This is a genomic window from Bradyrhizobium tropiciagri (assembly GCF_018130545.1).
GTDB lineage: Bacteria > Pseudomonadota > Alphaproteobacteria > Rhizobiales > Xanthobacteraceae > Bradyrhizobium > Bradyrhizobium tropiciagri_A.
The window spans coordinates 56,778-113,274 of record NZ_JAFCKF010000010.1 but is presented as its reverse complement, the minus strand read 5'-3'; the positions used below and the strand labels follow the sequence as shown (position 1 = coordinate 113,274).

The following is a 56,497-nucleotide window of genomic DNA, read 5'->3' as shown; positions in this document are numbered from 1 at the left end:
GACCGACGAGGCGCAAAAGCCTGACTCCGGCGTTGTCCATCATGTCGCCTTTGCCAGCCACGGCTTTGCCGGGATGCGGCAGCGGCTGCAGTCCAAGGGCATGGAATTCGACTCCCGCCAGGTTCCCGGCGGCGATCTCTGGCAGATCTTCGTCAACGACCCCAACGGGGTGATGATCGAGCTGAACTACGAGGCCGCCAAGGAGGGAGGCTCAGCGGCGCCGGCCGAGCGGCGGGACGACGTCGGAGCGAGGTAGCCTTTTGCGCTGCAACGCTCTATGGGAGGTTTCTTGAACTTTCCAGGAGATGCGCGGTGAGCGTGACGCAGCAACAGGTTCTCGATTGCCTTGCCAAGGTGATGTCGCCGCGCGGCGTCCCCTTGACCAATGCCAATGTGCTGTCGGCGATCACGGTCACCGACGGCAAGGTGTTCTTCTCGATCAACGTCGATGCTGCCGAAGCCCGTGCGTGGGAGAGCGTGCGTGCGCAGGCCGAGAATGCCGTGCGCGCCATTCCCGGCGTCAGCGTCGCGATGATCGCGCTGACCGCGGAGCGCAAGGCAGGCGCCGCAGCGCCTCCGCCGCGGCCGGCCGGCGGCGTCCAGCCCGCATCCGCGCACCGTCATCCGCATCCGCCCGGTGCGCAATCGCCGATGGCGCGCCAGGCCGAGATTCCCGGCATCGCCGCCGTCATCGCGGTTGCCTCCGGCAAGGGCGGGGTCGGCAAGTCGACCACCGCGCTCAACCTCGCGCTCGGCCTGCGCGACCTCGGCCTGCGCGTCGGATTGCTTGATGCCGACATCTACGGCCCGTCGGTGCCGCGGCTGACCGGCATTCGCGAGAAGCCGCAGCTCAACGACGACAAGAAGATGATCCCGCTCGTGCGCTTCGGCCTGTCGATCATGTCGATCGGCTTCCTGGTCGAGGAGGACACTGCGATGATCTGGCGCGGGCCGATGGTGATGTCGGCGATCACCCAGATGCTGCGCGACGTCGCCTGGGGCACGCTCGACGTGCTGGTCGTCGACATGCCGCCCGGCACCGGCGATGCCCAGCTGACGCTGGCGCAGAACGTCCCGCTTAAGGGCGCCGTCATCGTCTCGACGCCGCAGGATCTCTCGCTGATCGACGCGCGGCGGGGGCTGGCGATGTTCAAGAAGGTCAACGTGCCGGTGCTCGGCATTGTCGAGAACATGAGCTATTTCCAGTGCCCGCATTGCGGCACCCGCTCGGACATCTTCGGCCATGGCGGCGCCCGCCACGAGGCCGAGAAGCTCGGGGTGCCGTTCCTCGGCGAGATCCCCCTGCACATCGCGATCCGCGCCGCCTCCGATTCCGGCAACCCGGTGGTCGAGAGCGAGCCGGACGGCCCGCACGCGGCGATTTACCGCGCGATCGGCGGCAAGGTGCGCGAGCAGCTGCAAGGCGTGATTGCCGCCGCCTGAGCCCACAGTGCTGTCCCGGCGAGTCGACCGGCCTGATATGCCGGCGTCCGGTGGCCTTTCTTCACAGGCCTGTCGCCCTTGGTGCCTCTGGACGATTGCTGAATCGGTTTCGGCCTGTATGTTTGTGCAGCAGCGGCCGAATCGTACCACCCTTGTATTGGTCGAAGGCGGCCACGGGTGAGGCCGAACTGCAGAAGGGTCGTGGGGCGACCGTCGACATGGCAGCATCACGCGAAGCAAAGAAAACACGCCGCAAGCATCTGACGCGGGAGAAGCGCGAAGAGGCCTCCCGCCTGGCGTTCAACGTCGCGAAGAAATCCGACTCGATCGGCGAGGCCGCCGAGTCGATCGCCAAGACCTATGGCGTCAGCAAGACCACCGCGCAAAGCTGGATTCGGCGCGGGCGACATTTGGCCGACAAGGCCAAGAAGGCGCGGGAGACGACGCGGCGCTGATTGCCTTGGGAGCCCGGTGGTTGCGGGCGAGCCGGATGGCCCGCACGCGGCGATTTACCGCTGATGCAGGCTTGCGTCGCGGGTGACCTCAGGAGGTCCATTGCCACCGCCCAAGCCCGCATTTTCCAGTCGATTTCCTGCACCATCAGACTTTCGTTTAATTGGCGCGGTCATGCCATCGTCGCGTTTCCGTGAGGGCTGCTTCCGTGTTAAAGGGCCGACCCAGAGCGCCCCGGCAGGCCTTCCAGCGTCCTGCCGGAGAACCGCTTGCGGTCATTGGGAAACGCCCCTCAAGGAGAAGCCTTACGATGAAGCGTCGTGATTTTTTGAAAGTGTCTGCGGCCGGTGCTGCCGCGACGGCGGTTGCTGCGCCGGCGATCGCGCAGTCCTCGCCTGAAATCAAGTGGCGCCTGACCTCGAGCTTCCCAAAGTCGCTGGACACCATCTATGGCGGTGCCGAGCAGGTGGCGAAGTACGTCGCCGAAATGACCGACAACAAGTTCCAGATCCAGGTGTTCGCGGCGGGCGAAATCGTCCCCGGCCTGCAGGCGCTGGACGCGACCTCCAACGGCACCGTCGAGATGTGCCACACCGTGTCCTACTACTATGTCGGCAAGGATCCGACCTTTGCGATCTACGCGTCGGTGCCGTTCGGCCTCAACGCGCGCATGCAGAACTCCTGGTGGTACCAGGGCGGCGGCGAGGCGCTCGGCAACGAGTTCTTCAAGAAATTCGGCGTGATCGGTTTCCCCTGCGGCAACACCGGCACCCAGATGGGCGGCTGGTTCCGCAAGGAGATCAAGACCGTCGCCGATCTCTCCGGCCTCAAATTCCGGATCGGCGGCATCGCTGGCCAGGTGTTGCAGAAGGTCGGCGTAGTGCCGCAGCAGCTCGCCGGCGGCGACATCTATCCGGCGCTCGAAAAGGGCACCATCGACGCTGCCGAGTGGGTCGGTCCCTATGACGACGAGAAGCTCGGCTTCCAGAAGGTCGCCAAGTACTATTACTACCCGGGCTTCTGGGAAGGCGGCCCGACCGTGCACGCCTACTGCAACCTCGAAAAGTGGAACGCGCTGCCGAAGAACTACCAGGCGATCCTGACCAACGCGACCGCCAACGCCAACAGCTGGATGGCTGCGCGCTACGACATGCAGAATCCGACGGCGCTGAAGCGGCTGGTTGCCAGCGGCACGCAGCTGCGTCCGTTCACCAACGAAGTGCTCGAGGCCTGCCTCAAGGCGACCAACGAGCTGTGGGGTGAGATCTCGGCCAAGAATGCCGATTTCAAGAAGTCGATCGACGCCATGCAGGCCTACCGGTCCGACCAGTATCTGTGGTGGCAGGTCGCCGAATACACCTTCGACAGCTTCATGATCCGCTCGCGTACCCGCGGCTAACAGCGTCTCAAGCGTTCGCGAGAAGAGAACGCGACAAAAGCTTCGACTTAAGTAGCCCGGCCTCCGCAAGGAGGTCGGGTTTTTTGCGTCTGGCATTCGGCAGGGGGATGTTCCATGCTCGCGGCGCAAGCCTCGGCACGAAGGCGGCGCGTGATCGGTGACCGGTCACGACGGCAAAGAAAAGCGGCGCGACGATGCAAAGCAGTCGACGCTCGGACAACACAATCACACAGGGCAGGATTCAAAAATGAAGCGCAGGGATTTCATCAAGGTCACAGGACTGGGCGTCGCCGGTGCCGCCACCGTCGCCGCGCCGGCGATCGCGCAGTCGATGCCGGAGCTGAAATGGCGCCTGACCACGAGCTGGCCGAAGACGCTCGACACGCTGCACGGCGGCGCCGAACTGATGGCCAAGGCGGTCGGCGAGGCCACCGACAACAAATTCCAGATCCAGACCTTTGCCGCCGGCGAGATCGTGCCCGGCCTCCAGGTGCTCGACGCCGTGCAGAACGGAACGGTCGAGATGGGCCACACCGCGCCCTATTATTACTTCGGCAAGGACCCGACCTTCACCTTCGGCTCCTCGGTGCCGTTCGGGCCCAACATGCGGCTCAACCAAGCCTGGTTCATGCTCGGCGGCGGCAAGGAACTGCTCAACGAGTTCTACAAGAGCTACAACGTCACCTCGCTGCTTGCCGGCAACACCGGCTGCCAGATGGGTGGTTGGTTCCGCAAGGAGATCAATAGCGTCGACGATCTCAAGGGTCTGAAATTCCGGATCGGCGGCTTTGCCGGGCGCGTGATGCAGAAGCTCGGTTGCGTGCCGCAGCAGCTCGCCGGCGGCGACATCTATCCGGCGCTCGAGAAGGGCACGATCGACGCAGCGGAATGGGTCGGCCCCTATGATGACGAGAAGCTCGGCTTGTTCAAAGTTGCGCCGAACTACTACTTCCCGGGTTGGTGGGAAGGCGGCCCGATGCTGGTGGCGATGATCAATCTCGACAAGTGGAATGCGCTGCCGAAGCACTATCAGTTCGTGCTCGAACAGGCCGGCCATCTCGCCAACAACTGGATGATGGCGCGTTACGATCAGGCCAATCCGCTCGCGCTGAAGAAGCTGCTCGCGAGCGGCACCAAACTGCGTCCGTTCCCGGCACCCGTGATGGAAGCCTCGTTCAAGGCGGCCAAGGAGCTGCATAACGAGGTGGCGGCGACCAACGCCAACTTCAAGAAGGTCTATGACTCGCTGACGTCGTTCTCCAACAACGGCTATCAGTGGTTCCAGGTGGCCGAAGTTGGCTATGACAATTTCATGGCGCGCCACTCTCAGGCCTGACGGCTCTGCCTTCGACGTGAGCAGGAATCCCGGGACATGGCTCCGGGATTTTTGTTTGGAGTTGGCGAGAGCGTAGCCAAATGAATGCTTTTTTGGCCGGATTCGTGATATCGTTGGCGCGGGAGTGTGAATCAGGACGCCATATGCGTTTCCTCGGTCTTATCCTGCGGACGCTGTTTCTGACCGTTGTGGTGGTGATAACGGCTCGTGTCGCGATGCCGCAAAACGAAACCATTTGGTCGGCCTATGAGACGCCCTCCGATCTGTTTCGCATCATCCTCGGTGCCGCGGTCTGCTTCTTCGTCGCCGTACAGATTTTCAGATATTCCCGCGATCCCGCTGATATGCGCCGCTGGGTCGTCATCGGCGGCGCAGCGGTGCCGTTGGCGCTGATTTGTGCGGTCGTGATCTGGTAGGTGCCGTCGCTGGTGGGCGTCAGCCGGGCTGTGCGGTGGATCTGCGCGGTCAGTCGACGAGTTCGCCTGTCGAGCTGCACCTGAGGCGGTATGTGTCGCCCCGTCTGGGCGGCGATTTCTGCCACGGGATCTCGTGCAGCAGTGTTTTGACAGATTGTGGTCCGCGCGATGGAGTGACCTCCAGGGTCACTTTGACAAGCCAGTATCCCATCGGCGCGTAAGGCAACTCTTCTGAATGCAGAACCCTCACTGCGCAATGATCGGGGTTGGCGGGCGAGGCTTGGGCGTTCGACGGCGCGCCCAAACAAGCGACCGCCAGCAATAGCGCAACACCCAGGCCGGCGCGTTGTATGAGCGTCCTTGCTTCGCAGGGGGCTGGTCCGCGGTACCGGGTGGCTGGCATTCGCACGGCCTCGTTGATCAGAACGGAAACGGCAATGAGCGCACGGGAAGGCGGCTATCGAAGCTCAATCCGGTGCCGGGCCCGGCGCGGTAATGGCCGTTGTAGTGCCCGCCGCCTGGGCAAAAATTCGGATCCTGGCGCTCGGGATCGTCGATGGTCCGGCGATGGCTTCGCTCCCGGTAGAGCGTTTGCCAGCAATGGCAGTTCTGGTCACAGGCGAGCCGAACCCGAACGACGCCTGCGGTGTGTTGCGGCGGCAGCCGTGCGACGTCGACGGGTGCGGCGCAGACCTCCGATGCCGTCATGGCAACGGCCGCAGCGACGACCAACAGACGCGTGGTGCATTTCATATTTGCCTCGTCGAGTCCATCAGCGTGAATCCCGAAAGCCTACTCAATTGCGGAAGCGTGCCGCTATTTCTTTCGCAGCGGCTTTGGCGGCGGTGCAGGGGGTGGCGGCGTTACGCCGCTCTGCGTTGTGCGGACCACCGGGTTCTTCTGGACGGTGGGGCCGCCCAGATTGCTTGGCTTTTTCGGGCCCCCGACCGCGCTTTGCGCGGCGGCGGCTCCCGCCCAGATCGCAACCAGGATTGCCGCTGGGACGAGCAGTTTTTTCATAGGTCGGCTCCTCCGGTTGGTGACCCTGTGCGGCGCTTGTCAGCGGGCAGGGGTCGTGTTTTCGCTGACGCGCTGTGGAGCGGTTGCGGGCACGTCCTCCAGGACACATTTGCGCCAGTCGTTGGATGGGCAGTTCGTCGGCCAACCGCCGCCAAGCGCCATGAAGAGGGCCGCGCTGTCCGAGAGGCGCGTCGCCTGGGCCTGAACGCGGACCACCGCAGCCGTCAGATAGACTTGCTGGGCATTGAGCACGACCACCTGACTGACCTGTCCGAGCGAGAGCTGCTTCTGAATGATGTCGAGGCTGGCCTTCGCAGCGAGCTCGGCCTTGACCGCGGCCTGCAGGGCGCGCGAGTCGGCCTGCAGGCTGCGCAGGGCGTCAGCGACGTTCTGCATCGCGGTGACGACGGCCTGGCGATAGAGCGCGTCCGCCTGGTCCACCGCGGCCTCCGCGGCCTTCTGCTTGTGGTAAAGCGTCAGGCCATCGAACAGCGGCTGGGTCGCACTGGCCGCGATCACGTAGAAGCTGGTGCCCGGCGTGAACAGTTCGGCGAGGCTGAAGCCCGCGGCTCCGGCATTTCCGGTGATCGTGATGTTGGGCAACCGCGCCGCGATCGAGACGCCGACCAGGGCGTTCGCCGAATGCAGCAACGCCTCCGCGGCCCTGACGTCCGGACGCTGGCGTATCATCTTGCTCGGCACGCTCACCGGCAGGTTTGCCGGCAGCGCCAGCCGGTCGAGGGTGAACTTTTGCAGGATTTCGTCCGCGGAGAATTGCCCGGCCAGCGAAGTCAGCAAATCGCGCTGAATGGCGAGCTGCTTTTCCAACGGCGGCAGCAATTGCTCGGACTGGGCCAGCGCGGCCTCCTGCCCCAGCACGTCGACCTGGGCGGCGCCGCCGGCGTTGAACTGGTTCTTCACGATATCCAGGATGCCGCGTTCGATCTTCACGACGCGTTGGATCGCGGCAATCTGGCCGCGAAGCGATGCTTCCTGGATCGCTGCGGTGACGACGTTGGCGGTCAGCGTGAGGTAGGCCGCCTCCAGCTGGAACAATTGCTGCTCGGAGAGCGCGTCGAGGCTCTCGACCTGGCGAATGTTCTGGCCCCAGATATCCGGCACGAAACTGACGTTCAGTTGCGCGGTGTGAAGCGAGAACACCGAAGGAGACTGGCCGCCCGGGCCGGAAGGCGACGCGCCGGAAATCTGCTGTTGGGAGGGCGTGTAGTTTGCGCCGATCTGCGGGAAGAAGAGCCCACGCTGGGCCAGCGCGTTGTACTGCGCGATCTTGATCGACGCTTCGGCCGCTTGCAGCGACGGGTTGTGCTCGACCGACATCTTGATCAACTCGTCGAGCGGCTTCGAGCGAAATGCCGACCACCAGCGCAGGGATACGTCCTCTCCGCTGACGAAATGCTGGCTCGGCACGCTGGGGCCCCCGGCATTCGCGCTGGGGGAAGCGAGCTTCTCCGGGGTGTAGCGATCGACGTCCGGGGCGGGCGGCGGCGTGAAATTCGGGCCGACGGCGCAGCTCGACAGCAGCAGCCCGGCGGCGCCCGCGCCGAGCGCAGGACGCAGCGCGCGCCTCGTGCTGCGCGCGAGTGCGGCCACGATCCTTGCGGCGGTTCCGGACATCAGCCGCCCCCCTCATGCGCCGCACCGGGCGGTGCTTCGGGCGCGCCGTCCTGGCTCGGCACTTCGTCTCTCGCTCCCGACAGGAATATCTTGCGCAAGGCGGGCGCCACGATCAAGAGCAGCAGCGGGCCGATGAACATGCCGCCGACCACCACGGTCGCGAGCGGCCGCTGCACCTGGCTGCCGATGCCGTGCGACAGCGCGGCCGGAAACAGGCCGACGCCGGCGGAGAGCGCGGTCATCAGCATCGGCCGCATCCGCTGCTCGGCGCCGTTGAACACGGCCTCCGCGATGTTCATGCCCGAGGCCCGCAATTCACGGAAATAGGTGATGTTGAGGATGCCGTCCATGACCGCGACGCCGAACAGCGAGATGAAGCCGATCGCGGCCGAGATCGAGAAATCGAGCCCGGCGAGATACAGCGCGATCAGGCCGCCGCCGACCGCAAAGGGAATGCCTGCCAGCGCCAGCAGGCTGTCGCGCAGCGAGTTGAACAGGCTGTAGAGCAGCACGAAGATCAGCAGCAGCGTCACCGGCACCACGATCATCAGCCGCGCCTTGGCGGCTTCGAGGTTGTCGAATTCGCCGGACCAGATCATCCGGTAGCCGGTCGGAAGCTGCACGGCCTCGGCGACGCGCGTCTGCGCCTCCGCCACCGTGCTGCCGAGATCGCGGCCGCGCACGCTGAACTTGATCGGGATATAGCGCTGGCTGCGCTCGCGATAGATGAACGAGGCGCCGGTATCGAGCGAGATGTCGGCGAGCTCGCTCAACGGGATATAGGCATTGGTGCCCGACGGCGTCTGGTAGGCCACCTTGATCTCGCGCACCTCGTCGATGCTCTGGCGGAATTTCGGATCGAGCCGCACCACCACGCCGAACTGCCGGTCGCCCTCGAGCACCGTCGTCGCGCTGGTGCCGCCGAGCGCGGCCTGCACCACGGTGGTGACGTCGCCGGAGTTGAGGCCGTAGCGCGCGGCCTTCTCGCGGTTCACCTTGATGTTGAGGTTGGGTTGCCCGACCAGATGGAAGATGCCGAGATCGGCGATGCCGCGGATCTTGGCCATCTCGTCCGCGGCCTTGGTCGCGAGCTGTTCGAGCACGGCGAGGTTCGGGCCGATGATCTTGACCGAGTTCGCGCCCTTGACGCCCGACAGCGCCTCTTCGACGTTGTCCTGGATGTATTGCGAGAAGTTGAAGGTGACGCCGGGCAGTTCTTCGTCGAACTCCTTCTGCAGCTCCTCGGTCAGCTTCTCCTTCGTCAGGCCCGGCGGCCACTGGTCGAACGGCTTGATCGGTGCGAACAGCTCGACGTTGGAGAAAGCCGAGGCGTCGCTGCCATTGTCGGGGCGACCGTGTTGCGACACCACCGTGATGATCTCGGGGTGACGCAACAGGATTTCGCGCATCTTTCGGGTCGGTTCTGTGCCGGCCTCGAGCGACATGGTCGGCGGCATCGAGGCGCGGATCCAGAAATTGCCTTCCTCGAGCGCGGGCAGGAATTCGCTGCCGAGTCGGCTCGCGGCAAGGCCGCTGATCGCGAGGAAGATGATGCCGGCTGCGACCGCGACCCTCAGATGGGTCAGCGACCAGCGCAGCACGGGTGTGTACGCCCTGCGCAGCGCGCGCACGATGACGGTCTCGGTCTCCTCGATGTGCTTCGGCAGCAGCAGCGAGGCCAGCACCGGCGTCACCGTGAACGTCGCCAGCAGCGCGCCGGCGAGCGCATAGCCGTAGGTGCGTGCCATCGGTCCGAAGATCTGGCCTTCGACGCCCTGCATGGTGAACAGCGGCACGAACGCGGTGACCGTGATGGCCGCGGTGAAGAACACCGCCTTGTCGACTTGCAATGCGCTGACGAAGATCATGCGCAGCCGCTCGGTCCAGCCCGGCGTCGGTCGGCCGTTTCGCGTCGTGGGATCGTCGCCCCAGTAGCCCTCGGCGAGGTTCTGCAGCACACGGAGCCGGTTCTCAGGCGCAGACTGGAAGTTGCGGAAGATGTTCTCCATCATGATGACGGCGGAATCGACGATGATTCCGAAGTCGACGGCGCCGAGCGAGAGCAGATTGGCGTCCTCGCCCTGCAGCACCAGGATGATGATGGCGAAGAACAGCGCGAACGGGATGTTGGCGCTGACAATCAGTGCGCTTCTGAGGTCGCCGAGGAAGATCCACTGGATCACGAACACCAGCAGGCATCCGAACATCAGATTGTGCAGCACCGTATGGGTCGTCACGCTGACCAGCGAGGTGCGATCGTAATAGGGGACCACCTTGACGCCGGGCGGCAGGGTGCCATCGCTGTTGATCTTGGCGACTTCCTCCTCGACTTTCGGCACGATGTCGTTGGTATGCTGCGTGCGTCCCATCACGACGATCGCCGCGGCGACGTCGTCGTCCTTGTCCTTGCCGGCGATGCCGAGCCGCGGCACATAGCCGACCGACACCTTGGCGACGTCCTTGATCTGGATCGGCAGGCCGTTGGATTGCGTCAGGACGACATTCTCGATGTCCGCGACCCTGTAGCCCTTGGTGACGTCGTCATCGCCGCCGGAATTGATCAGGCCGATGCCGCGAATGTTGACGGATTGCTGGCCGATCGCGATCTCGCGGCCGCCGACATTGATGTTGGCGTTGCCGAGCGCGCTGATCAGCTGCGGCACGGTGATGTTGTAGGCTTCGAGCTTGGCCAGATCGGCGTCGACGTTGAATTGCTTGGTGGTGCCGCCCCAGGAATTGATCTGCACCACGCCCGGAAGCGTCATCAGCCGGCGGGCGACGACATAGTCCTGCAAGGTCCGGAGATTGGTCAGCCCGAAATTCGGCGGACCGACCAGCTGGTAGCGATAGATCTCGCCGACCAGGCTCGATTGCTGGATCTGCGGGACCTGATTGCCGGGAAGCTGGACGTTCTGCGTGAGGTTGTTGGTGGCCTGCGAGAGCGCGAAATAATAGTCGACGCCGTATTTGAAGGTGACCCGCACGAACGACAGGCCGTAGAACGAGGTCGATCGGATGTTGACCACGCCCGGCGTCGAGTACAGCCCGACCTCCATCGGGATCGTGTAGTACTTCTCCATTTCCTCGGCGGAGAGGCCGGCGGCTTGTGCCGTGATCTCGAGGATGACGGGTGCCGGATTCGGATAGGCCTCGATGTTCAGCTTGGTGAATGCCGCGAATCCGGCGGCGCAGAACACGGCGAGGCCTAGCACGATCACGGCGCTTCGGGTCAGACCGAACTGGAGGAGGCTCTTGATCAAGATACTGTACTACCCTTGAGCGGGCGAGGGCGCGGCGAGCACCGGCTAACCGGTGGCCGCGTTGGCGAACTTGTTGCTGAGGAAGATCGCGCCGGTGGAAGCGACCTTGTCGCCGGCTTCGAGACCGCCGAGGATTTGTCGCCAGCCGTCCTGCTCCATGCCGATCTTCACCGTACGGCGGTCGAACCTGCGGCCGTCCGTCGTGACCCAAACCGTCATCGTCCCGTCACCCTCGCGCACGATGGCGTCGAGGGGAACGCTGACCGACAGTTTCGGCGGTTCGGTTTCGATGGTGAAGCTCGCCAGCATGCCGGCGCGCAGCTTGTGCTGGGGATCGTCGATCACCGAACGCACCAGCTGACGGTGCGAATTCGGATCGATGTTGAGGCCGAGCGTCGTCACGCGGCCGCGGAACAACTCGTTCGGATAGGCGGGGACCTGGACCTCGACCGGTTGGCCGATGCGGTAGGCGGGGGCATCAGTCTCGATCACATTGGCGACCATCCACATCGTCGAGATGTCGGCCAGCGAATAGGGCGCCGGTGCATTGCCGGGCTGCACGTATAGACCGGGCGCGGCATTGCGCGCGATGATCCGGCCTGAGATCGGGCTCGGCACCACCAGGATGGAATCGACCTTGCGGTCGGCGACGATGCGGTCGATCTCGGCGTCGCTCTTGCCGAAGATGCGCACTGCGTCGCGCCCTGCCTTGTAGTTGCCCTCGGCGGTCTGTTGATCCGATGTCGCCTGGTCGACGTCCTTCTGCGCACCGCCGCCGGTCTTCAACAGCTGCTTGACCCGCGCCAGCGTCCTGGTCTGCAGTTCGAGCACGCCGGCCGCGGCGAGCAGCGACGACTCCGCCTGCAGCAGATCGGGGCTGTCGATCGTGAACAGCCGGTCGCCCTTCGCGACCTCGTCGCCGACGTTGAGCGGCGTATCGACGATCCTGCCGGGATTCGGCGTGAAGGCCTGCACCAACATGTTCTGGTTGAAGTCGATCGAGCCGACCGCGTTCTTCAGGGTCCGAAACGAGCGCTGATCGGCGGCCGTGATCTTCATCGAGGCCGCTTGCTTGTCGCTCAAGGCAACGTATTGCTGCTCGACGTTGACGTCCTGCGGTGCGGTCTCCTGCGCGGCTTTCGCGCTCACGACGCCGTCGGTGCGCGTCACGAACCAGGCGCCGGCGATCACCATCGCCAGCATCGGCATCGCCGCAAAGCCCATATACTTCACTCGAAATGACATCGCCCGCCTGGCCAATTCTGCTTGAAAATCTCGCGCGAGAGACGAGGTCTTGCCGCATGTTGGGCCTTCGTCGATCTCTCGGAGAGAACGGGGAAAACTGTTATCAGGGCTAGCTGACGCCAGCCTTACATTTGCCGTGTTCAATGACCCGCCCGGTCGTCGAATTTGATTGCGGTGGGTGCCGGTTTATCTATTTTGCGTGGGGATCGGAGCGGTCGCAGATAGCCAAAACATAGCGCTATGAGCGGCACTCCAGGCGGTGTGCTCAAATGCGTGTCGTTTGCATATCGCGCTTGCCCAACGCGTGGTCTGTTGCGGAGTTTGTTGCCTCGCTGGCGTATCGCGACAGGGTGTGCAAACAGAAGACCGATGGAATGAAGACAGGATTGCTGCGATGCGCCTTCTGATCGTCGAGGACAACGTCGAACTCTCGAGACTGCTCGCCAGCGGGCTGATGGCGGCGGGATATGAGTCCGACATCGTCAACAGCGTTGCCGAGGCGCGTGATGCGCTGCGCAGCGTCAGCTATGCTGCCATGATCCTCGATCTCAGCCTGCCCGACGGCGATGGCCTGTCGGTGCTGTCGGAGCTTCGTCGCCGAAACGATCCGCTGCCGGTGCTGGTGCTGACCGCGCGCAACGGGTTGCAGGACCGCGTCAACGGCCTGCGCAGCGGCGCCGACGACTATCTGGCGAAGCCGTTCGCGCTGGAAGAACTGGTGGCGCGGCTCGAAGCCATCCTGCGCCGGCCCGGCCAGCTGCTCGGCTCCTCGCTGAAGCTCGCCAATCTCATCTACGACACCGAGAGCAAGCAGGTGTTCGTCGATGGCGCGCCGCACGTATTCTCCGCGCGCGAGACGTCGGTGCTGGAGATCCTGTTGCGGCGGCAGGGGCGGGTGGTGCCGAAGAAAAACGTCGAGGATCACATCTTCGGCCTGTCGGGCGAGGTCGCCTCCAACGCGGTCGAGGTCTACGTGTCGCGCCTGCGCAAGCTGCTCGCCGAGCACCGTGCCAAGATCATCATCCACACCATTCGCGGCGTGGGCTATCTGATGGCGGAGGAGAAGTAGGCGTGTTCCGCTTCGCGTCGCTGACCTCGCGGATCGTGTTCCTGCACATCGTGGCGGTCGCGGTTGCCGCGATCTTTCTGCCGTTGCTGCTGTTGTGGTTGCTGAATTCCGAGATCAACCATCTGCATCGCGAGGCGATGCGCGATCAGGCCGCCGATCTCGGCCAGAACCTCACGGTCGATTCGACGGGCCAGGTCCAGCTCAACCTGCCGGACAGCCTGAGGGGGCTCTACTCGGACGCCTATGGCCGTTACCGCTACGACATCTACGATGTGGACGATCATCTGCTGTTTTCGTCGCATCGTGGGCCGCCGCGGTTGCCGGTTGCGGCCGACCGGATTTCCGGTGCGAGCGCCACCAAGCTGCTCGGCGGACAGACGCTGCGCATCCAGGTCGCCGAGGATCTGTCGCATCGCGACGTCATCATCGACGACATCGTCTCCAACTTCTTCCGTCGGGTCGGCTGGATCACCATCCCGATCCTGTTGATCCTGCTTGCGACCGACATCCTGATCTTCCGCCGTGCGGTCGTGCCGCTGCTGCGGGCCTCGGAGGAGGCCAGGAGCATCGGACCTGCCAGAACCGATATCCGCCTTCCGACGGAGGGGATTCCGAGCGAGATCCTGCCGCTGGTGACCGCCGTCAACCAGGCCTTCGACCGTCTGGAGGAAGGGTTTCACGTGCAGCGCCAGTTCACGGCCGATGCCGCCCATCAGCTGCGCACACCGCTCGCGATCCTGAGGACCCGGATCGAGACGCTGGATGCGGCAAAGGGGACCAAGGAGCTGCATGCCGACATCGAAAGCATGAGCCGCATCGTCAGCCAACTCCTGGAGATCGCCGAGCTCGATACGCTGGTGCTGGATCCCGGCGAGACCGCCGACCTGCGTGCGGTCTGTGCCGAGGTGGTCGGCTCGATCGCGCCTTACGCGCTGGCGCAGCACAAGGACATCGCGCTGCGCGGCGCCGACGGTCCGGTGCAGGTCAAGGGCAATGCCGAGATGCTGCAACGCGCGATCTTCAATCTGGCGGAGAACGCCATCAAGTACACCGCAGACAAGACCTCGGTCGATGTCGAGGTGCACGCGGACGGTTCGGTACAGGTGCGCGACTGCGGGCCAGGGATTGCGCCCGCCGAGCAGGGCCTGATCTTCCAGCGCTTCTGGCGCGGCGACCGCCTGCGCCATCGGACCGATGGCGCAGGGCTCGGGCTCTCGATCGTGCGCGGCGTGGTCGATGATCACGATGCGACGGTCAGGGTGGAGAACCTGGCGTCCGGCGGTGCCCAGTTCACGCTGAGCTTCCGCCTCGCCAAGACACAGCCGGCGTCCGCCTGAGAGCCTTGCGATCCCGTGCTGCGGGCCTATTTCACTTTGCCGTCGGACAGGTCCATGACCATGCGCGTGGTCAGATACAGTCGCGGCACGATGCTGTTGAGCTGCACATATTCGGCATCGTTGGAGTGCGCGCCGAAGCCGGAGAGGCCCATGCCTTCGACCACGGCTCCCTTGGTCTTGAGAGCGGCAAAGGCGGCATCGGTGCCGCCGCCGGTGGCCCTCTCGGCCACGTTCAGCGGCATGCCCAGTTCCTGGTAGATCGTCTTGCCGTGGCCGGCGACGCGACGCGAGGCGTCGGTGGCCTCGAGCGGCGGGCGGCGTATCTCGAACTTCACCTCGACCTTGGAGTCGGGCAGCAGGCGGGTCTTGATCTTGTCCTGCAGCGCCGTCTCGAGCTCGTCGAAGTCGGACACCTTGAGCGCACGCGCGTCGGCCTGGGCGGTGGCTTCGGCGGGGATCACGTTGCGGTTGGTGCCGGACTTCGACACCGTCCAGTTCAGCTTCAGGCCCTGTTCGGGCTTCGACAGGTCCTTCATCTGCAGGACCTGGTGCGACAGCTCATAGAGCGCATTCACACCGCCTTCAGGCCGTGCGCCCGCATGCGACGACTTGCCGTGCACCGTGAGGTAGGCCGAGCCGATGCCGCTGGTGGCGAGGCGGAGCGTGCCGCTGGCGTCGCTGCCTTCGAACGAGAACACGGCATCCTGCTCGGCGGCGAGGCGGGTGATGGTTGAGCGCCAGCCGGGCGAAGAGATCTCCTCGTCGCCGTTGATCAGCACCGTGAGCGTGCCATAGTCCTTGAAGTTGAGCTTCTGCAGCAGCGCCACGCTGTGGAGGATGGTGGCGATGCCCTGCTTGTCGTCGGCGATGCCGAGGCCGTAGGCCTTGTCGCCATCGACGCGGAAGGGTTGGTCCTTCAGCATGCCCTTGAGATACACCGTGTCCATATGCGCGATCAGCATGATCTTGGCGCTGCCGGTGCCCTTGAAGACCGCCTGCACGGCCGGGCCGATCTTCTCCGGCGTATCGTCCAGGCGATAGATGTCGGTCGTTTGCAGGATATCCACGGTGCCGCCGAGCTGCTTGAGCTGGCCGGCGATACGCGTGGCGATCTGGTTGAGGCCCTCGATGTCCTTGCTGCCGGATTCGATCTGCACGAGGTCGCGCAGGGTGTCGAGCAGCGGCTGCTGCTCCTGCTGTGCCAGCGCGCGAAGGTCGGCTGCCGGCTCCGCATGCGCCACGGCAGCGGCAAACACCATGCCGAGCGATACGGCGAGCGGGCGAACGAACGAGCGGGCGGGATGCGGTTGGGGCATGAGCAGCGGTCTGTGAGTTGGAGGACGATCCCTATCCCCTTCACAGGACTCGACGCCGCCGTCAACGGTTCCAGCGTGCCCCGCTTGCGCAAGGCACGCCGAAGCAACTGACGCCGGCTATTGCTTCGGTTGCCCGAAATCGAGCGGCGGCAGATCGATCTGCGGCACCTCGATCTTGACCTTGTTGAGGTCGACGTCGAGCGGCTTGTCGAGCAGTCCGGTGACGACGACGGGGAATGCGATCACCAGCGCCACCATGATCGCCTGCAGCCCGATCCAGGGCATCGCGCCCCAGTAGATGTCGGAGCTCTTCACTTCCTTCGGCGCCACGCCGCGCAGATAGAACAGCGCGAAGCCGAACGGCGGATGCAGGAACGAGGTCTGCATGTTGACGCAGAGCATCACGCCGAACCAGATCAGCGCCGCGTCGGGACCGACCACCGGCGCCAGCACCTTCTGCGCGATCGGCGCGATCATCGGCAGGATGATGAAGGCGATCTCGAAGAAATCGAGGAAGAACGCCAGGAAGAAGATGAAGAGGTTGATGAAGATCAGGAAGCCCCAGACGCCGCCCGGCAGCGAGGTCAGGTGGTGCTCCAGCCAGGTGCCGCCGGACACGCCGAGGAACACCACCGAGAAGCAGGTCGAGCCGATCAGGATGAAGGTGACCATGCAGGTGATGCGCATGGTGGTCTCGTAGCCCTGCTTGATCAGGTCGCGCAGGTCCGGGATCCTTACGGCCTCGAGGCAGATCCAGACCACCGCGACATAGGTGATCGCGAAGGCGAGCTTGAAGATCAGGTTCTCGGTGTAGAGCATCGCGATAATGGTGCCGATGCCGCCGGCGATCACGCCTGCGATCAGCATCTTGCGCCCGGTAGCGCTGAAGTCCTTGTGGTGGATGGCGGCGAGCACGATGGCGCCGACCGCGCCCATGGCGCCGGCTTCCGTCGGGGTCGCAAGGCCCATCATCATGGTGCCGAGCACGACGAAGATCAGCACTGCGGACGGGATGATGCCGAGCAGGCACTTCTTCCACAGCGCCCAGCCGGTCAGCGTGCGCGCCTCGATCGGCACCGCCGGCACATGGCTCGGCTTGAAGACGCCGAGCAGGAAGGTGTAGCCGGCGAACAGCAGGATCTGGAACACCGACGGGCCCCAGGCGCCGAGATACATGTCGCCGACCGACTTGCCGAGCTGGTCGGCGAGCACGATCAGGACGAGAGAGGGAGGGACAAGTTGCGTGATGGTGCCGGAAGCGGCGAGCACGCCGGTGATGTAGCGGATGTTGTAGCCGTAGCGGATCATCACCGGCATCGAGATCAGCGCCATCGCGATCACCTGTGCCGCCACCGTGCCGGTGATGGCGCCGAGGATGAAGCCGACGATGATCACGGAATAGCCGAGGCCGCCGCGGATCGGGCCGAACAGCTGGCCCATCGAATCCAGCATGTCCTCGGCGAGTCCGCATCGCTCCAATATCGCGCCCATGAAGGTGAAGAACGGGATCGCGAGCAGGAGCTCGTTGGACAGCACGCTGCCGAAGATGCGGCCCGGGATCGCCTGCAGGAAGTTGAGATCGAAGAAGCCGAGATAGATCGAGAGGAACCCGAACGACAGACCGACCGCGGCGAGCGTGAACGCCACCGGATAGCCGATCAGCATCGCAATGATCAGGCCGCCGAACATCAGCGGCGGCATCATCTCCAGCGTGATCATTGCGTCGGCCTCTCATACTTCGCGTCGATGGTCACATAGCCCTGCAGCGCGGCGATCCGCTTGATCACCTCTGAGACGCCTTGCAACGCAAGCATCACGAAGCCGGACGGGATAACGAACTTGATCGGCCAGCGCAGCAGGCCGCCGGCATTGCCGCTCATCTCGCCGACCGCATAGGCCTGGTAGAAGAACGGCCAGGACAGATAGGCGAGCAAGAGGCAGGCCGGGATCAGGAAGAACAGGGTGCCGATCATGTCGAGCCAGAGCTGGCCGCGCTCAGACAGCATCAGGTAGAGGATCTCGACGCGGACGTGCTCGTTGCGCTTGAAGGTGTAGGAGGCGCCGAACATCACGAGGATCGCGAACATGTACCACTGCGCCTCGAGCCAGCCGTTCGAGGAGTAGCTGAAAGCGTAGCGGATCATGGCATTGCCGGCGCTGACCAGGCAGGCGATCAGCACGAGCAGATTGCAGACGTAGCCGATCTTCTCGTTCAGTCGGTCGATGGCCGTACTGAGTGCCAACAATGGGCGCATCAAGATCTCCGTGGCCGCGCCACCGGCGCGCCGAATATTTCAAGCATCATCTGGCCGCCGCGCACATGCGCACGGAGCCACGGCTCACCTTCAGGAGCAGTTGCAAACGTTCATCCTCCCCCGAAATCCGCTTCCGCCGTTCTTGGCTGCCGGATCGTCGGCGGGAGCCGACGGGAGGCAACGGCCTATCCGGCCAGACTAGCGTGAAAGCTGAGGCACCAAATCAGCGCCGTGTAGCGCCGTCAATCGGAAAATGGGCAAATTGACGGCGCGGCAAACCGTTGTCCCGCCTTGGTAAAACGGGAGCGGCAAAGGTGCCCGGGAAGCTACGGAGTCTAGCCGCCGGTGACGCTCATGTGGCGGCTGACGCTCGGGCGGTTGTGGCGGCGGTCGATGATGAAATCGTGCCCCTTCGGCTTCAGCCCGATGGCGCGGTCGATCGCCGCAGAGAGCAGGTCGTTGTTGTCGGAGGCGCGCAGCGGCCGGCGCAGGTCGGAAGCGTCCTCGTGGCCGAGGCAGGTGTGCAGCGTGCCGGTGCAGGTGATCCGCACCCGGTTGCAGGACTCGCAGAAATTGTGAGTCATCGGCGTGATGAAGCCGAGCTTGCCGCCGGTCTCGGCGACCCGGACATAGCGGGCAGGGCCGCCGGTGTCGTCGGCGAGATCGGTCAGCGTGTAGTGCTTCTCGAGCCGCGCGCGCAGCAGCGACAGCGGCACGTACTGATCGATCCGGCCTTCGCCGATATCGCCCATCGGCATCACCTCGATCAAGGTGAGGCCCATGCCCTTGCCGTGCGCCCATTCCATCAGCGCGGGGATCTCGTCCTCGTTCATGTTCTTCAGCGCGACTGCGTTGATCTTGACCGCGAGCCCGGCCGACCGCGCCGCCTCAATGCCCGACAACACCTTGTCGATATCACCCCAGCGGGTGATGGCCCGGAACTTGGCCGGGTCCAGCGTGTCGAGCGAGACGTTGACCCGGCGCACGCCGCAATCGGCCAGCTCCTGGGCGAAGCGGGCGAGCTGCGAGCCGTTGGTGGTCAGCGTCAATTCGTCGAGCGCGCCGGTGGTCAGATGCCGCGACAGCGAGCGCACCAGGCCCATGACGTTGCGGCGGACCAGCGGCTCGCCGCCGGTGAGGCGGATCTTGCGCACGCCCTTCGCGACAAAGGCCGAGCAGAGCCGGTCGAGCTCTTCGAGGGTCAGCAGGTCGGCCTTGGGCAGGAACGTCATGTCCTCCGACATGCAGTAGAAGCAGCGCAGGTCGCAGCGGTCGGTGACGGAGACGCGCAGATAACGGATGGTCCGGCCGAACGGGTCGGTCATCGGACGAAACAGCGTGTCGGAATGCGCTTGCGTTGAGACGTTCATTCAACCCGGCCTTCAGCCAATGTGCTGCAACCAAAGTGCTGCAACCAGTTCCCTGCGCGCCGCGTCGTGATCGGCTGCGGCACGCACAATCTATGCATGTTGGCAGGTTGTCACAATGCGTCCCTAGGGATGATGCATGGGATGATCAGCAACATGCAACGTCAATCGCAATGCGATAGGTGAGCCATATCGCGTGATGCATGATCGCAATCGCCGATGTGTCTCCACCAGAACCAAAAACCCGGCTTTGCGGCCGGGTTCTTGTGCAGTGCAAATCTGGCGCGGACCTAGCGCGTCGGCGCTGGCGCTGGCGCTGCGGCCGGCGGCGCCGCGGCCGGGGCGGGGAACGCGGCGTCCGGAGCAGCAGCAGGAGCCGCAGCGGCAGCCGGCTTCGGCTTCTTCTTTTTGGGCCGCATCGCCTTGTGCGCGCGCGGCGGCGGGCCGGCGGGTTGCAGTTCGGCGAACACCGGGCTCGGATCGAGCGTAGTGGTGGCCGGGCTCGCGAAGTCGCCCGGCGTGCGGGTTACGGTCACCGGCACCGTCGCCGGCTGGAACTTCGGCATGTTGAAGGTGACGGTGAAGTTGGTTTCCGGCGTCGGGACCGACACCGAGCAGGGCGTCTTGCAGCCCGGTCCGAGCGAGGTCACGGCATCGGCGCCCTGCGGCGCAGAGTCCAGTTGCACCTGCATCGGCGGCGGCGCCGACTTGAACGAATCCAATGAGAAGGACGAGCAGCCCGCCAGGCTCAGCCCGGCGGCCGCAATCACGATGATACGATGCATGATCCACACTCTACTGCGGCAATCAGCCACAATCCCCGCGCCGACCATAGGAGCGTCGGAACAGAGGCGCAACAGGGGTAGGCCCGCTCGCTAAAGGATGGTTAACAGCAAAATCGCATAGCAAAATATTGCCAAGCGATATCAGTATGTTGCCTAAAGCTTATGCCGCGATCAGGGCGGCGACGGCGTCCGGCAGATCGCGCATATGGCTGATCAGCCGGTCCGGCTTCAGCTCGGTCATCGGGACGTCGGTATAGCCGAAATCGACACCGATCACCGGGACGCTGGCACGCCGGGCGACGCCGACATCGGGGCCGGCATCGCCGACCATGATGGCGCCGGGCAGGCGGCCGCCGGCGCGGGCGACCGTCTCGCGCAGGAACGCCGGGTCGGGCTTGGCGACGCCGAACGTGTCCTGGCCGCAGATCGCGGCAAAGCGCGGCGTCAGGCCGAGCCGGTCGAGCAAGAGCTTGGACAGCCACTCCAGCTTGTTGGTGCACACCGCAAAGCGATGGCCCTTGGCGGCGAGCTGGTCGAGCGCGGCTTCGAGCCCGTCGAACGGGCGCGAGCCGTCGGCGATGTGCTCGGCATAGAAATCGACGAAATCCTTGGTCAGGCGGTCGAGATCGCCGACGCTGACCGTGCGGCCGTCCACCTCGAGCCCCCGTTCCAGCAGCTTGCGCGCACCGGCGCCGATCATGTTGCGGGCCGCCGCCAGCGGCACCGGCGCCAGGCCCTCGCGGTCGAGCACGTAATTCAGCGCGCTGATCAGGTCGGGCGCGGTATCGACCAGCGTGCCGTCGAGATCGAACACAATGATGGGGGGAGAGGAGGCGGACATCTGCTTCTGGCTATCGGGCAGCGCGGCACGATGCAAGCGAAGATGCTAGGGTTTGGCAAAAAAGGGAGGCTGTGGTGCGGGAACTTGCCGGAAAGGCTGCTTTTGTCACGGGTGGGGCCAGTGGAATCGGACTGGCCATGGCAACCGCCTTCGCCCGCGAGGGCATGAAGGTGATGCTCGCCGACATCGAAACCGGCGCTCTCGACAAGGCTGTCGACGCGCTGCGCGCCAGCGGCGCGGATGTCCGTGGCGTGGTCTGCAACGTTGCCGATCCCGCAAGCGTCGACCACGCAGCGAAGGCATCGTTCGACGCGTTCAACAAGGTTCATGTCGTCTGCAACAATGCCGGCGTCGCCGGCGGTGGTGGCATCGACCAGATCTCGGTCGACGACTGGCGCTGGGTGATCGACGTCAATCTGATGGGCGTCGTGCACGGCATCAGGAGCTTCCTGCCGCATATCCGCGCGCACCATGAGGGCGGCCATATCGTCAACACGGCGTCGATGGCCGGGATGAATGCCGGGCTTGGCCTGAGCCCGTATTCGGCGACCAAGTTCGCCGTCGTCAGCCTGTCCGAAGGGCTGGCCATGCAACTCAAGCCGCTCGGGATCGGCGTCAGCGTGCTCTGTCCGAGCTATGTGCGGACCCGGATCGGCGAGAGCGGGCGCAACCGCCCCGAGCAGTACGGCCCGAGGCGTCAGCTCGATCCGGCCAGCCCGATGGCCGCTATCGTCGCCGAGATTGCGCGTCGCCTGGAGGCCGGTCTCGATCCGGCGACGGTTGCGGCGCAGGTGCTGGCCGCGATCCGCGACGACCAGTTCTACATTTTCACCCATCCCGGCATGCGGGCCGAGGTCGAGGACCGCTTTTCGGCGATTTTGGCCGCGATGGACGCCGTTTCGGCCTAAAGACCGGTCCGGTTGGCGCTATTCCTGCCGGTGAATCGAGGCTAGATATGCGCCCGCCGGCCGCCCGATGGCGTGCCCGGAACGGACAACCGAGGGGCTATCGGCACGTGGACATGGACGCACTGAAACGCCAGGCAGCGGCGCGCGCGCTGGAAGAGGTACGCGACGGCATGAAGCTCGGCCTCGGCACCGGCTCGACCGCCAAGCATTTCGTCGAGCTGCTCGGCGAGAAGGTCCGCGCCGGCATGAAGGTGATCGGCGTGCCGACCTCGGAGGCGACCCGCGCGGATGCGATCCGCTGCGGCGTGCCGCTGACCACGCTGGACGAGGTCGACCATCTCGACCTCACCATCGACGGCGCCGACGAGATCGATCCGGCGCTCAACCTGATCAAGGGCGGCGGCGGCGCGCTGCTCCGCGAGAAGATCGTGGCGGCCGCCAGCGATCGCATGATCGTGATCGCCGACGACAGCAAATGGGTCGACGTGCTCGGCCGCTTTCCGCTGCCGGTCGAGGTGATCCCGTTCGGGCTCGGCGCGACCCAGGCCGCGATGGCGCGGACGTTCGCACAGGCCGGCGTGTCCGGCGAAATGATCATCCGCAAGGGTAAGGACGGTCACGCTTTTGTCACCGATGGCGGCCACTGGATCGTCGATGCACATCTCGGCCGGATCGGCGACCCGCCGCGTCTGGCCGGTTTGCTCAGCGTGATCCCGGGCGTGGTCGAACACGGCCTGTTCATCGGGCTTGGCAGCGTCGCCGTTCTGGCCGGCGCACAGGGAATTCGGGTTGTTGAACGGCCATGAGGCCGCAAGCAAGGAGACTTGGAATGAAGCGTTTTTCGGGACTTTTGTCGGCAGCGACCCTGGCGGTCGGACTGGCGCTCGCGACCGCACCGGCGATGGCGCAGCAGCCGCAGCTGCCCCCTATGCCGAAGGTCAAGCAGTCGACCCCGGCGGCGATTGGCTATGCCAAGGAAATCCTCGCGATGAAGAACGTCGCGGTGATGTACAACGGCGCCGTTCCCGGCATCATCGAGAAGACCAAGACCGGTCTGCTCCAGCAATACCTGAACTACCAGAAGGATCTCGACGAGGTCGCGGTGGTCGTCGCCAAGCAGTTCGGCGGCAGCGAGAAGGAGATCGGCGAGGGCATGGCGCAGATCTACGCCGCCGAGTTCTCCGAGCAGGAGCTGAAGGATCTCGTCACGTTCTACAAGACGCCGCTCGGCCAGAAGCTGCTGGTCGCGGAGCCCACTGCAATCAACGGATCGCTGCAATATATGCAGCAGTGGGCGCAGCAGTTCGGCGTGATCATCAACGGCCAGTTCAAGGCCGAAATGAAAAAGCGCGGCAAGGATATCTGATTGCTTACCTCGCCCCCCTTGCGGGGAGAGGTCGGCACGTAGTGCCGGGTGAGGGGGACTCTCCGCTAGGCTGACTCGTGGAAGCAGCCCCTCACCCCGACCCTCTCCCCGCAAGAGCGGGGCGAGGGGAAAGGAAGAAAGAGGGTACTGCCATGGCCGAGTTTGACGTCGACCTGTTTGTCATCGGTGGTGGTTCGGGCGGCGTTCGTGCCGCCCGCATCGCCGCGAACTATGGCGCCAAGGTCATGGTCGCCGAAGAGTACCGGATGGGCGGCACCTGCGTGATCCGCGGCTGCGTGCCCAAGAAGCTGTTCGTGATCGGCAGCCACGTCCACCAGGAGATCGAGGATGCGGCCGGCTTCGGCTGGACCATCGGCCAGGTCTCGTTCGACTGGGCCACCCTCGTCGCCAACAAGGACAAGGAGATCGCCCGGCTCGAGCGCGCCTACACCACGAATGTCGAGAAGTCGGGCGCCAGGATCGTCAAGACCCGCGCGGTGCTGGAGGACGCCCACACGCTCCGCCTCGCCACCGGCGAGAAGGTCACCGCGAAATACATCCTGATCGCGACCGGCGGCGCACCCAATCACGGGCCGCACGTTCCCGGCATCGAGCACGTGATCTCCTCCAACGAGGCATTTCACCTGAAGGAGCTGCCGAAGCGGATCGTGATCCAGGGCGGCGGCTACATCGCGCTGGAATTCGCCGGCATCTTCGCCGGCTTCGGCTCCGACGTGACGGTGGTCTATCGCGGCGACAACATCCTGCGCGGCTTCGACGAGGATGTCCGCAAGCATGTCCGCGCCGAGATGGAGAAGCGCGGCATCACCATCATCACCGGCTGCACGGTGGCCAAGGTCGACAAGCACGGCCATGATTACACCACGCATCTGTCGAGCGGCTCCAGCATTGCCTCCGACCAGGTGATGTTCGCGATCGGCCGGCATCCCAATGTGAAGGGGCTCGGTCTCGAGGCCGCCGGCGTCGCCATCAATCCCGCCAATGGCGGCATCCAGGTCGACGGCTGGTCGAAGACCTCGGTCGACAACATCTACGCGGTCGGCGACGTCACCCACCGCGCCAATCTGACCCCGGTCGCGATCCGCGAGGGCCACGCCTTCGCCGACACCGTGTTCGGCAAGCGCCCGGTTCAGGTCGACCACGCCACGATCCCGACCGCGGTGTTCTCGCAGCCCGAGGTCGGCACGGTTGGCCTGACGGAAGAAGAGGCGCAGGCGCAGTTTTCCCACGTCGACATCTACAAGACCGATTTCCGCCCGATCAAGGCGACGATGTCCGGCCGCGACACCCGCGTGCTGATGAAGCTCGTGGTCGATGCCTCGAGCGACCGCGTGCTCGGCTGCCACATCGTCGGCGACTGCGCCGCCGAGATCACGCAGGCGGTTGCGATCGCCGTGAAGATGAAGGCGACCAAGGCCGATTTCGACGCCACCATCGCGCTGCACCCGACCGCATCGGAAGAGCTGGTGACGATGCGGACGCCCACCGCGCGCCACGTGCGGCAGGCGGCGGAGTAGGGCAACCCGCCCGCGGACGACGCTTCGCGGCGAAACATCCGGACACACTCGGCTCGACCGTGGATGCGCGGAGCGCCGCGATTGCGTTCCCGCACCGGGAACCAGTCGTCATAGCCGCGCGTATATAGTCCAGAGCTACCTGAGATTGTTGTCTTGCGGCTCGCGCGCCGAGAGCCACCTGCTTGCCCTGACGTCCCGCGACCCAAGGTTCTGGCTCTGATCGCGTGGCCGCATTGGCCACATCGGAAGGAGATGTCGCCATGACTGATCTGGGTTTGATGACGCGCAAGTCGGTCGCCACCATCATCGCCGAAGCGGGCGAGCACACGCTCGGCAAGACGCTCGGGGCCTTGAGCATCACCGCACTCGGGATCGGCTGCATCATCGGGGCCGGCATCTTCGTTCTCACCGGCACCGCGGCGGCGCACTACGCCGGCCCGGCCATCATGCTCTCCTTCATCGTCGGCGGCATCGCCTGCGCCTTTGTCGGCCTGTGCTACGCCGAGCTTGCGGCGCTGCTGCCGGTCTCCGGCAGCACCTACACCTATACGTATGCGACGCTCGGCGAGCTGTTCGCCTGGGTGATCGGCTGGGACCTGATCCTCGAATACGCGATGGGCGCCTCCACCGTCGCGGTCGGCTGGTCCGGCTACATCCTCTCGCTGCTGCGCAATTTCGGCATCAACATTCCCCCGCAATATGCCGCGGCGCCGTGGACCGAGGCCAAGCTTGCGGACGGCTCGACGGTCGCCGGCATCGTCAATCTGCCGGCGGCGTTGATCGTGCTGCTGCTCACCGCGATGCTGATCGGCGGCACCAAGGAATCGGCCCGGCTCAACAACATCATGGTCGGCATCAAGCTTTGCGTCGTGCTCGCCTTCATCCTGTTCGGTGTTGGATACGTTACACCAGCGAACTGGCATCCCTTCATCCCCGACAACACCGGCACGTTCGGCCAGTTCGGCTGGACCGGCGTGATGCGCGGCGCTTCCGTGGTGTTCTTCGCCTTCATCGGCTTCGACGCGGTGTCGACCGCGGCGCAGGAAGCCAAGCACCCGCAGACCGACATGCCGATCGGCATCCTCGGCTCGCTGCTGATCTGCACCATCCTCTATGTCGCAGTCGCCGGCGTGCTCACCGGCCTCGTACCTTACACCCAGCTTGGCGTCGCCGATCCGATCGCCAAGGGCGTCGACGTCATCGGCCAGACCTGGTTCTCGGTGCTGATCAAGATCGGCGCGCTGTCCGGCCTCACCACCGTGATCCTGGTGCTGCTCTATGGCCAGAGCCGCATCTTCTTCCAGATCGCCAAGGACGGCCTGTTGCCCCGGATGTTCTCCGACGTGCATCCTTCGCTTGGGACGCCCTGGAAGAGCCAGCTCCTGATCGGCATCATCGTGGCAATCGTCGCCGCGCTGACCCCGATCGATATCCTCGGCGAAATGGTCTCTATCGGCACACTGTTCGCCTTCGTACTGGTCTGCGGCGCGGTGATCTATCTGCGCAAGAGCGATGCCGAGATCGCCCGCCCATTCCGCACCCCCGGCGTGCCTGTCGTCCCGGTGCTCGGCATTGCCTTCTCGGTGCTGCTGATGGTGTTCCTGCCCTGGGAGACCTGGCTGCGCCTCGTGGTGTGGCTGGCGATCGGCCTTGTGCTCTACTTCGCCTATGGCCGCCGCCACTCGGTGCTGCTCCACGGCGCGCCGTCTCGGTAGGGCATGATCCGGAAAAGTGCGAAGCGGTTTTCCGAAAAGATCATGCCCAAACAAGGAGCTGAAGCGCGATGACGATTCAACCTCATCTCATCGCGCGTTAGCCGCGAGCCTCCGTTGGCAGGGCAATCACAACCCGTCATGCCCGGCCTTGAGCCGGGCATCCACGTGCGGGTTTCCGCGATAGCAAGATGTGGATGGCAAATTTTGCTGTCGCTCGGTGCCAATACAGCATTGCTTTGGCGGCTAAATCGCGGAGAATTGCCGGGCCGGGAAGGGGGTACAGCCGTTTGGAACCTTGTGCCGAACCAGAAGTTCGTTTTTCAACCAAATGAATTCAACGGATTGAGGGAGCCGCTCATGACAGGCCCAACCGAGCAAGAGATTCGGACCCGCGCCTACGAATTGTGGAAGGACGCCGGCGAGCCGCACGGCAACATGGACCAGCTCTGGTATCAGGCCGAACGCGAATTGCTGGCGCGCAAGGCGGCCAACGGCGAGTCGCATTGCGACATCAACGGCCATCACAAGCCGACCACGTACCAGTAGGGCGCGAGAGCTAACCGCCACATTATCGCGCAGGTGAGTGCGCTAGCGTGCCTTGGGCGAACCCGGAGGCACCGATGAACGACGCGATCGATCTCTCGCAAAAACTGTCGACATTCAGCGATCACTGGTCGCCGCGCACGGTGGCGCAATTCAACGCCTGCGACGTGATGGTGGTGAAGGTCGAGGGCGAGTTCGTCTGGCACAAGCACGACGACACCGACGACTTCTTCCTGGTGCTGAAAGGCGTGCTCGACATCGAGCTGCGCGACCGCACCGTGACGCTGAAGCCGGGCCAGATGTACATCGTGCCGAAGGGCGTCGAGCATCGACCGGTCGCGCGGGAGGAGGTGCATCTGCTGCTGATCGAGCCGACGGGGACGCCGAACACGGGGAATGCGGCGACAGCGGCGGCGCGGAAGGTGGTGTGAAGCCACAATCGCGCTCCCTAAGAAGGCGAAGCGGACATTCGAGTGGTGTCACTTCCGAGTATTGATCAAGGATCTGAGCTGAGATGGATGGTAGGGGCGGGAAGATTCGAACTTCCATCCCCCGGTTTTATCAACCGGGTGCTCTACCGCTTGGCGCTACGCCCCCAGCAACTCGCTCAGTCGCTTATCGGTCTCCCTCCAGAAGCGGCAGACGTTGCCTGTTGAAACGACTTTAATCGACCGACAATTGCGTTGGCATCCAATGGATTCTTCAAGGTCTGGCCAATGTCGACCAGCCCTTGGAGAATAGTTGGCTTCCTCCAAGCAATATCCGCGTATGCGTACAAGAGCCAACCCTGGCCCCGACGCTGGCGCATATAATCACGTTGAACCGGCGAAGCGGTTTTGGAAACGCACGACAATACGAAATATTTATCGAACTCAGTGGTTAGGCCAATAAAAGGGTATCCACTGTTTTCTCTGTCGGGCCCATTGCGCGATAGCTCGAAGAATTTCCGTGCATTGTCCAAATCACCAAACTGAAAGCAAAGAAGTGCTGTAGGTATGGCGCGGTAGTAGTCATGTGGGTCGCCAACGATTGCGGCGTCCATACAATCGCGATATTGCTCACGTGCTTCTTCAATTTTCTCCTCTCTGAGGTGCCACAGGCCAATCAACGCCGACGCCGTGTATTTCAGGGGGCGAGACAAGGTATCCAATTGTGACTTTTCAAAGTGGATTTCGTCGAGCCGCTTGAAGCAGGCGAATTGGTGAAGCCACCATTCAACGCGTGCCACAGCACCAATATCGTCGGGGCGTACCTGTTGAAGCTTGAGTGAGGATGGCGCTCGCGATTTTCCTGCCACCCGAGCGAGGCAAGCCTCAATAGAAGCTAGCTTGCCTGTCGCCTCCATTAAGCGCTTGTTTCGGGCCTCGACCAGCCAATCGAAGACGCTGTCAACCTCTCCGGAATTGATCGCTGGGTAGATGAACGTGAGGAGAAGTTCCTCAGTGCTCGGGGACACGGGATCAGGGCTTACGTGCCTGGGCAAGTTGGAAAGCGCTTCGTCGAGACTCGGCCACCAAACTTCAAACGCTCTCTTCAAGGCGGTATCTGAGTCAAAATGGGGGGTTGGAAGAGCCTTGTGAATGGTCCTGACCAGCCGATGGAGGTCATCCTTAGACGTCAATTGCGCCGCCTGGAACGCGGAGAGTGGAGTCGAGAGTTCAGCCTTCGTCACGTCGTCAAGCAATGTGCAGACTCTTGCGCTGCCGACCCGCTTGGCCAATGCGCCTGCCTCGAAGAGGAGCCACGAAGACTGCAGATTCTCTTTTGTTAGGCACACGATTCCAACGTCGGACTTCTCAAGCTCCGCGAGCAGCCTGGGAAGCCAAGCCTCTCCTTGGTCGATATCTTCAAATGAGACAAATGGGCTCGTTACTGGCAATAAATCCTTGAGCCAGTCACGCAATACAGCCGCTACCCCCATTGAGCGGGGTCTCGACCAACTGATGAAAACCTTCATTACTCAGACGAACAACCCGGAGCAATTTCGGGGCTGCCTCCCCCATAATGCGCGCGTGCAATATTCTGTTCAGCTGGCTGTCACCTTACTTGCAAGTCGCCCCAACGCAAGATGGCAAGTCAAAAATTAAAACGTACAAGCTGTGCAAGCACCGGATAATGCTCGATTGCGCTTTGCACCAAGGCGCGAAATTCCCTAGCCCAATCAACGCGATCACCTTCGTCCAGTCTTCGCTAAGAAAATATTCCGCTTGGCGTTTGACCCAACTCAGATGTTCAATATGCGCGTCTCACCCGATCGAGGGGCGCTGCGCATCGTCAGGAGTGTTGTGGTGAGATGCGGTGGACGCCGAGGTCACGAGTGACGACGCGTGATTGAGGCGGACGGCGAAATCGTGTGGTCCTGACGCCCTAGCGGCAGGTGTCCTCTCGCAAAGCGCTTCGCGCCTTGCGAGGGCGGTGACAAGCAAGCCCAGTCTCACCGGGGAGAGCACGTATAAGCCGTAACCCATCGCGCAGGGAAAGCCGGGAAGTTTCCGGTTACACCTGTGGTCCTACCTCCCGCGTTTTTTACTACGCGGGACCCATGGGTGCGATCGGCACCCGGCTTTCCCTGCGCCCTCTGTTGAAGGAGCGGCGAAACGAAATGCAAAAGCTCGGACGATTCATGTCGCGAGAATGCGAAGGTATGCCCACCGGCCGCGCAACACACTCGGTGTCGTCCCTGCGAAAGCAGGGACCCATAACCACCAACGCTGATTGGCGCGTGATTCTGGAACGACGAGTCCCGCCCACAACGTCCGCCGCGGAGTATGGGTCCCTGCTTTCGCAGGGACGACAGTGGCGCTTACCCCTCCGCCTCCAGCCACTCCGCGGCGCCGCGCCACAGCGCGTCGCGGTGGTCGCTGCGGAAGAAGCCGAAATGGCCGATCTTGGCAACGCCGGCATCCGCGGGACGGATCGAGACGATCTCCGGCGTGGTCGCGGTAAAGGCGGAGCACAGCAATTCGACCGCCGGGCGCGTCGCCCAGGTGTCGTCGGTGACGCTGAAGGCGCGGAGCTTGCCTTTGAACTTCGCAAAATTCTCGCGCGCGGCGAGTGTCGTGTCGTCGAGCAGATAGCGCTCGCGCATCACCCAGCTCCGCCATTGCTCGAACACGCCCTTCGGCAGGTCCATGCCCAGGCCGGCCCAGGCCGGCACATAACCGAGTGTGCGTGCCAGCGGCAGGCCGATGCCGTTCATGAAGGCGACGACGCGGTAGCGTTCGGGCGAGGCCATCAGTTTCCAATAGGCGGCTTGGGACGCGATCAAGAGCGCGCGCGGGATCTCGGTGTTGTTGGCCAGGAGGCCAAGCGCCTGGCCTCCGAAGGAGTGGCCGACATAGGCGAGAGGGAGGTCGCTGTAGCGGTAGCGCATCCAGCTCACGGCGGCGGTGGTGTCGAGCGCGGCCCAGTCCGCCATCGTGGCCTTGAAGCCGGAGAGCGACTTCGGCTTGTTCAAGCCGGTCGCAGCCATCGGCCTCGATTCGCCGGTGCCGCGGTAGTCGTAGGTGAGCACTGCCGCGCCGCGGCGCGCGAGGTAGCCGGCGAAGCTGCGATAGACCTTGCGGGGCACGGCGGTCGCCGAATTGATCAGCACGGCGTGGCGCTTCTTGCCGCGCGGCAGGAACAGCGTCGCGGCGAGCGGATAGCCGTCCGCGGCCGGTACGACGATGTCGTCGCTAAAAACGTCGTCCGGCGTGGCCTGGGCCACGGCTATTTGGCTGGCATTCATGGTATGGTCCAGCAAAGGCGAATTCGGATTTTCTTGCAAGGGCTTGACGGAATTGCAGGAATCCTTCTAGCCGCGGAGCGGGCGGCTGTGTATAAGCCCTCCTTTCCCGTCGATTAAGTCGCGGTTTTTGCTCAGGAGTTGACCTCATGTCCGAGCGGTGGACACCCGATAGCTGGCGCACCAAGACGGTGCTGCAGGTGCCCGATTATCCCGATGCCAAGGCATTGGCCGATGTCGAGGCCCAGCTGGCGACCTTTCCGCCGCTGGTGTTCGCGGGCGAGGCGCGCAGCCTGAAGAAGGCGCTGGGGCGGGTCGCCGACGGCGAGGCCTTCCTGCTGCAGGGGGGCGACTGCGCGGAGAGCTTCGCCGAGCACGGCGCCAACAACATCCGCGACTTCTTCCGCGTGCTGCTGCAGATGGCTGTCGTCATGACCTATGCCGGCGCGCTGCCGGTGGTGAAGGTCGGCCGCATCGCCGGCCAGTTCGCCAAGCCACGCTCGTCGCCGACCGAGAAGCAGGGCGATGTCGAGCTGCCGAGCTATCGCGGCGATATCGTCAACGACATCGCCTTTACGCCGGAAGCGCGGATTCCCGATCCGCAGCGCCAGTTGATGGCTTATCGCCAGTCCGCTGCGACACTGAACCTGCTGCGCGCGTTCGCGACAGGCGGCTTCGCCAATCTCGGCAGCGTGCATCAGTGGATGCTTGGCTTCCTGAAGGATTCGCCGCAGTCCCGTCGCTACAAGGAGCTCGCCGACCGCATCTCGGACGCGCTCAACTTCATGCGCGCCTGCGGCCTCGACCTCGAGAGCCATCCGGAGCTGCGCGCCACCGATTTCTACACCAGCCACGAGGCACTCTTGCTCGGCTATGAGCAGGCGATGACGCGGGTCGATTCCACCACCGGCGACTGGTATGCGACCTCCGGCCACATGATCTGGATCGGCGACCGCACCCGTCAGCTCGATCACGGCCATGTCGAGTATTTCCGCGGCATCAAGAACCCGATCGGCCTGAAATGCGGCCCGTCGCTGAAGCCCGACGAGCTCTTGAAGCTGATCGATGTGCTCAGCCCCGACAACGAGCCGGGACGGTTGACGCTGATCAGCCGGTTCGGCGCCGACAAGGTCGGCGACCATCTGCCGGGCATGATCCGCGCCGTGCAACGCGAGGGGCGCAAGGTGGTGTGGTCGTGCGATCCGATGCACGGCAACACCATCACCTCGACCTCGGGCTACAAGACGCGGCCGTTCGACCGCGTGCTGTCGGAGGTGAAGTCGTTCTTCCAGATCCATGCCGCCGAAGGCACCCATGCCGGCGGCGTGCATCTGGAGATGACCGGGCAGGACGTCACCGAATGCATCGGCGGCGCGCGCGCCATCACCGATGAGGATCTCAACGACCGCTACCACACGGTCTGCGATCCCCGTCTCAATGCCGAACAGTCGATCGACATGGCTTTCCTGATCGCCGAGCTGCTGAAGCAGGAGCGCGCCGGCAAGGTCAAGCCGATGCCGGCCGCTGCGGGAATGTGATTTCGGACAGTGGCTTTGGGACAGTGACTTGGGAAGTGTGGGGGCAGTGACTTGCTGAGGTTCTGGCGAGCCACCATCAACTCGCGCAACGGGCTGGCCTTCGCCATTCGCTCGGAGCAGGCGATCCGCGAAGAGGTGGTGGCATTGGTGCTGTCGCTGCCTCTGGCCTGGCTGGTCGGCGCCACCGTGATGCGCCGGGTCGAGCTGGTCGCGACCGTGGTGCTGGTGCTCGTTATCGAGCTGCTCAACACTGCGATCGAGAAGCTCGCCGACCGCCTGACCATGGATCACGATCAGCAGATCGGCCGGGTCAAGGACATGGGCTCGGCGGCCGTCGGCGTCGCGCTTGTGATGGCCGGGCTGTTCTGGCTGTTCGCCCTCGCTGAGCGTTTGGGCGCGTTCTGACCGTGAGGGTCAATTCGCCGATCAAGCTTGCGGTGATCGGACGTGGTCTGATCGGGTCGGCTGCCGCGCGGCATCTGAGCAAGATGGGCCATGACGTCGCGCTGATCGGGCCCGATGAGCCGGCGGATTTTGCGCGCCATGATGGCGTGTTCGGCAGCCACTACGACGAAGGCCGCATCACGCGGATTTACGATCCGCAAGCGTTCTGGCGGCAGATGAACCGCGCCGCGATTTCGCGCTACGCCGAAATCTCGGCGGAAAGCGGTGTCGAGTTTTATCGCGAAGCCGGTGCGCTTCACGTTGGTGACAGAGAGACCACCGATGTCGCTTCGGTCGGCCTGGTCTGCGCCGACGAGGGGATTACGTGTGAGGCCTATCAGGATGCCGCGCTCGCCGAGCGATTTCCGTTCCTGAAATCAACCGCAGGCATGCTGGGCTATTTCGAGCCGCGCAACGCCGGCTACATCTCACCGCGCCGCCTGGTCCGGGCGCAGACCATCGCGGCGGAGCGCGCGGGCGCCCGGATCATCAACTCGCCCGCACGGGGCATTTCGGAAAGCGGCTCCGGCGTGACGATCCGGACGGGTTCTGGCAGCGTCGATGTCGACCGTGTTCTCGTTGCCGCCGGCGGGCATACCCAATCGCTGCTCGGCCGATCCATGGGCTTTACGGTCTATGGCCGGACCATTGCGCTGTTTCGGCTCGGCGCGGCCGAAGTGCAACGCCTCGCCGGCATGCCGTCGATGCGTTGTCTCGGGCCCAAGGGCAACAATCCCTATATCCTGCCGCCGATCCACTATCCGGACGGCCAGAGCTGGCTGAAGCTCGGCGGCGATCCCACAGATATCAGGCTCGACAGCGAGGCCGACATCAAGGACTGGTTCCGGTCGGGCGGATTGGTTGAGGTTGCCGATCGGCTGCAAACGCAGATCCACGACCGCATCCGCGACCTTACATTCGAGGAACGCCGCGTGGTGCCGTGCATGACCACCTTCGGCGACACCGGCTTGCCCTCGATCGGACCGCTGTCCGAGCGGGTCACCGTCGCATTCGGCTGCTATGGCAAGAGCGCGAAATGTTCGGACGAATTGGGCCGGTTGGGCGGCATGGCGCTGCTCGGCGAGGTGCGGGCGGAGCTTGCCCCCTGACCGCTGCCCGCGATCCCGGTGCGATTTCTGCAATCGCACCATGACCGGACGACCATTGAAGTTTGCCCTTGTGCGGGACAACATAAAGATATGAGCGAACAACAGATCAAGATCACCCTGGCGCAACTCAATCCGACGGTCGGTGACGTCACCGGCAACGCCGCGAAAGCGCGTGCCGCGCGCGAGAAAGCCAAAGCCGACGGCGCCGACCTCGTGGTGCTGTCGGAGCTGTTCATCGCCGGCTATCCGCCGGAGGACCTGGTGCTCAAGCCGGCGTTCCAGTCGGCGTGCCGCGCGGCGGTCGAGGAACTGGCGCGCGAGACCAGGGATGGCGGCCCGGCCATGCTGATCGGCACGCCTTGGGTCGAGGACGGCAAGCTCTACAACGCCTGCGCGCTGCTCGACGGCGGCCGTATCGCCGCGCTGCGCTTCAAGGCCAATCTGCCGAATTACGGCGTGTTCGACGAGAAGCGGCTGTTCGCGCGCGGCCCGGCGCCGGGACCGGTGACGGTGCGCGGCGTGCGCATCGGCGTGCCGATCTGCGAGGACATCTGGCTCGAGGAGTCCGAGGACTACGAGAACGTCGTCGAATGCCTCGCCGAGACCGGCGCCGAGATCCTTGTGGTGCCGAACGGCTCGCCCTATGCCCGCGACAAGGCTGATCTCCGGCTCTCGATCGTGGTCGCACGCGTCACCGAAAGCGGGCTGCCGCTGGTCTATCTCAACGAAGTCGGCGGCCAGGACGAGCTGATCTTCGACGGCGCCTCGTTCGCACTCAATGCCGATCTGTCGGTGGCGGCGCAGCTCCCGGCGTTCGAGGAGAACATCACGACGCTGACCTGGCGCAAGACGGCGGATGGCTGGCGCTGCTCCGGGCCGATCACGCCGCAGCTCGAGGGCGACAAGGCCGACTACGCGGCCTGTGTGCTCGGCCTGCGCGACTATGTCCGCAAGAATGGTTTTCCCGGCGTGCTGCTCGGCGTCTCCGGCGGCATCGACTCGGCGTTGTGCGCGGCGATCGCGGTCGATGCGCTCGGCGCCGACAAGGTGCGCGGCGTGATGCTGCCGTTCCGCTACACCGCGCAGGTGTCGCTCGACGATGCCGCCAAGCTCGCCGCCGCGCTCGGCATTCGCTACGAGATCCTGCCGATTGCCGATGCCGTGAACGGGTTCGAGACCATTCTCGCGCCGGTGTTCAAGGGCATGGAGCGCGACATCACCGAGGAGAATTTGCAGGCGCGCGCCCGCGGCACGCTGTTGATGGCGATCTCCAACAAGACCGGCGCCATGGTCGTCACGACAGGCAACAAGTCGGAAATGTCGGTCGGCTACGCCACGCTGTATGGCGACATGAATGGCGGCTTCAACCCGATCAAGGACATCTACAAGACCGAGGTGTTCCGCCTGTCGAGCCTGCGCAATGCCTGGAAGCCGGACGGCGCGCTTGGGCCGTCGGGCGAGGTGATCCCGGTCAACATCATCATCCGGCCGCCGACCGCGGAGCTGCGCGAGAACCAGACCGACCAGGATTCGCTGCCGCCCTACGACGTGCTGGATGCGATCCTGGAGCGGCTCGTCGAGCGCGAGGAGCCGCTTGCGACCATCATCGAAGCCGGCTTTGAGCCTGATGTCGTGACCCGCATCGATCGCCTGCTCAACATCGCCGAATACAAGCGGCGGCAGGCTGCGCCCGGCGTGAAGGTGACGCGGAAGAATTTCGGCCGCGACCGTCGCTATCCCATCACCAACCGCTTCCGCGATTTCGGCAAGGCGCTGCCGGAGCCGGACGAGAAGCTGGTGACGCGCACCTCGCGTGCGTCGGCGGAAGCGTTCGAAGGGTAAGTGTGTAACGAGACTTTTCTTCCTCTCCCGTTTGCGGGAGAGGGGCAGTGAGTTCGCCGATCGGCTGCCGTTACTGCTTCTTCTGCTGGATGAAAGTCGGGCCGACGGTGCGGATCTGGCCGTCGCTCGCGGGCGCGGCCGGGGCTGGCGCCGTGGCGTCAGCGGCAGCCGGCTGCTGAGCGGCGGCGGGCGTGCCCTTCTTGCCGGCAGCAGCTTTGGTCTGCGCGCGCTGCTGCATCTTCCGCGCGCTCTCCTCGGTGACGATGATGTCACCCTGCTGCGCGGCGGACGTCTGGTCGTCGACCGCCTTCAGCGCCTCCGCCCAGCTCTGGCCGGCCGCCCTGCAGGAGCACGACGGATTGAACTCGGTGCGGTACTTGAAGGCATTCGGCAGCGACGAATAGGACTGGCCGTTGATCGAGACCGCCTGGTTGATGTCTTCTCCGGGATTTCGATACGCGAACAGGCTGGCCTCCGCGGCCGGGCACTGCGCCTTGCAGACCTGCTCGTCGGCGGCAAAGCGCGCCTGGCTGGTCGCGAACGAGATCGGGAAGTAGGCGCCGTCGCAGGTGCGGACGCAGACGGTGCGGAAGGTGCCGGACTGCGCGCCATATTGCGGGTCGGGCGGGGGCAGCTGACTGTTCGGATTGGCGCCGCCACTACCGCCGCCGAACAGGTTCTCCAGGAAATTGCCCGGGCCGCGCGATGCGGCCGCGGCGTATTGCGGGCCGCAATTGTTCTGTGCGAGCGCGGTCAGCACCGAGCGGCGCTGGTTCTCGCGGTCGGCGCCGCCGAGCCCGCCGGAGCGCAGCCGCTCCAGATTGGCGGTCATCTGGTCGAGATTGGCGCGCATCTGCTGGATCTGGTTGTTGACCGGACCGCACTGCGCCGAATTGTTGTTGAACAGGGACAGGAATCCGGAGCTGTCGCAGCCCATACGGCGCGCCTGCGCCGTCACCCGATCGAGCTCGCCCTGCTGCCGGGTCGCCGCGTCCTGATAGCGGCGGATCTGCTCGTCCCTCGCCGGATCGCCGCTGCCGCCGCCACGATCGATCGTCGCCAGCTGGCCTTCGAGCCGGCTGCACATCGGGTTGGCCTGCGGCGCGCCTTGCGGTGCCGGGCCGGGCGGTCCAGGGGGCACCTGGGCCAAGGCATCCGCGGCGGGCAGGGCGATTCCGGCCAGCACAGCGCAAGTCAGAAGCCAGCGGGAGAAGCGAGATCGGGAGCTATTGGGCATATCCGGCCATTAAAACGACGCCGCGCGGCGATCAACGCCAAAGCGCGCGGCCAGGGTCACCTTGCAAAGGTCGCCTGCAATAGCCGTTTCTCGGGGCAGCGTCACGTCGTTTCCGGGGCGCCGGTGTGGCAATAACCCCGTTTATCCAGCGGCTTGGCTTAGCGCTGACAGGTGATGGCGACGTATTCGCCGCAGGCATTGCCGCTGCATTTCTCGTTTGCGGCGTGCGGAACCGCGCCGGTGATCTCGTCCGGATCGACTCGGCGGTAATTGGTGGCCTGCGCAAAATCACGTGAGCGGCAGTAAGCGCGGGCGGCGGAGGCGCCGCAGCGGTCGCCGTGCGCCAGACACTGGTCGATGCCGTAGCCGTCAGCCTGGTTGGCGATGATGAAGACGCGGCTGTCGGCCAGCGCGGCCGAGGGGGCAAGGAAGGACGGGACGACAAAAAGCGTGCAGGCAATCAATGCTGAAATCGGCCGCATGGTGCACCATCGAAAATGGCGGGGAATCCGCGAGCCACCGGATACGCCCAAATTCTTAATAATGATTAACCATGAGGGCATTGGCGTGATTTTGGCGCCCGGGCGGCCGCAACGGGCTCGAAAACAGCCCCTTGACGCAATGGAGGGGTCATGAGACAGGATGGAACCATGAACGGCCACCTCGCCATCTGCAGCATTTGCCGCGAGATTATGAGCTAGCGATTCGCTGGCTGAGGCCGTCTTTTCTCAATCGCCTGAGAATCATTGGACGCCCGGCCGCAAGGGATGGGTACCCATGGATTTGCGCCTCTACGATACGTTGACCCGGGAGAAGCGGCCGTTCGTGCCGCTCGATGCCAACAACGTCCGCATGTATGCCTGCGGACCGACGGTCTACGACTTCGCCCATATCGGCAACGGCCGCGCGGCCATTGTCTTCGACGTGCTGTTCCGCGCGCTGCGCCATCGCTATGGCGCCGATCACGTGACCTATGTCCGCAACATCACCGACGTCGACGACAAGATCAACGTCCGCGCCGCGCGGGACTATCCCGGCGTGCCCTTGAACGAGGCGATCCGCAAGGTCACCGAGCTGACCTATCGCCAGTATCAGGACGACGTCACCGCGCTGGGCTGCTTGGCCCCGACCGTGCAGCCGCGCGCCACCGAGCACATCCCGGAGATGCGCGCGATCATCGAGAAGCTCGTCGCCGGCGGCTTTGCCTATGTCGCCGAGGATCACGTGCTGTTCTCGCCGCAGGCGATGAACGCCGCCAATTCGGTGCTGCCGCGCTACGGCGCGCTGTCGAAGCGCTCGCTTGACGAGATGATCGCCGGCGCCCGCGTCGATGTCGCGCCCTACAAGCGCGACAACACGGACTTCGTGCTGTGGAAGCCGTCGAAGCCGGGCGAGCCGTCCTGGCCGTCACCGGCCGGCATCGCTGTCGAGGGCCGGCCCGGCTGGCACATCGAATGCTCGGCGATGGCGTGGAAGCATCTCGGCGAGAAGTTCGACATCCATGGCGGCGGCATCGATCTGGTGTTCCCGCACCATGAGAACGAGCTCGCGCAAACCTGCTGCGCATTCCACACCGACCGCATGGCCAATGTCTGGATGCACAACGGCTTCCTGCAGATCGAAAGCGAGAAGATGTCGAAGTCGCTCGGCAACTTCTTCACGATCCGCGATCTCTTGGCCGACTGGCCGGGCGAGGTGCTGCGGCTGAGCATGCTCAAGACGCATTATCGCTCGCCGCTCGACTGGACGCTGAAGAGTGCCGAAGAGAGCGCGAAGACGCTCGACGATTGGTACGCGGTCGCGGCCGATGCCGAGCCCGGCGCGCCGTCGCCCGCGATGGTCGAAGCGCTTTATGACGACCTCAACACGGCGCAGGCGATGGCGGTGCTGCACGGCCTGCGCAGCGCTGCGTCGAGCAACGAACAGAGCCGCAAGGAATTTGCCGGCTCGCTGCGGCTGCTCGGCTTCCTGTCGGAGAGCGCGGCCGCGTGGGAGGCGCGCAAGCAGCAGGCGAGCGGCGTCGATCCGGCTGCCGTCGAGGCGCTGATCGCCGAGCGTACCGCCGCGCGTGCAAGAAAGGACTTCAAGGAGTCCGACCGGATCCGCGATCAGCTCGCCGCGATGGGCGTGGTGATCAAGGACTCCAAGGAAGGCACCACCTGGGAGGTCGCGCGATGAGCCGTTCCGCACCCGCACTGCGTCCGTATCTGCCCGACGATGCGCCGCTGCTGGCGGCGATCTTCGCGGCGTCGATCATGGACCTGACCGGCGACGATTACAGTGAGGCGCAGCAGGAGGCCTGGGCAGCGGCAGCCGACGATGAGGCCGCGTTCGGCAAGAAGCTCGCTGGGCAGCTGACGCTGATCGCGACGTTGCAGGGCGCGCCGGTTGGCTTCGCCTCGCTGAAGGGCGCCGATCACATCGACAGGCTCTATGTGCATCCGAGCGCGGTCGGGCAGGGCGTCGGCGCTGCGCTGTGCGATGCGCTGGAGAAGATCGCGAGCGCCCGCGGCACCAAGACCCTGAAGGCCGATGTCAGCGACACCGCGCTCGAATTCTTCCGCAAGCGTGGCTATGTCGCGCAGCAGCGCAATTCGATCACCATCGGCGACGAATGGCTCGCCAACACCACGATGCAGAAGACGCTCGACGGCGTTGCCGCGCCCGGAGGCCACGCATGAGCCGCGAGCGCCTCTATCTGTTCGACACCACGCTGCGCGATGGCGCGCAGACCAATGGCGTCGACTTCACCTTGCAGGACAAGCAGGTGATCGCGGGCATGCTCGACGCGCTCGGCATCGACTATGTCGAGGGCGGCTATCCCGGCGCCAATCCGACCGACACCGAGTTCTTCAGCAGGAAGCCTGCGTTCGACCACGCGCGCTTCACCGCGTTCGGCATGACGCGGCGGCCGGGCCGCTCGGCCTCGAACGATCCCGGGCTCGCCGGAATCCTGGACGCCAAGGCGGATGCGATCTGCTTCGTCGCCAAATCGTCCGCCTATCAGGTCCGTGTTGCGCTCGAGACCACCAACGAGGAAAACCTCGCCTCGATCCGCGACAGCGTCGCCGCGGCGAAAGCGCTCGGCCGCGAGGTGATGGTCGACTGCGAGCATTTCTTCGACGGCTACAAGGAGAACCGCGACTACGCGCTCGCCTGCGCCAGCGCCGCCTATGAGGCCGGCGCGCGCTGGGTGGTGCTCTGCGACACCAATGGCGGCACCATGCCGCACGAGATCGAGACCATCGTCGGCGATGTCGTCACGCACGTGCCCGGCGCCCATCTCGGCATTCACGCCCATAACGACACCGAGCAGGCAGTGGCCAATTCGCTCGCCGCGGTGCGCGCCGGTGCGCGGCAGATCCAGGGCACGCTCAACGGCCTCGGCGAGCGCTGCGGCAACGCCAATCTCTGCTCGCTGATCCCGACCCTGAAGCTGAAGCACGAGTTTGCCGACAAGTTCGAGATCGGCGTCACCACTGAGAAGATGGCGACGCTGATGAAGGTGTCGCGCACGCTCGACGACATGCTGAACCGCGCGCCGAACCGCCACGCGGCCTATGTCGGCGAGAGTGCTTTCGTCACCAAGACCGGCATCCATGCCTCCGCCGTGATGAAGGATCCGCAGACCTATGAGCATGTGCTGCCGGAACTGGTCGGCAACCACCGCAAGGTGCTGGTCTCCGATCAGGCCGGCCGCTCCAACGTGATGGCTGAGCTCGACCGAGCCGGCATCGCCTATGACAAGGGCGATCCGCGGCTGACGCGGCTGGTCGAGGAATTGAAGGAGCGCGAGGCCGCGGGCTTTGCCTATGAATCCGCCAACGCCTCGTTCGACCTCCTGGCGCGCCGCACGCTCGGCAAGGTGCCGGAATATTTCAAGGTCGAGCAGTTCGACGTCAATGTCGAGCAGCGCTACAACGCCAACGGCCAGCGCGTCACGGTGGCGCTTGCGGTGGTGAAGGTCGATGTCGACGGCGAGCATCTGATCTCGGCTGCCGAAGGCAACGGCCCGGTCAACGCGCTCGACGTCGCGCTGCGCAAGGATCTCGGCAAGTATCAGAAATACATCGATGGGCTGAAGCTGATCGACTACCGCGTGCGTATCCTCAATGGCGGCACCGAGGCGGTGACGCGCGTGCTGATCGAAAGCGAGGACGAAACCGGCGAGAGCTGGACCACGGTCGGCGTCTCGCCCAACATCATCGACGCTTCGTTCCAGGCGCTGATGGATTCGGTATTCTACAAGCTGGTGAAGTCGGGCGCGCAGGCGTGAGGCTCGACGTGAGGAGGGGATATGATCGACCACGTCTCTGTCGGCGTCCGCGATCTCGAACGCTCCGCGCGGTTCTATGAGCCGACACTGGCCGCGCTCGGTCTGAGCCGCCTGGTCACGCGGCCGGCGACGATCGGCTTTGGCAAGGCCTATCCCGAATTCTGGATCAATCTGCGTGCCGCGATGGCGTCCGTGCCGTATGAGAGCGGCACCCACATCTGCCTGCGCGCGAAGACCACCGCCGAGGTCGATGCCTTCCACGCCGCTGCGCTGGCTTCTGGCGGCACATCCGATGGCGCGCCGGGCCTGCGCCCGCACGACCGCGTCCGCTATTATGCAGCCTTCGTGCTCGACCCCGACGGCAATCGCATCGAGGCCGTGACCTTTCCGAGCGAGTGATGCGATAGGCCACCCCTAGGCCCGTCATCCTGAGGTGCGAGCGCAGCGAGCCTCGAAGGATGAACAGCCTGGCCGGTGGCCGTCGATCCTTCGAGGCTCGCCGAAGGCTCGCACCTCAGGATGACGGGGATAGATGCCCGCGCTCCTCTACAGCCGCCGCGCCACTTCCGGCGCCAGCTCCTTCGCGGCCGCCGGCTTGCCGGCGACGGCCGAACGCAGCCGCGGCAGAATCTCGTCGACGCGGTCGGCCATCAGCACGTTGATCGGCAGCGTCGGGCGGATGAACTCCGTCGTGCGCATGTGGTTCAAAAGCGAGAGCAGGGGCTCCCAGAAATTGTCGATGTTGGCGAGCAGGATCGGCTTAGAGTGGCGGCCGAGCTGCTGCCAAGTCAGTTGCTCCACCAGTTCCTCCAGCGTACCGATGCCGCCGGGCAGCGCGACGAACGCATCCGAGCGCTCGAACATCAGGCGCTTGCGCTCATGCATGTCGGGCGTGACGATCATCTCCTGAACCGAGGTCAGCGCGTTCTCGCGCGCGCGCAGGAATTCGGGAATGATGCCCGTGACCGAGCCGCCATGATCGAGCGTGGATTTGGCGACCGCGCCCATCAGGCCGATCGAGCCGCCGCCATACACCAGGCGCACGTTGTTTTCGGCAAGGCTCTTGCCGAGCGCGACGGCAGCGTCAACGAAGCGGGGATTGTTACCGGGGCCGGAGCCGCAATAAACACAGACAGTCTTGATTTGGTTCATACGATCCTTGTGGCACTGCAGCGTAAACAGGGTCAAGATCAGCATATGGGGATTGAGGGTCAAAAAATCCCGTAAATTCCCGCGAATCGCGAACAAATTTCGTCATAAGCCTGTACGCCGCGTTCAAACGATCTATATGACGGGCACAATGGCAAATCGTGGAAAAGATGTGGCAGCGCACCGGCGCGCCATGACGGCGAGAGCGGGCTCCTGATGGTGCCGCCGCAACAGACTGTGACCGGCGCCGCGCAGCCCACGGCCGCGACACCGGCCGCCGAGAAGGGCACGCTGCTCGGCACCCTCGTTCACCTCTGGCCCTATATCTGGCCCGGCGATCGCGCCGATCTGAAGATGCGCGTGATCTGGTCGGTGGTGCTGCTGCTGTTCGCCAAGCTCGCGACACTGTCGGTGCCGTTCACGTTCAAATGGGCGATCGATGCTCTGAACGGCACGGGCTCGGCGCCGGTCGCGTCGTCGAACTGGATGGTGTGGCTGATCGCCTCGCCGGTGCTGATGACGATCAGCTACGGCGCGGTGCGTATCATCATGGCGGTGCTGACGCAGTGGCGCGACGGCATCTTCGCCCGCGTCGCGATGCACGCGGTGCGGCGGCTCGCCTACATCACCTTCGTGCACATGCACGAACTGTCGCTGCGCTTCCATCTCGAGCGCAAGACCGGCGGCCTGACCCGCGTGCTCGAGCGCGGCCGCTCCGGCATCGAGACCATCGTGCGGATGGTGATCTTGCAGCTGATCCCGACCATCGTCGAGGTCACGCTGCTGGCGGGCGTGCTGCTGTGGCAGTTCGACTGGCGCTACGTGCTCGCGGTGCTGATCACGGTCGTCGTGTTCATGTACTACACCTACATCGCGACCGAGTGGCGGATCGAGATCCGCCGCAAGATGAACGATTCCGACACCGAGGCGAATACCAAGGCGATCGACTCGCTGCTCAACTACGAGACCGTGAAATATTTCGGCGCGGAGGAGCGCGAGGCCAGGCGCTACGACCGCTCGATGGAACGCTACGAGCAGGCCAGCGTGAAGACCTATACCTCGCTTGCGGTGCTCAACACCGGGCAGGCGATCATCTTCACCGCCGGCCTGACTGCGACCATGCTGATGTGCGCATTCGGCATCCGCAACGGCACCCACACCGTCGGCGATTTCGTGCTGATCAATTCAATGATGATCCAGCTCTACCAGCCGCTGAATTTCATGGGCATGGTGTATCGCGAGATCAAGCAGGCGATCATCGACATCGAGAAGATGTTCGACGTGCTGGAGCGCAATCCCGAGGTGAAGGACATTCCGGGCGCAAAACCGCTCGCGGTGTCGACAGGCAGCGTGCGGTTCGAGGATGTCCGCTTCTCCTATGAATCCGACCGGCCGATCCTGAAAGGCCTGAGCTTCGAGGTGCCGGCCGGCAAGACGGTTGCGATCGTCGGCCCGTCGGGTGCCGGCAAGTCGACGATCTCGCGGCTGTTGTTCCGCCTCTACGACGTGTCCTCCGGCCGCATCCTGATCGACGGCCAGGACATCAAGACCGTGACGCAGACTTCGCTGCGACAGGCGATCGGCATGGTGCCGCAGGACACCGTGCTGTTCAACGACACCATCCGCTACAACATCCGCTATGGCCGCTGGGATGCGGCCGACGACGAGGTGGAGGAGGCGGCGCGGCTCGCGCAGATCGACGGCTTCATCCGGATGTCGCCGCAGGGCTACGAGACCCAGGTCGGCGAGCGCGGTCTCAAGCTTTCCGGCGGCGAGAAGCAGCGCGTCGCGATCGCGCGCACGGTGCTGAAGGCGCCGCCGATCCTGGTGCTGGATGAGGCGACCTCGGCGCTCGACAGCCACACCGAGCACGAGATCCAGGGCGCGTTGGAGCGGGTCTCGCGCAACCGCACGTCGCTCGTGATCGCGCATCGGCTCTCGACCATCGTCGGCGCCGACGAGATCATCGTGCTGGACCAGGGGCGGATCGCCGAGCGCGGCACTCACGCGCGGCTTTTGGCCGCCGACGGCCTCTACGCCAGCATGTGGAACCGGCAGCGCGAGGCCGAGGAGGCCCGCGAACGGCTCGCCCAGGTCGATGACGACGGCACGGCGCCGAATCGCCTGCCGCCCGCGGTCACTGAATCGTCGGAGGATTCCACCCCTGATGCGGGTGAGAAGCCCTTGCCGACCGCCGCGGAATAGTCGATTAGGGCATGATCCGGAAAAGTGCGAAGCGGTTTTCCGAAAAAGATCATGCCTAAAACGACCAACTAAAGCGCGATGATTCGCGCTTTAGGGCCTCTCCCGCCAAATGGGGCGGGGAAACGCAAGCGAGCACTGATGTCGATCGCCAATTCCATCCGCGCGCAGATCCCGCCGATCCACCCGGAGGGCTATCCCTTCATTGGCGGCTTCGCTTTGGCGAGCCTGATCCTGTTCTGGATCTGGACCCCGCTGGGCTGGATCGGGACGCTGCTCACGGTCTGGTGCGCGCTGTTCTTCCGCGATCCCGTCCGCGTGACGCCGCTGCGCGACGGCATCGTGGTGTCACCGGCCGATGGCCGCGTCTCCATGGTGGTGCAGGCGCTGCCGCCGGCGGAGCTCGGCCTCGGCGACAAGCCGCTGCCGCGGGTCTCGGTGTTCATGAGCGTGTTCAACTGCCACGTGAATCGTAGCCCGGTGGCCGGCCGCATCGACCGGATCGCCTATCGGCCTGGCGCGTTCATCAATGCCGAGCTCGACAAGGCGAGCGAGGACAATGAGCGCAATTCGCTGGTCATCTCGAGCTCCAACGGCCGCATCGGCGTGGTCCAGATCGCGGGCCTCGTGGCGCGCCGCATCGTTTGCTTCGTCAAGGAAGGCCAGTCGATCGGCGCTGGCGAGCGTTTCGGCTTGATCCGCTTCGGCTCGCGGCTGGACGTTTATTTGCCCGAGGGCACCAAGGCCCTGGTGTCCGAAGGCCAGACCGCAGTCGCCGGTGAGACCATCCTGGCGGATTTCCGCGGCGCCGATCCAGGCCGCACCTACCGGGCCGATTAACGCTGTTTCAGCCGGTTGATCAGCCGGTTCCCGCCGTGATGGCGGAGCCGGGCCATGCTTGCTATATTCTCAAGTCATGATGCCATCAGACCCCAATTCCACCGAGTTTCGCCGCCGCCGGTTCCGCCCGATCCCGGTGCGGATGCTGGTGCCGAACATGATCACGCTGCTGGCGATCTGCGCCGGCCTGACCGCGATCCGGCTGTCGACGGAAGGGCGGATGGAGCTTGCGGTCGCCGCCATCGTGTTCGCGGCGATCCTCGACGGCATCGACGGCCGCGTCGCCCGCATGATCAAGGGCCAGTCGAAATTCGGCGCCGAGCTCGACAGCCTGGCCGACTTCGTCAATTTCGGCGTCGCGCCGGGCCTGATCCTGTATTTCTGGCAGCTGCATGAATTGAACAATGGTGGCTGGATCGCCGCGATGGTGTTCGCGATCTCCGGCGGCCTGCGGCTGGCGCGCTTCAACGCCTCGATCGACGACCCGAACAAGCCGGCTTTCGCCGCCAATTATTTCACCGGCGTGCCGGCGCCGGCCGGCGCGATCACCGTGCTGCTGCCGATCTATCTCGCCTTCCTCGGCGTGCCGATGCCGCCGGCGACCTTGACGGCGTTCTATACGCTCTTGATCGCCTTCCTGATGGTGTCGCGCCTGCCGGTGTTCTCCGGCAAGACGGTGAAGATGCGCGTGCCGCCGGAGATGGTGCTGCCGGTGTTCGTGGCCGTGGTGTTCTTCGTCGCGCTGTTGATCGGCTATCCCTGGCACATCCTGTCGGCCGGCTCGGTGGCCTATTTGATCAGCCTGCCGTGGGGCTGGAAGTCCTACCGCGACCAGGAGCGCCAGCTTGCTGCGCAGACGCAAGCTGCAACCGCGCCGCCGCCGGCCGCCGCTGCTCCCTACACGGCGCCGGTCGCGGAAAGTGACCACGACGATCGTCCGACGCATCTGCATTAAGCGCGTCGACCCTTCGAGACGGCCGCTGCGCGGCCCCCTCAGGGTGACGGTGATAGAGACGCGTGAGTCTACTCTCCCAAATATCAGCCATGAGCGTGCCTCGGTTGGGTTCGCCTCCGATCTCGGCTATAGGCTGAGATGGCCCGTTCGAGCATGATCCGGAAAAGTGGAGACCGGTTTTCCGAAAAGATCATGCTCAAACCAAGAAATGAGATCATGATGCGTTTCCGTGGAAACGCATCATGATGTGACGCCAAAAATCAGGAGAGAAACGCCGTGACGACATCCGCTTCCGCCCCGCTGCCTGCATCCGTCCTCGAGGCGTTGGGACGCTATGACACGCCGACGATCTGCAACGCGATGGAGATCGTAGCACCCGAGCGCCGTCTGATCGGCTACACCGTGAAGCCGCTGGTCTGCCCGTTCCCGACGCTGCCGCCGATCGTCGGCTATGCGCGTACGGTTGCGATCCGCTCGGTGCTGAAATCCGGCCTGTCGGCCGAGGAGCAGTCGAAGCGCCGCATCGACTATTACGAATATGTCGGCACCGGCTTCGGTCCGCGCATCTCGGTGATCCAGGACATCGACGGGCCCGACGTCGGCTACGGCGCGTTCTGGGGCGAGGTGCAGAGCGCCGTGCACAAAGCGCTCGGCTGCCTCGGCGTCATCACCGACGGCTCGATCCGCGACATCCCGCAATGGGCGCCGGGCTTCCAGGCGCTGGCCGGCTCGATCGGCCCGTCGCACGCCTGGGTGCATGCCGAAAGCTTTGGCGGCGAGGTCCGCGTCGCCGGCATGACGGTGCGCTCCGACGACCTGATCCACGCCGACAGCCACGGCGCGATCGTGATCCCCTACGAGATCGCGGCCAAGCTGCCGGAGGCCGCCGAGCTCTGCGGCCGCCGCGAGACCCCGATCCTCGACATCGCGCGCAGCAAGGACTTTTCGCTCGAGAAGCTGAAGGACGCGCTGAAGCGCTCGTCGGAAATCCACTGACGCACTGCGCGCTATCGATATGCGGAGCGGCGGGCCTGGTGGCCCGCCGTTTTGCTTTCGTCAGACCGGCGCGACCTTCGCGATCTCGTTTGCGCCACGAATGGTCATGTCAACAGCGACATAGAGGATCACCGCGAGGCCGACATAGGCGATCCAGCGGTGGTTCTGTAGCAGCCGTGCGATGAAGGTCGCGGCGGCGCCCATCATCGCGATCGAGAGCGCGAGGCCGAACACCAGCACGATCGGCTGCTCGCGCGCCGCGCCCGCGACCGCCAGCACATTGTCGAGCGACATCGAGACGTCGGCGACGATGATCTGCGTCGTCGCCTGCCACAATGTCTTGCGCGGAGCCTTCGCGTCATCAGCGTCGTGCTCGGCCGCCGTCTCGTGCGCGCTGGCACGCAGTTCCCGCCACATCTTCCAGCATACCCAGAGCAGCAGGATGCCGCCGGCCAGCAGCAGGCCGACGATCTGCATCAATTGCGTGGTGAGCAGGGCGAACAGGATGCGCAGCAGCGTCGCGGCGCCAATGCCGATCAGGATCGCCTTGCCGCGTTGCTGCGCCGGCAGGCCTGCTGCGGCAAGGCCGATCACGACAGCATTGTCGCCGGCCAGCACGAGGTCGATGACGACGACCTGCAGCAGTGCGCTGAGGGCGTCGAGTGAAAGCAGTTCGGACATGAAACATCCCCTTGAGGTCGGGGAGTGGACCGTCTCGACGACACCGGCTGTCGCCGTCACACTGACGGCAAATCCGCCGCGACGTTGTCACGTCGCGGGTCGAGGCAGGGCCACTCCAACTGAGTTCCAGTCCGACATCGCAGCTTGTGGCTGCCAGAGGGGCCCGGCCTGGGATTTACGGTCGTGTCACCGGACGCAGCGCAGCTTCTTCCTCGAAGAACAGCGCCGCCTGGTCCGGCTCGCCGAGGATCGCCGCTGCACACCCCATGAAGGTGAATGCGCCGGCAAAATCCCACAGCGTGAGGTTCGCCACGCTCGTGCGCACGCGGATCACGCGCGCCGCGAGCGCGGCAATGGCTGCCTCTGCGAACAACAACAGGCTGAGCACGGGCAGCACGAGTGCGAGCTCAACCAGATGCACCGTCAGGACAATCGGCAGCGCAGTCAGCGCTGCGAAGAGCAGGAGCATGCCGAATGGTTCCAGCGAGGGAGCCTTCCGCGAGAGCCTGTCTGGAATGGTCGAGGACATTCCAAATCCCTGCCGATGCAAATCCTTCAATCGGAGCCTTGTCGTTCACCCCGAGATTATCAGAATGCACTTCCTTTGACGCGCGGCGCGGCGCCGCGCGACCGCTCGTCGCGCGACAGACTGTACGCGCGGCCCGGTGGCGGTGGGTGGTGGACAGGGTGTTTCCACCTCGTTTTGGGGCTCCTGGGCCGTGGCATGCCATGGCAAAGTTCACGCAGCGCCTTTATCTTTGCTCGCAGCGCTGGGCGAACGGTCGAAAGGCAATTTCGATGAACATGGCAGGCAAGACGGTGCTGATCACCGGTTCCACCGACGGCGTCGGCCGCTACGTGGCGATGAAGCTGGCTTCTGCCGGCGCCCGGGTCCTGATCCACGGCCGCGACACCAAGCGGGCGCAGGTTCTCGCCGACGAGATCAAGCGGGTCAGTGGACGCGAGCCGATGTTTTACCAGGCCGATTTGTCCTCGCTCGCCGATGTCCGCGAGTTCGCCCAGCTGGTGCTCGACGACCAGGAGCGCCTCGATGTGCTGGTTTGCAATGCCGGCATCGGCTCGCAGAATGAGGGGCCGGCGCGGCAGACCAGCAAGGACGGCCACGAGCTGCGCTTCGCGGTCAATTATCTCGCCGGTTTCCTGCTCGCGCATCTGTTGCTGCCGCGGCTCAAGGCGAGCACGCCGGCGCGCATCGTCAATGTCGCGTCGCTCGGCCAGCACCCGATCGATTTCGCCGATGTGATGATCACGAAGAATTATAGCGGTGCGCGCGCCTATGCGCAGAGCAAGCTGTCGCAGATCATGTTCACCATCGATCTCGCCGAGGAGTTGGAAGGCAGTGGGGTGACTGTCAATTCGCTGCACCCGGCGACCTACATGAACACCACGATGGTGCGTGCCAGTGGCGCGACGCCGATCTCGACCGTCGAGCAGGGCGGCGACGCCATCCTGCGTCTGGTCCAGGACGACGATGTCGCCGATAGGAGCGGATTATTTTTCGACGGCAAGCGCGAGGCCCGCGCCCATGCGCAAGCCTATGATGCCGAGGCGCGCAGACGGCTCAAGGCGTTGAGCCTTGCGCTCACCGGGCTGCGGGCTTCCTGACGCTGCGCGACGCCGGGGTATCCTGGGCGCGGATCGCCTCGAACAGGTGCTTGCATGCGCCCGCAATGCCGCGATCGGGCACGGTGGCAATGCCGAGCAGCAAGCCCGGCTGCGCGCGCTTCGGTGAAAGATACCAGGGTGAGAGCGGGGCGGGCGCCAGCCGATGCGCGAGCGCCCGCCGCGTGATCTCGACGTCGGCGGCCTTGTCCGGCAGCGGCAGCAGCACGGCAAGCCCGGCCACCTGCACGTCATTGCTCCACGGACGCAGCGCGGCCGTCAGCGCATCGCGGCTGTCGCAATAGGTCTGTTTGGTTCGCCGGAGATGGCGGATGTAATGGCCGTCGCGCATGAACTCCGCGGTCGACAGCTGCACCGCGGGCCCGGGCGCAGGTGCGAGGCACGTCGCGACATCGGCGAACTGCGCTGCCAACGGCTCGGGCGCAACCAGGAACCCGAGGCGGAGCGTCGGCGAGATCGTCTTGCTGAACGAGCCGACATGGATCACGCGGCCGGCGCGGTCGAGCGAAGCGAGTGCGGGCGCGGCGCGGCCGTCGAGCTGCAACTCGCCGAGATAGTCGTCCTCGATGATCCAGGCGCCACTTTGCGCCGCCCAGTCGAGTAGCTGCGCGCGTCGCTTCGGCGACAGCGGCGGGCCGAGCGGGGCCTGCTGTCCCGGCGTCACGACTGCGAGTGCCGCGTCGGACGCGTGCTTGAGGCCGTACGCGACATCGATGCCATCAGCGTCGACGGGGATCGGTGCCAGCTCGAGCCGCGCGAGCTCGAGCCCCTTGCGGGTCAATGGAAAGCCCGGATCCTCCATCCAGACACGGCGGCCTTCGAGGCCGAGTCCGCGCAGCGCGAGGCCGAGGCCGCCGCTGAAGCCGGACGTGATGACGATCTGCGCGGGAGAGCATTCGAGTCCGCGCGCGATCGCAAGGTGCGCCGCGATCTCCCGCCGCAATTCGAGTTCGCCGCGCGGATCGGTATATCGCGTCACCGCACTCAACTCCGCCCGCACGGCGCGGGCGCGGATGCGCGCCAGCAGCTTGGCGGGGAGGGTGTCCTGCGCGGGGACGCCCATCCGGAAATGTCCCTGACCGCTCAGATCTTGAAACATCTCCACGACCGAGCCGGGCGCGACAGGTGTGTCCGGCTTGGCGGCTTTCCGCGGCCGCCTGGCGACGGTGGTGCCATTCGCCTTCGACGACACGATGTGCTGGGCGTCCGACAGTCTGTCATAGGCGGCTCGCACGGTACCGCGCGCGACGCCGAGCTGCGCGGCGAGGTCGAGCCACGACGGCAGCCGGGCGCCGGGCACCAGCACGCCATTGTCGATCGCCGCCGCAATCGCCTTGCGGATCTGCTCGGCGAGCGGCGTCTTCGCCGAGCGGTCGAGCGCGATGGGAAGCGGGCCTGGCATGGCCCGTGGTACACCAATTCGGTTCGTTCTTGGTGCTTCTTTTTGGCCATCGCTGCCCGCATCTATCCGGTAGCAATGGAGGCAATCAGATGAAGATTTTTCTGCCAGTTGTCATGGCCTGCGCGATGCTTGCAGCACCGGCGAGCGCGGAATCGGTGACGCCGAAGTTTGAGCATGTGATCACGAACATTCCCGGCAAGTCGCTGGTCACAGCCGAGGTCACCTTCCCGCCCGGCGATCCGTCGGCGCCGCACCGTCACGCCAAATCCGCCTTCCTGTATGTCTACGTCCTGCAGGGCGCGATCGAAAGCCAGGTCGAGGGCGAACCGGCGCCGCACGTCTACCGGGCCGGTGACAGCTTCTTCGAGGCGCCCGGTGCGCATCACGTGCTCGGACGAAACGCCAGCGCGACCGAGCCCGCGAAGATCCTTGCGGTGTTCGTCGTCGACAGCAACGACAAGGCGCTGACCGTCTACGACAAGGAAGGACACAAGCCGTGAGCATGCGGATCGATTACAACAAGGCCGCACCGGCCGGTATCAAGGCGCTCGGCAGCGTGTACGGCTATCTGACGCAGTGCGGGCTTTCCGCACAGCTGATCGAACTGATCTATCTGCGCATCTCGCAGATCAACGGTTGTGCCTATTGCCTCGACATGCATACCCGCTCGCTGCGGAAGATGGGCGTCCAGGTCGAGAAGCTGGCGCTGCTGCAGGTCTGGCGCGAGGCGGACGTGCTGTTCGATGCCGACGAGCGCGCGGCGCTGGCCTGGGCCGAGACGGTCACACGGGTGGCGGAGACCGCGATCCCGGACGACGAGTATCATGCGGCCCGCGCGGTGTTCAGCGAGAAGCAGCTGGTCGACCTGACCATCGCAATCGGCCTGATGAACACCTACAACAGGATCGCGATCGGCTTCCGCAACCCGCCGCAGGCCGTTGCCGAGCAGTCCGCCGCGGCTTGAGGCCGCCTAACTCTGCCGTTGCGCGAGATAAAATCCGGCCAATACGGTCACCAATCCGGCCGCCTGCAGCGCGGTGGGACGCTCGCCGATCAAGAGCCACCCCAACAGCACGGTGAGCACCGGCACGGTCGCAGGAAATACCGCCGCGCGGGCAACGCCTAGTCGCTGGATTGACAGCGCGAACAAATACATTGCTGCGGGCCCGGCCAGGATGCCCTGGCCAAGGGCCTGCAGCGCATTCTCGTTCAGTCCGATGGCGGCATCGCGCGCCAGCCCACCCGATGCCGCATAGAGGGGAAACAGCGAGAGCGACAGCACGCTGATGACCGTCGCAACAGAGAACGCCGACACCCGCCAATAGCGCACCAGCGTGGCGAAGCCCGCAAACATCAGCCCGGTCAGGACAAAGATCAGATCGCCCAGCACGGCGCTGGATCCCATATGGCCGATTGACTCGCTACCGATCACCGCAAGGCCGACCACGATGATCACGGCTCCAGCGATACGAGAGAGTGAGATCGATTCCTTCAGCAGGACGACCGCGAGAAACAGTCCGCCCAGGGTCGCACAGGACGGCTGAATCACGCTGCCGTGCCCCAGGGGTACAAACATGAAGCCGGTATAGCTGATCAGCGACATCACCGGCCCGCCGAGCACCATCAGCGCCATGCCACGGCCCCAACCGATGCCGCCGAGATCCTTCAGACCGGCGCGCACAACGAGCGGGATGAACACGATGCCCGACCACAAGAAGCGATGCATCAGGAGGTCTATGGGCGTGAAACCGACCTTCAGGCCATGCCGGGTCGCCACGAAACCGAGAGCCCAGCATAGCGCTGCGCCAAGACCGCACGCGACGCCCAGCAGCATGGCTTTCGTATCTGGAAGGGCTGCGGTCTTGGTGCCGGCCGTATGTTCGCTCATCGCGCACGACTACGTGAGCGCCCAGGGCGGATCAACCCATGGCGATGCAGGGCTGGTTGGCACAGCAACGAATTGCGAAGTCTATTTCGGCCGCGGGTGTGTCCGCTCGTGCGGCCCCCGCTTGCTATCGATCGCCGGCCGCTGCGCGCCATGCACGGGCTTTGGCCGTTGTCTCTTCGACGAACGCACTCTTGCCGTTTCGATAGGCCCCGATGTTGTCCTTTGATGCAGCCGCAAGGTCCCGCTTGATGTCGGCGTAGGCGCGGGCGGCCTCGGGGTGCGCGCGAAGGTAGTCGCGAAATGCCACCAATGCCTCCCACCGCGGATGCGACGGCTCCGTCATGTGCAGATGGTGGGTCCACGGACCCGGAGGCCCCTTGCGGAAGAACAGCTCGCCGGGAAGCCATGACGCATATTCCGGCATGTAGATATAACCAAGTCCCTCAAGCGGCTTGATGCAGCGTTGCCTGGCCTCTTCGAGGCTCGCCACGCCGATCAGCAGGTCGATGATGGGCTTCGACGGAAGACCTGGAACGGCCGTGCTGCCGACATGCTCAATGGCCAAAGCGGAGGCGCCGAGAGCGCTTCCGATCCGCATGCGCTCCTGCGCGAACAGTGCGGGCCAGTTGGGGTCGTAGTCGGAGACGACGATCGACCCGGCGCCGTATTTCTCCACGCCCGCCTCCTGATTGCTCCTTGCAGAGTATCACGCGGGCCGCGACCGGGATATCGCTCACGAACCCTGCTTGACCTCGGCAGGCTGCTTCGCGAATTGCGGGAATGTCTCGGCCACGACGGGTCCGTCCAGCCGCCACGAATAGCAACCGCCGACGAAGAACGGCGGCTCGGTGAGATCGCGCTGGTGATCGAGCGCACCGCGGCCCTGCGGATCCTTGCCCGATGTCGCGGTCTGAAACAGCGTCGTTACCGCCGGACCCAAGAGCTCGGCGAGATGGGTGCAGGTCTCGAGCTTGCCGATCTTGCGGCGGACCAGCTCGCGCCAGCCCTTGCCGATGCGCTCGCCGACCAGCCGCTGCAGGATACCTTCGACGTCGAGGCAGGACGGGTAGGGCGTCGAGGCCATCGTCGTGCCGGTTTCGCGGATCGTGAAATTGTCGTCGACGGCGAGCCGCAGCCGGATGTCGTGCACGGGATCGTCGGGCTGCTGCAGGCCGCGATGCTTGTCCTGCCGCGCATAAGGCTTGGTGTCGACCAGCCGCGCTTCGACCTCCCACAGCCCGTCGTCACGGAGATAGCCCAGGCATTCGACGGAGCGGCGGTGCATCAGGCGGCGGGGCTTGCCGTCGGCGTTGGTATCAGGTGCGGACATCGGAACTCGCTGGATTGAATTGAATCAATCCAATCGGCAGCAGGCCGCGATGTCAACGGGCGCTATCTGCGCGGCGCTATGCGGTGCGTAGGGCGGGTTAGCGAAGCGTAACCCGCCATCTTCACCCGACGAACCTCGTGTGGAACAGAGACCGGCGGCGGGTTACGCCTTCGGCTAACCCACCCTACGATTCTTGCGATTAGCTCACGCGCCGCTCGCGGTTCTCCCAATACGGCTTGCGCAGCTCGCGTTTCAAAATCTTGCCGGCGCCGGAGAGCGGCAGCGGGGTCGACGTGATGTCGACGCTGCGCGGGCATTTGTATCCGGCGATCAGCGCCTTGCAGTGCTCCATCAGCTCGTCGGGCGTCGCGTCAGCGCCGTTCTTCATCACCACCACAGCATGGACCTGCTCGCCCCAGCGCTCGCTCGGGATGCCGATCACGGCGCATTGCGCCACCGCCGGGTGCTGGGCCAGCGCGTTCTCGACCTCGGCCGAATAGACGTTCTCGCCGCCGGAGATGATCATGTCCTTGACGCGGTCGACGACGTAGACGAAGCCGTCCGCGTCCATGTAGCCGCCGTCGCCGGTGTGCATCCAGCCGTCGATCACGGCGCGTGCGGTTTCCTCCGGCCGCTCCCAATAGCCCATCATCACCATATCGCCACGCACCGCGATCTCGCCGACTGTGCCGAGCGGCACCACCTGGTCCAAGGCGTCGACGATCCTCACTTCGGCACCCAGCGTGGCGCGGCCGGCGCCACGATGCCGCCCCTTGGCGCGGCCGTCGCCGATATGCTCCTTCCAGTGCAGCAGCGTTGCGATCGGCGACAGCTCGGTCATGCCGTAGGCTTGCGTGAACTCGATATGCGGTAGCGCCTTCATGCCACGGGTCAGCACCGCGTCGCTGATCACGGAGGCGCCATAGGCGATCCGCCGCAAGGACGACAGGTCGTAGCTGCCGAGCGTCGGGTGATCGACGAACATCTGGATCATGGTCGGCACCAGCAGCACGTCGGTGACGCGCTCCTTCTGCACGGCCGCCGCGACACCGTCGGGCGTAAAACCCTGGATCACGACGTTGGATCCGCCGGACAGCAGCACCGAATACATCGCCGCACCATTGGCGAGATGGAACATCGGCGCCGCGTGCAGATAGATCGTGCTGCTCGGCCAAAGCCCTTCGCCGAGCGCGTTGAGCGCATTGGCCATCAGATTGCCGTGGCTCAGCATCACGCCCTTGGAGCGGCCGGTGGTGCCGCCGGTGTAGAAGATGCCGGCGAGGTCGTCGCGCGTGCGCATCGCATCCGGAATGGGTTCGCTGCGCGCGATCAATGTCTCGTAATTCTCCATGCCTTCCGGCGTCGCGCCTTCGTCGGCATAGACCAGCTTCAGGCCGGGGATCGCGCTTGCCAGCGCTGCGCCGACCGCCGCGAACGCCTTGTCGACGAACAGGATCGTCGCGCGGCAGTCGCGCAGTGCATCCTCGTTCTCGATCGGAGACCAGCGGATGTTGAGCGGCACGATCACGGCGCCGGCCCAACCGACCGCGAGATAGAGTTCGAGATAGCGGTCCGAGTTCAGCGACAGGATCGCGACGCGGTCGCCATTATCAGCGCCGAGGCCGCGGATCGCGGCGGCGAGGCGGGCGACACGGTCGCCGACCTCGCGCCAGCTGCGCCGCCGCTCACCGCAGACGACTGCGAGCCCGTTTGGATTGACTTGCAGCGCCCGCCGCAGTCCGTGTGTGATGTTCACTCCCGTCCTCCCTTGATGCGTTTCCCTTGCGAGGCGGTTTGTCCGCCTTCTCTGCCGCCGGAACGGCTGCTTTGTGCGTTGTTGTCTTGCGCGTTGATGTCACTTGCGTTGTCGTTTTGGCGATCCCCTCGGTGAGGCGGATTGCGAATTCCTCGGCGACGGCGCGGCCGCTCAACTCACCGCCGGGCTGGAACCAGTGTCCGATCCAGTTCAGCGAGCCGGCAATGGCGAAGG

Annotated in this window: 54 protein-coding genes and 1 tRNA gene (2 of these 55 only partly in view); 30 read left to right on the top strand and 25 right to left on the bottom strand. The window is 64.7% G+C overall.

What is annotated here, in order from left to right; genetic code table 11:
* From JQ616_RS34345 to JQ616_RS34320, 6 genes are all read left to right on the top strand, one after another.
* Positions 1-256 carry the 3' portion of a VOC family protein gene (locus tag JQ616_RS34345; RefSeq protein WP_212022598.1) on the top strand. Its footprint begins 182 nt before the window's first position, so the window shows 256 of its 438 coding nt (coding positions 183-438); its start codon lies off the left edge, out of view; the stop codon is at positions 254-256.
* Between the two features lie 56 nt (positions 257-312).
* Positions 313-1,443 (top strand): Mrp/NBP35 family ATP-binding protein, encoded by a 1,131-nt coding sequence (locus JQ616_RS34340; protein WP_212022597.1) that lies wholly within the window; start codon positions 313-315, stop codon positions 1,441-1,443.
* Between the two features lie 218 nt (positions 1,444-1,661).
* Positions 1,662-1,898 (top strand): hypothetical protein, encoded by a 237-nt coding sequence (locus tag JQ616_RS34335; RefSeq protein WP_212022596.1) that lies wholly within the window; start codon positions 1,662-1,664, stop codon positions 1,896-1,898.
* 308 nt (positions 1,899-2,206) lie between these two features.
* A complete protein-coding gene (locus JQ616_RS34330; protein WP_212022595.1) occupies positions 2,207-3,295 on the top strand; it encodes a TRAP transporter substrate-binding protein in 1,089 nt (362 codons plus the stop codon).
* A gap of 247 nt (positions 3,296-3,542) precedes the next feature.
* Positions 3,543-4,631 carry a TRAP transporter substrate-binding protein gene (locus JQ616_RS34325; protein ID WP_212022594.1) on the top strand — a complete coding sequence of 363 codons (1,089 nt, stop codon included), beginning with the start codon at positions 3,543-3,545 and terminating at the stop codon, positions 4,629-4,631.
* Positions 4,632-4,711: 80 nt separating this feature from the next.
* Positions 4,712-5,047, top strand: coding sequence for a hypothetical protein (locus JQ616_RS34320; RefSeq protein WP_212022593.1), 336 nt, complete (start codon positions 4,712-4,714; stop codon positions 5,045-5,047).
* Positions 5,048-5,467: 420 nt separating this feature from the next.
* On the opposite strand, the gene JQ616_RS34315 is transcribed toward JQ616_RS34320, so the two are convergent.
* The 5 genes from JQ616_RS34315 to JQ616_RS34295 all read right to left on the bottom strand — a co-directional run bounded on the left by JQ616_RS34315 (position 5,468) and on the right by JQ616_RS34295 (position 12,207).
* Positions 5,468-5,800 (bottom strand): hypothetical protein, encoded by a 333-nt coding sequence (locus JQ616_RS34315; protein WP_212022592.1) that lies wholly within the window; start codon positions 5,798-5,800, stop codon positions 5,468-5,470.
* A gap of 63 nt (positions 5,801-5,863) precedes the next feature.
* Positions 5,864-6,067 (bottom strand): hypothetical protein, encoded by a 204-nt coding sequence (locus tag JQ616_RS34310; protein WP_212022591.1) that lies wholly within the window; start codon positions 6,065-6,067, stop codon positions 5,864-5,866.
* Positions 6,068-6,106: 39 nt separating this feature from the next.
* Positions 6,107-7,702, bottom strand: a complete 1,596-nt coding sequence (locus tag JQ616_RS34305) for an efflux transporter outer membrane subunit (protein ID WP_212022590.1) — start codon at positions 7,700-7,702, stop codon at positions 6,107-6,109.
* Entirely contained in the window at positions 7,702-10,962 is a 3,261-nt protein-coding gene (locus tag JQ616_RS34300) for an efflux RND transporter permease subunit (RefSeq protein WP_212022589.1), read from the bottom strand. Before JQ616_RS34300 ends, JQ616_RS34305 begins: the two co-directional genes overlap by 1 nt.
* 45 nt (positions 10,963-11,007) lie before the next feature.
* Positions 11,008-12,207, bottom strand: coding sequence for an efflux RND transporter periplasmic adaptor subunit (locus JQ616_RS34295; protein WP_249137639.1), 1,200 nt, complete (start codon positions 12,205-12,207; stop codon positions 11,008-11,010).
* A 394-nt stretch (positions 12,208-12,601) separates the two neighbouring features.
* Between JQ616_RS34295 and JQ616_RS34290 the strand changes: the two genes are divergently transcribed.
* On the top strand, positions 12,602-13,276 hold the full coding sequence (locus tag JQ616_RS34290; RefSeq protein WP_212022588.1) for a response regulator transcription factor: 675 nt from the start codon (positions 12,602-12,604) through the stop codon (positions 13,274-13,276).
* A gap of 2 nt (positions 13,277-13,278) precedes the next feature.
* On the top strand, positions 13,279-14,613 hold the full coding sequence (locus tag JQ616_RS34285) for a sensor histidine kinase (protein WP_212022587.1): 1,335 nt from the start codon (positions 13,279-13,281) through the stop codon (positions 14,611-14,613).
* Between the two features lie 26 nt (positions 14,614-14,639).
* Here the strand turns inward: JQ616_RS34285 and JQ616_RS34280 are convergent, their stop codons facing one another.
* The 6 genes from JQ616_RS34280 to JQ616_RS34255 all read right to left on the bottom strand — a co-directional run bounded on the left by JQ616_RS34280 (position 14,640) and on the right by JQ616_RS34255 (position 21,177).
* Positions 14,640-15,929, bottom strand: a complete 1,290-nt coding sequence (locus tag JQ616_RS34280; RefSeq protein ID WP_212022586.1) for a M20/M25/M40 family metallo-hydrolase — start codon at positions 15,927-15,929, stop codon at positions 14,640-14,642.
* Between the two features lie 117 nt (positions 15,930-16,046).
* Positions 16,047-17,648, bottom strand: a complete 1,602-nt coding sequence (locus JQ616_RS34275; RefSeq protein ID WP_212022585.1) for a TRAP transporter large permease — start codon at positions 17,646-17,648, stop codon at positions 16,047-16,049.
* Positions 17,645-18,184, bottom strand: coding sequence for a TRAP transporter small permease subunit (locus JQ616_RS34270; protein ID WP_212022584.1), 540 nt, complete (start codon positions 18,182-18,184; stop codon positions 17,645-17,647). The genes JQ616_RS34275 and JQ616_RS34270 overlap by 4 nt, the downstream gene beginning before the upstream one ends.
* Positions 18,185-18,519: 335 nt before the next feature.
* Positions 18,520-19,554, bottom strand: a complete 1,035-nt coding sequence (gene moaA, locus JQ616_RS34265) for a GTP 3',8-cyclase MoaA (protein ID WP_212022583.1) — start codon at positions 19,552-19,554, stop codon at positions 18,520-18,522.
* 287 nt (positions 19,555-19,841) lie between these two features.
* Entirely contained in the window at positions 19,842-20,336 is a 495-nt protein-coding gene (locus JQ616_RS34260) for a hypothetical protein (RefSeq protein WP_212022582.1), read from the bottom strand.
* A gap of 160 nt (positions 20,337-20,496) precedes the next feature.
* Positions 20,497-21,177, bottom strand: a complete 681-nt coding sequence (locus JQ616_RS34255) for an HAD hydrolase-like protein (protein ID WP_212022581.1) — start codon at positions 21,175-21,177, stop codon at positions 20,497-20,499.
* A gap of 137 nt (positions 21,178-21,314) precedes the next feature.
* Between JQ616_RS34255 and JQ616_RS34250 the strand changes: the two genes are divergently transcribed.
* The 7 genes from JQ616_RS34250 (at position 21,315) to JQ616_RS34220 (ending at position 27,678) form a co-directional block, all read left to right on the top strand.
* The gene (locus JQ616_RS34250) at positions 21,315-22,085 is read left to right on the top strand and encodes an SDR family NAD(P)-dependent oxidoreductase (RefSeq protein ID WP_249137637.1); all 771 of its coding nucleotides are present in this window, start codon (positions 21,315-21,317) and stop codon (positions 22,083-22,085) included.
* Positions 22,086-22,192: 107 nt separating this feature from the next.
* Positions 22,193-22,891 (top strand): ribose-5-phosphate isomerase RpiA, encoded by a 699-nt coding sequence (rpiA, locus tag JQ616_RS34245; RefSeq protein WP_212022579.1) that lies wholly within the window; start codon positions 22,193-22,195, stop codon positions 22,889-22,891.
* A 23-nt stretch (positions 22,892-22,914) separates the two neighbouring features.
* Positions 22,915-23,451 (top strand): DUF2059 domain-containing protein, encoded by a 537-nt coding sequence (locus JQ616_RS34240; protein ID WP_212022578.1) that lies wholly within the window; start codon positions 22,915-22,917, stop codon positions 23,449-23,451.
* A gap of 152 nt (positions 23,452-23,603) precedes the next feature.
* A complete protein-coding gene (gor, locus tag JQ616_RS34235; protein ID WP_212022577.1) occupies positions 23,604-24,989 on the top strand; it encodes a glutathione-disulfide reductase in 1,386 nt (461 codons plus the stop codon).
* A 260-nt stretch (positions 24,990-25,249) separates the two neighbouring features.
* Positions 25,250-26,704 carry an amino acid permease gene (locus JQ616_RS34230; RefSeq protein ID WP_212022576.1) on the top strand — a complete coding sequence of 485 codons (1,455 nt, stop codon included), beginning with the start codon at positions 25,250-25,252 and terminating at the stop codon, positions 26,702-26,704.
* 357 nt (positions 26,705-27,061) lie between these two features.
* Positions 27,062-27,250, top strand: a complete 189-nt coding sequence (locus tag JQ616_RS34225; RefSeq protein WP_212022575.1) for a DUF2934 domain-containing protein — start codon at positions 27,062-27,064, stop codon at positions 27,248-27,250.
* Positions 27,251-27,324: 74 nt separating this feature from the next.
* The gene (locus JQ616_RS34220) at positions 27,325-27,678 is read left to right on the top strand and encodes a cupin domain-containing protein (RefSeq protein ID WP_212022574.1); all 354 of its coding nucleotides are present in this window, start codon (positions 27,325-27,327) and stop codon (positions 27,676-27,678) included.
* A gap of 88 nt (positions 27,679-27,766) precedes the next feature.
* On the opposite strand, the gene JQ616_RS34215 is transcribed toward JQ616_RS34220, so the two are convergent.
* From JQ616_RS34215 to JQ616_RS34205, 3 genes are all read right to left on the bottom strand, one after another.
* Positions 27,767-27,844: transfer RNA gene (locus tag JQ616_RS34215), tRNA-OTHER, on the bottom strand.
* 10 nt (positions 27,845-27,854) lie between these two features.
* Complete coding sequence (locus JQ616_RS34210; RefSeq protein ID WP_212022573.1) at positions 27,855-29,204, bottom strand: TIR domain-containing protein; 1,350 nt, start codon at positions 29,202-29,204, stop codon at positions 27,855-27,857.
* A gap of 846 nt (positions 29,205-30,050) precedes the next feature.
* The gene (locus JQ616_RS34205; protein ID WP_212022572.1) at positions 30,051-30,977 is read right to left on the bottom strand and encodes an alpha/beta hydrolase family protein; all 927 of its coding nucleotides are present in this window, start codon (positions 30,975-30,977) and stop codon (positions 30,051-30,053) included.
* Between the two features lie 146 nt (positions 30,978-31,123).
* Here JQ616_RS34205 and JQ616_RS34200 point away from each other — a divergent pair, with 146 nt between their 5' ends.
* From JQ616_RS34200 to JQ616_RS34185, 4 genes are all read left to right on the top strand, one after another.
* Positions 31,124-32,512 (top strand): class II 3-deoxy-7-phosphoheptulonate synthase, encoded by a 1,389-nt coding sequence (locus tag JQ616_RS34200; RefSeq protein ID WP_212022571.1) that lies wholly within the window; start codon positions 31,124-31,126, stop codon positions 32,510-32,512.
* Between the two features lie 51 nt (positions 32,513-32,563).
* The gene (locus JQ616_RS34195; RefSeq protein ID WP_212022570.1) at positions 32,564-32,917 is read left to right on the top strand and encodes a diacylglycerol kinase; all 354 of its coding nucleotides are present in this window, start codon (positions 32,564-32,566) and stop codon (positions 32,915-32,917) included.
* Positions 32,918-32,919: 2 nt separating this feature from the next.
* The gene (locus tag JQ616_RS34190; RefSeq protein WP_212022569.1) at positions 32,920-34,065 is read left to right on the top strand and encodes an NAD(P)/FAD-dependent oxidoreductase; all 1,146 of its coding nucleotides are present in this window, start codon (positions 32,920-32,922) and stop codon (positions 34,063-34,065) included.
* 90 nt (positions 34,066-34,155) lie between these two features.
* Positions 34,156-35,907 (top strand): NAD+ synthase, encoded by a 1,752-nt coding sequence (locus tag JQ616_RS34185; protein ID WP_212022568.1) that lies wholly within the window; start codon positions 34,156-34,158, stop codon positions 35,905-35,907.
* 70 nt (positions 35,908-35,977) lie between these two features.
* Here JQ616_RS34185 and JQ616_RS34180 read toward each other — a convergent pair whose 3' ends face one another.
* Together JQ616_RS34180 and JQ616_RS34175 are read right to left on the bottom strand one after the other, a co-directional pair.
* Positions 35,978-37,144: a DUF2865 domain-containing protein gene (locus tag JQ616_RS34180; protein WP_212022567.1), complete on the bottom strand. Its 1,167-nt coding sequence runs from the start codon at positions 37,142-37,144 to the stop codon at positions 35,978-35,980.
* A 158-nt stretch (positions 37,145-37,302) separates the two neighbouring features.
* Complete coding sequence (locus JQ616_RS34175) at positions 37,303-37,626, bottom strand: hypothetical protein (protein WP_212022566.1); 324 nt, start codon at positions 37,624-37,626, stop codon at positions 37,303-37,305.
* A 295-nt stretch (positions 37,627-37,921) separates the two neighbouring features.
* On the opposite strand from JQ616_RS34175, the gene cysS reads away from it, so the two are divergent.
* From cysS to JQ616_RS34155, 4 genes are read left to right on the top strand one after another with little or no spacing between them, the layout of a single operon-like run.
* The gene (gene cysS, locus JQ616_RS34170) at positions 37,922-39,322 is read left to right on the top strand and encodes a cysteine--tRNA ligase (RefSeq protein ID WP_212022565.1); all 1,401 of its coding nucleotides are present in this window, start codon (positions 37,922-37,924) and stop codon (positions 39,320-39,322) included.
* Entirely contained in the window at positions 39,319-39,825 is a 507-nt protein-coding gene (locus tag JQ616_RS34165; protein WP_212022564.1) for a GNAT family N-acetyltransferase, read from the top strand. The genes cysS and JQ616_RS34165 overlap by 4 nt, the downstream gene beginning before the upstream one ends.
* A complete protein-coding gene (gene cimA, locus JQ616_RS34160; protein ID WP_212022563.1) occupies positions 39,822-41,420 on the top strand; it encodes a citramalate synthase in 1,599 nt (532 codons plus the stop codon). Before JQ616_RS34165 ends, cimA begins: the two co-directional genes overlap by 4 nt.
* A gap of 21 nt (positions 41,421-41,441) precedes the next feature.
* Complete coding sequence (locus JQ616_RS34155; protein ID WP_212022562.1) at positions 41,442-41,819, top strand: VOC family protein; 378 nt, start codon at positions 41,442-41,444, stop codon at positions 41,817-41,819.
* A 147-nt stretch (positions 41,820-41,966) separates the two neighbouring features.
* On the opposite strand, the gene JQ616_RS34150 is transcribed toward JQ616_RS34155, so the two are convergent.
* A complete protein-coding gene (locus JQ616_RS34150) occupies positions 41,967-42,572 on the bottom strand; it encodes a TIGR00730 family Rossman fold protein (protein WP_212022561.1) in 606 nt (201 codons plus the stop codon).
* A gap of 213 nt (positions 42,573-42,785) precedes the next feature.
* Between JQ616_RS34150 and JQ616_RS34145 the strand changes: the two genes are divergently transcribed.
* From JQ616_RS34145 to JQ616_RS34130, 4 genes are all read left to right on the top strand, one after another.
* On the top strand, positions 42,786-44,774 hold the full coding sequence (locus tag JQ616_RS34145; RefSeq protein ID WP_249137633.1) for an ABCB family ABC transporter ATP-binding protein/permease: 1,989 nt from the start codon (positions 42,786-42,788) through the stop codon (positions 44,772-44,774).
* A 138-nt stretch (positions 44,775-44,912) separates the two neighbouring features.
* Positions 44,913-45,611 (top strand): phosphatidylserine decarboxylase, encoded by a 699-nt coding sequence (locus tag JQ616_RS34140; protein WP_021081990.1) that lies wholly within the window; start codon positions 44,913-44,915, stop codon positions 45,609-45,611.
* 79 nt (positions 45,612-45,690) lie between these two features.
* Positions 45,691-46,566 carry a CDP-diacylglycerol--serine O-phosphatidyltransferase gene (gene pssA, locus JQ616_RS34135; RefSeq protein ID WP_212022560.1) on the top strand — a complete coding sequence of 292 codons (876 nt, stop codon included), beginning with the start codon at positions 45,691-45,693 and terminating at the stop codon, positions 46,564-46,566.
* Between the two features lie 276 nt (positions 46,567-46,842).
* Complete coding sequence (locus JQ616_RS34130) at positions 46,843-47,562, top strand: RraA family protein (RefSeq protein ID WP_212022559.1); 720 nt, start codon at positions 46,843-46,845, stop codon at positions 47,560-47,562.
* A 60-nt stretch (positions 47,563-47,622) separates the two neighbouring features.
* Here JQ616_RS34130 and JQ616_RS34125 read toward each other — a convergent pair whose 3' ends face one another.
* Positions 47,623-48,243 carry a TerC family protein gene (locus tag JQ616_RS34125; protein ID WP_212022558.1) on the bottom strand — a complete coding sequence of 207 codons (621 nt, stop codon included), beginning with the start codon at positions 48,241-48,243 and terminating at the stop codon, positions 47,623-47,625.
* Between the two features lie 175 nt (positions 48,244-48,418).
* Positions 48,419-48,712, bottom strand: a complete 294-nt coding sequence (locus JQ616_RS34120) for a hypothetical protein (protein WP_249137631.1) — start codon at positions 48,710-48,712, stop codon at positions 48,419-48,421.
* Positions 48,713-49,041: 329 nt separating this feature from the next.
* Between JQ616_RS34120 and JQ616_RS34115 the strand changes: the two genes are divergently transcribed.
* A complete protein-coding gene (locus JQ616_RS34115) occupies positions 49,042-49,869 on the top strand; it encodes an SDR family NAD(P)-dependent oxidoreductase (protein ID WP_212022554.1) in 828 nt (275 codons plus the stop codon).
* On the opposite strand, the gene JQ616_RS34110 is transcribed toward JQ616_RS34115, so the two are convergent.
* The gene (locus JQ616_RS34110) at positions 49,847-51,289 is read right to left on the bottom strand and encodes a PLP-dependent aminotransferase family protein (RefSeq protein WP_212022541.1); all 1,443 of its coding nucleotides are present in this window, start codon (positions 51,287-51,289) and stop codon (positions 49,847-49,849) included. The two genes, JQ616_RS34115 and JQ616_RS34110, sit on opposite strands and share 23 nt — an antisense overlap.
* An 89-nt stretch (positions 51,290-51,378) precedes the next feature.
* Between JQ616_RS34110 and JQ616_RS34105 the strand changes: the two genes are divergently transcribed.
* Positions 51,379-51,789 carry a cupin domain-containing protein gene (locus JQ616_RS34105; protein WP_212022539.1) on the top strand — a complete coding sequence of 137 codons (411 nt, stop codon included), beginning with the start codon at positions 51,379-51,381 and terminating at the stop codon, positions 51,787-51,789.
* Entirely contained in the window at positions 51,786-52,253 is a 468-nt protein-coding gene (locus JQ616_RS34100; protein WP_212022537.1) for a carboxymuconolactone decarboxylase family protein, read from the top strand. The genes JQ616_RS34105 and JQ616_RS34100 overlap by 4 nt, the downstream gene beginning before the upstream one ends.
* Before the next feature lie 6 nt (positions 52,254-52,259).
* Here the strand turns inward: JQ616_RS34100 and JQ616_RS34095 are convergent, their stop codons facing one another.
* The 5 genes from JQ616_RS34095 to JQ616_RS34075 all read right to left on the bottom strand — a co-directional run.
* Positions 52,260-53,123, bottom strand: a complete 864-nt coding sequence (locus tag JQ616_RS34095) for a DMT family transporter (RefSeq protein WP_249137629.1) — start codon at positions 53,121-53,123, stop codon at positions 52,260-52,262.
* A gap of 178 nt (positions 53,124-53,301) precedes the next feature.
* On the bottom strand, positions 53,302-53,853 hold the full coding sequence (locus JQ616_RS34090) for a GrpB family protein (RefSeq protein ID WP_212022533.1): 552 nt from the start codon (positions 53,851-53,853) through the stop codon (positions 53,302-53,304).
* Positions 53,854-53,910: 57 nt separating this feature from the next.
* Positions 53,911-54,507: a DUF2889 domain-containing protein gene (locus JQ616_RS34085; RefSeq protein ID WP_212022531.1), complete on the bottom strand. Its 597-nt coding sequence runs from the start codon at positions 54,505-54,507 to the stop codon at positions 53,911-53,913.
* Between the two features lie 199 nt (positions 54,508-54,706).
* On the bottom strand, positions 54,707-56,263 hold the full coding sequence (locus JQ616_RS34080; RefSeq protein ID WP_212022529.1) for an acyl-CoA synthetase: 1,557 nt from the start codon (positions 56,261-56,263) through the stop codon (positions 54,707-54,709).
* Positions 56,193-56,497, bottom strand: partial view of a TetR/AcrR family transcriptional regulator gene (locus JQ616_RS34075; RefSeq protein WP_349630081.1) — the 3' portion only. Its footprint extends 616 nt past the window's final position; the window shows 305 of its 921 coding nt (coding positions 617-921); its start codon lies beyond the right edge, outside the window; its stop codon occupies positions 56,193-56,195. Before JQ616_RS34075 ends, JQ616_RS34080 begins: the two co-directional genes overlap by 71 nt.

Excerpts from the sequence above, each read along its gene's own strand:
- JQ616_RS34335 (WP_212022596.1), top strand. The coding sequence starts at position 1,662 with ATGGCAGCATCACGCGAAGCAAAGAAAACACGCCGCAAGCATCTGACG.
- JQ616_RS34330 (WP_212022595.1), top strand. The coding sequence starts at position 2,207 with ATGAAGCGTCGTGATTTTTTGAAAGTGTCTGCGGCCGGTGCTGCCGCG.
- JQ616_RS34325 (WP_212022594.1), top strand. The coding sequence starts at position 3,543 with ATGAAGCGCAGGGATTTCATCAAGGTCACAGGACTGGGCGTCGCCGGT.
- JQ616_RS34320 (WP_212022593.1), top strand. The coding sequence starts at position 4,712 with ATGAATGCTTTTTTGGCCGGATTCGTGATATCGTTGGCGCGGGAGTGT.
- JQ616_RS34315 (WP_212022592.1), bottom strand. The coding sequence starts at position 5,800 with ATGAAATGCACCACGCGTCTGTTGGTCGTCGCTGCGGCCGTTGCCATG.
- JQ616_RS34310 (WP_212022591.1), bottom strand. The coding sequence starts at position 6,067 with ATGAAAAAACTGCTCGTCCCAGCGGCAATCCTGGTTGCGATCTGGGCG.
- JQ616_RS34305 (WP_212022590.1), bottom strand. The coding sequence starts at position 7,702 with ATGTCCGGAACCGCCGCAAGGATCGTGGCCGCACTCGCGCGCAGCACG.
- JQ616_RS34295 (WP_249137639.1), bottom strand. The coding sequence starts at position 12,207 with ATGTCATTTCGAGTGAAGTATATGGGCTTTGCGGCGATGCCGATGCTG.
- JQ616_RS34290 (WP_212022588.1), top strand. The coding sequence starts at position 12,602 with ATGCGCCTTCTGATCGTCGAGGACAACGTCGAACTCTCGAGACTGCTC.
- JQ616_RS34280 (WP_212022586.1), bottom strand. The coding sequence starts at position 15,929 with ATGCCCCAACCGCATCCCGCCCGCTCGTTCGTTCGCCCGCTCGCCGTA.
- JQ616_RS34275 (WP_212022585.1), bottom strand. The coding sequence starts at position 17,648 with ATGATCACGCTGGAGATGATGCCGCCGCTGATGTTCGGCGGCCTGATC.
- JQ616_RS34270 (WP_212022584.1), bottom strand. The coding sequence starts at position 18,184 with ATGCGCCCATTGTTGGCACTCAGTACGGCCATCGACCGACTGAACGAG.
- moaA (WP_212022583.1), bottom strand. The coding sequence starts at position 19,554 with ATGAACGTCTCAACGCAAGCGCATTCCGACACGCTGTTTCGTCCGATG.
- JQ616_RS34260 (WP_212022582.1), bottom strand. The coding sequence starts at position 20,336 with ATGCATCGTATCATCGTGATTGCGGCCGCCGGGCTGAGCCTGGCGGGC.
- JQ616_RS34255 (WP_212022581.1), bottom strand. The coding sequence starts at position 21,177 with ATGTCCGCCTCCTCTCCCCCCATCATTGTGTTCGATCTCGACGGCACG.
- JQ616_RS34250 (WP_249137637.1), top strand. The coding sequence starts at position 21,315 with ATGGCAACCGCCTTCGCCCGCGAGGGCATGAAGGTGATGCTCGCCGAC.
- JQ616_RS34240 (WP_212022578.1), top strand. The coding sequence starts at position 22,915 with ATGAAGCGTTTTTCGGGACTTTTGTCGGCAGCGACCCTGGCGGTCGGA.
- gor (WP_212022577.1), top strand. The coding sequence starts at position 23,604 with ATGGCCGAGTTTGACGTCGACCTGTTTGTCATCGGTGGTGGTTCGGGC.
- JQ616_RS34230 (WP_212022576.1), top strand. The coding sequence starts at position 25,250 with ATGACTGATCTGGGTTTGATGACGCGCAAGTCGGTCGCCACCATCATC.
- JQ616_RS34225 (WP_212022575.1), top strand. The coding sequence starts at position 27,062 with ATGACAGGCCCAACCGAGCAAGAGATTCGGACCCGCGCCTACGAATTG.
- JQ616_RS34220 (WP_212022574.1), top strand. The coding sequence starts at position 27,325 with ATGAACGACGCGATCGATCTCTCGCAAAAACTGTCGACATTCAGCGAT.
- JQ616_RS34210 (WP_212022573.1), bottom strand. The coding sequence starts at position 29,204 with ATGAAGGTTTTCATCAGTTGGTCGAGACCCCGCTCAATGGGGGTAGCG.
- JQ616_RS34205 (WP_212022572.1), bottom strand. The coding sequence starts at position 30,977 with ATGAATGCCAGCCAAATAGCCGTGGCCCAGGCCACGCCGGACGACGTT.
- JQ616_RS34200 (WP_212022571.1), top strand. The coding sequence starts at position 31,124 with ATGTCCGAGCGGTGGACACCCGATAGCTGGCGCACCAAGACGGTGCTG.
- JQ616_RS34185 (WP_212022568.1), top strand. The coding sequence starts at position 34,156 with ATGAGCGAACAACAGATCAAGATCACCCTGGCGCAACTCAATCCGACG.
- JQ616_RS34180 (WP_212022567.1), bottom strand. The coding sequence starts at position 37,144 with ATGCCCAATAGCTCCCGATCTCGCTTCTCCCGCTGGCTTCTGACTTGC.
- JQ616_RS34175 (WP_212022566.1), bottom strand. The coding sequence starts at position 37,626 with ATGCGGCCGATTTCAGCATTGATTGCCTGCACGCTTTTTGTCGTCCCG.
- cysS (WP_212022565.1), top strand. The coding sequence starts at position 37,922 with ATGGATTTGCGCCTCTACGATACGTTGACCCGGGAGAAGCGGCCGTTC.
- JQ616_RS34165 (WP_212022564.1), top strand. The coding sequence starts at position 39,319 with ATGAGCCGTTCCGCACCCGCACTGCGTCCGTATCTGCCCGACGATGCG.
- cimA (WP_212022563.1), top strand. The coding sequence starts at position 39,822 with ATGAGCCGCGAGCGCCTCTATCTGTTCGACACCACGCTGCGCGATGGC.
- JQ616_RS34155 (WP_212022562.1), top strand. The coding sequence starts at position 41,442 with ATGATCGACCACGTCTCTGTCGGCGTCCGCGATCTCGAACGCTCCGCG.
- JQ616_RS34150 (WP_212022561.1), bottom strand. The coding sequence starts at position 42,572 with ATGAACCAAATCAAGACTGTCTGTGTTTATTGCGGCTCCGGCCCCGGT.
- JQ616_RS34145 (WP_249137633.1), top strand. The coding sequence starts at position 42,786 with ATGGTGCCGCCGCAACAGACTGTGACCGGCGCCGCGCAGCCCACGGCC.
- JQ616_RS34140 (WP_021081990.1), top strand. The coding sequence starts at position 44,913 with ATGTCGATCGCCAATTCCATCCGCGCGCAGATCCCGCCGATCCACCCG.
- pssA (WP_212022560.1), top strand. The coding sequence starts at position 45,691 with ATGCCATCAGACCCCAATTCCACCGAGTTTCGCCGCCGCCGGTTCCGC.
- JQ616_RS34125 (WP_212022558.1), bottom strand. The coding sequence starts at position 48,243 with ATGTCCGAACTGCTTTCACTCGACGCCCTCAGCGCACTGCTGCAGGTC.
- JQ616_RS34120 (WP_249137631.1), bottom strand. The coding sequence starts at position 48,712 with ATGCTCCTGCTCTTCGCAGCGCTGACTGCGCTGCCGATTGTCCTGACG.
- JQ616_RS34115 (WP_212022554.1), top strand. The coding sequence starts at position 49,042 with ATGAACATGGCAGGCAAGACGGTGCTGATCACCGGTTCCACCGACGGC.
- JQ616_RS34110 (WP_212022541.1), bottom strand. The coding sequence starts at position 51,289 with ATGCCAGGCCCGCTTCCCATCGCGCTCGACCGCTCGGCGAAGACGCCG.
- JQ616_RS34105 (WP_212022539.1), top strand. The coding sequence starts at position 51,379 with ATGAAGATTTTTCTGCCAGTTGTCATGGCCTGCGCGATGCTTGCAGCA.
- JQ616_RS34095 (WP_249137629.1), bottom strand. The coding sequence starts at position 53,123 with ATGCTGCTGGGCGTCGCGTGCGGTCTTGGCGCAGCGCTATGCTGGGCT.
- JQ616_RS34085 (WP_212022531.1), bottom strand. The coding sequence starts at position 54,507 with ATGTCCGCACCTGATACCAACGCCGACGGCAAGCCCCGCCGCCTGATG.